This window comes from Cupriavidus sp. SK-4 (genome assembly GCF_000611125.1).
Taxonomy (GTDB): Bacteria; Pseudomonadota; Gammaproteobacteria; order Burkholderiales; family Burkholderiaceae; genus Cupriavidus; species Cupriavidus necator.
In genome coordinates, this window is the sequence record NZ_JFJW01000003.1 from 28,325 (window position 1) to 85,995 (window position 57,671).

General features: G+C 68.4%; 47 protein-coding genes, 2 tRNA genes and 1 pseudogene (1 of these 50 cut by a window edge). 34 read left to right on the forward strand and 16 right to left on the reverse strand.

Going from position 1 to position 57,671, the window contains the following annotated elements; all coding sequences use genetic code 11:
- From CF68_RS37875 to CF68_RS00585, 18 genes are all read left to right on the forward strand, one after another.
- Positions 1-738, forward strand: a 738-nt coding sequence (locus tag CF68_RS37875; RefSeq protein WP_035815193.1) for an SLC13 family permease, incomplete at its 5' end; no start/stop codon positions are given.
- A gap of 87 nt (positions 739-825) precedes the next feature.
- Positions 826-1,743 carry a LysR substrate-binding domain-containing protein gene (locus tag CF68_RS00505; protein WP_035815195.1) on the forward strand — a complete coding sequence of 306 codons (918 nt, stop codon included), beginning with the start codon at positions 826-828 and terminating at the stop codon, positions 1,741-1,743.
- 136 nt (positions 1,744-1,879) lie between these two features.
- Complete coding sequence (gene mdcA / locus CF68_RS00510) at positions 1,880-3,538, forward strand: malonate decarboxylase subunit alpha (RefSeq protein ID WP_035815198.1); 1,659 nt, start codon at positions 1,880-1,882, stop codon at positions 3,536-3,538.
- Positions 3,538-4,479, forward strand: a complete 942-nt coding sequence (locus tag CF68_RS00515; RefSeq protein WP_035815200.1) for a triphosphoribosyl-dephospho-CoA synthase — start codon at positions 3,538-3,540, stop codon at positions 4,477-4,479. The genes mdcA and CF68_RS00515 overlap by 1 nt, the downstream gene beginning before the upstream one ends.
- Entirely contained in the window at positions 4,460-4,777 is a 318-nt protein-coding gene (locus tag CF68_RS00520) for a malonate decarboxylase subunit delta (RefSeq protein WP_035815203.1), read from the forward strand. The genes CF68_RS00515 and CF68_RS00520 overlap by 20 nt, the downstream gene beginning before the upstream one ends.
- Entirely contained in the window at positions 4,774-5,625 is an 852-nt protein-coding gene (locus CF68_RS00525) for a biotin-independent malonate decarboxylase subunit beta (protein WP_035815206.1), read from the forward strand. Before CF68_RS00520 ends, CF68_RS00525 begins: the two co-directional genes overlap by 4 nt.
- Entirely contained in the window at positions 5,622-6,458 is an 837-nt protein-coding gene (mdcE, locus tag CF68_RS00530; protein ID WP_035815208.1) for a biotin-independent malonate decarboxylase subunit gamma, read from the forward strand. The genes CF68_RS00525 and mdcE overlap by 4 nt, the downstream gene beginning before the upstream one ends.
- The gene (locus CF68_RS00535) at positions 6,446-7,093 is read left to right on the forward strand and encodes a malonate decarboxylase holo-ACP synthase (RefSeq protein ID WP_035815210.1); all 648 of its coding nucleotides are present in this window, start codon (positions 6,446-6,448) and stop codon (positions 7,091-7,093) included. Before mdcE ends, CF68_RS00535 begins: the two co-directional genes overlap by 13 nt.
- On the forward strand, positions 7,090-8,007 hold the full coding sequence (gene mdcH / locus CF68_RS00540; protein ID WP_035815212.1) for a malonate decarboxylase subunit epsilon: 918 nt from the start codon (positions 7,090-7,092) through the stop codon (positions 8,005-8,007). Before CF68_RS00535 ends, mdcH begins: the two co-directional genes overlap by 4 nt.
- A gap of 268 nt (positions 8,008-8,275) precedes the next feature.
- The gene (locus tag CF68_RS00545) at positions 8,276-8,983 is read left to right on the forward strand and encodes a response regulator transcription factor (protein ID WP_035815214.1); all 708 of its coding nucleotides are present in this window, start codon (positions 8,276-8,278) and stop codon (positions 8,981-8,983) included.
- A gap of 2 nt (positions 8,984-8,985) precedes the next feature.
- Positions 8,986-10,932 carry a 7TM diverse intracellular signaling domain-containing protein gene (locus CF68_RS00550; RefSeq protein ID WP_035815217.1) on the forward strand — a complete coding sequence of 649 codons (1,947 nt, stop codon included), beginning with the start codon at positions 8,986-8,988 and terminating at the stop codon, positions 10,930-10,932.
- 649 nt (positions 10,933-11,581) lie between these two features.
- Entirely contained in the window at positions 11,582-12,682 is a 1,101-nt protein-coding gene (locus CF68_RS00555) for an acyltransferase (protein ID WP_035815220.1), read from the forward strand.
- Positions 12,683-12,956: 274 nt separating this feature from the next.
- The gene (locus tag CF68_RS00560) at positions 12,957-14,195 is read left to right on the forward strand and encodes a GTP cyclohydrolase II (protein ID WP_035815223.1); all 1,239 of its coding nucleotides are present in this window, start codon (positions 12,957-12,959) and stop codon (positions 14,193-14,195) included.
- Complete coding sequence (locus tag CF68_RS00565) at positions 14,192-15,514, forward strand: URC4/urg3 family protein (protein WP_035815226.1); 1,323 nt, start codon at positions 14,192-14,194, stop codon at positions 15,512-15,514. Before CF68_RS00560 ends, CF68_RS00565 begins: the two co-directional genes overlap by 4 nt.
- A 72-nt stretch (positions 15,515-15,586) precedes the next feature.
- On the forward strand, positions 15,587-16,273 hold the full coding sequence (gene upp / locus CF68_RS00570) for a uracil phosphoribosyltransferase (RefSeq protein WP_035815229.1): 687 nt from the start codon (positions 15,587-15,589) through the stop codon (positions 16,271-16,273).
- Positions 16,273-16,965 carry a TetR/AcrR family transcriptional regulator gene (locus CF68_RS00575; protein WP_035815232.1) on the forward strand — a complete coding sequence of 231 codons (693 nt, stop codon included), beginning with the start codon at positions 16,273-16,275 and terminating at the stop codon, positions 16,963-16,965. The genes upp and CF68_RS00575 overlap by 1 nt, the downstream gene beginning before the upstream one ends.
- Positions 16,966-17,041: 76 nt before the next feature.
- The gene (locus CF68_RS00580) at positions 17,042-18,328 is read left to right on the forward strand and encodes an amidohydrolase family protein (RefSeq protein ID WP_035815234.1); all 1,287 of its coding nucleotides are present in this window, start codon (positions 17,042-17,044) and stop codon (positions 18,326-18,328) included.
- Positions 18,329-18,423: 95 nt separating this feature from the next.
- Positions 18,424-18,510 (forward strand) — tRNA-Leu (locus CF68_RS00585).
- A 159-nt stretch (positions 18,511-18,669) separates the two neighbouring features.
- Here the strand turns inward: CF68_RS00585 and CF68_RS00590 are convergent.
- Entirely contained in the window at positions 18,670-20,475 is a 1,806-nt protein-coding gene (locus CF68_RS00590; protein ID WP_035815236.1) for a GGDEF domain-containing protein, read from the reverse strand.
- A gap of 217 nt (positions 20,476-20,692) precedes the next feature.
- On the opposite strand from CF68_RS00590, the gene CF68_RS00595 reads away from it, so the two are divergent.
- Positions 20,693-21,589 (forward strand): hypothetical protein, encoded by an 897-nt coding sequence (locus CF68_RS00595; protein ID WP_035815238.1) that lies wholly within the window; start codon positions 20,693-20,695, stop codon positions 21,587-21,589.
- Between the two features lie 81 nt (positions 21,590-21,670).
- Here the strand turns inward: CF68_RS00595 and CF68_RS00600 are convergent.
- Both CF68_RS00600 and CF68_RS00605 read right to left on the reverse strand, forming a co-directional pair.
- Positions 21,671-21,747 (reverse strand) — tRNA-Arg (locus CF68_RS00600).
- A gap of 88 nt (positions 21,748-21,835) precedes the next feature.
- Positions 21,836-23,533 carry an MBL fold metallo-hydrolase gene (locus CF68_RS00605; RefSeq protein WP_035815242.1) on the reverse strand — a complete coding sequence of 566 codons (1,698 nt, stop codon included), beginning with the start codon at positions 23,531-23,533 and terminating at the stop codon, positions 21,836-21,838.
- Between the two features lie 222 nt (positions 23,534-23,755).
- Between CF68_RS00605 and CF68_RS00610 the strand changes: the two genes are divergently transcribed.
- From CF68_RS00610 to CF68_RS00635, 6 genes are all read left to right on the forward strand, one after another.
- Positions 23,756-24,133, forward strand: a complete 378-nt coding sequence (locus tag CF68_RS00610) for a hypothetical protein (RefSeq protein ID WP_035815245.1) — start codon at positions 23,756-23,758, stop codon at positions 24,131-24,133.
- 213 nt (positions 24,134-24,346) lie between these two features.
- A complete protein-coding gene (locus CF68_RS00615) occupies positions 24,347-25,687 on the forward strand; it encodes a short-chain fatty acid transporter (protein WP_035815247.1) in 1,341 nt (446 codons plus the stop codon).
- Positions 25,688-25,728: 41 nt separating this feature from the next.
- A complete protein-coding gene (locus CF68_RS00620) occupies positions 25,729-26,025 on the forward strand; it encodes a YciI family protein (RefSeq protein WP_035815249.1) in 297 nt (98 codons plus the stop codon).
- Positions 26,026-26,078: 53 nt separating this feature from the next.
- Positions 26,079-26,363 carry a muconolactone Delta-isomerase gene (gene catC / locus CF68_RS00625; RefSeq protein WP_035815251.1) on the forward strand — a complete coding sequence of 95 codons (285 nt, stop codon included), beginning with the start codon at positions 26,079-26,081 and terminating at the stop codon, positions 26,361-26,363.
- A gap of 39 nt (positions 26,364-26,402) precedes the next feature.
- Positions 26,403-27,182, forward strand: a complete 780-nt coding sequence (gene pcaD, locus CF68_RS00630; protein ID WP_035815253.1) for a 3-oxoadipate enol-lactonase — start codon at positions 26,403-26,405, stop codon at positions 27,180-27,182.
- A gap of 259 nt (positions 27,183-27,441) precedes the next feature.
- The gene (locus CF68_RS00635) at positions 27,442-28,857 is read left to right on the forward strand and encodes a DUF1254 domain-containing protein (RefSeq protein WP_035815257.1); all 1,416 of its coding nucleotides are present in this window, start codon (positions 27,442-27,444) and stop codon (positions 28,855-28,857) included.
- Between the two features lie 89 nt (positions 28,858-28,946).
- Here the strand turns inward: CF68_RS00635 and metE are convergent.
- A pseudogene (gene metE, locus CF68_RS00640) lies at positions 28,947-31,342 on the reverse strand (5-methyltetrahydropteroyltriglutamate--homocysteine S-methyltransferase).
- 130 nt (positions 31,343-31,472) lie between these two features.
- Between metE and CF68_RS00645 the strand changes: the two are divergent.
- On the forward strand, positions 31,473-32,396 hold the full coding sequence (locus CF68_RS00645; RefSeq protein WP_035815260.1) for a LysR family transcriptional regulator: 924 nt from the start codon (positions 31,473-31,475) through the stop codon (positions 32,394-32,396).
- Positions 32,397-32,403: 7 nt separating this feature from the next.
- Here CF68_RS00645 and CF68_RS00650 read toward each other — a convergent pair whose 3' ends face one another.
- Positions 32,404-32,745 carry a hypothetical protein gene (locus tag CF68_RS00650; RefSeq protein ID WP_035815263.1) on the reverse strand — a complete coding sequence of 114 codons (342 nt, stop codon included), beginning with the start codon at positions 32,743-32,745 and terminating at the stop codon, positions 32,404-32,406.
- 152 nt (positions 32,746-32,897) lie between these two features.
- Here CF68_RS00650 and CF68_RS00655 point away from each other — a divergent pair, with 152 nt between their 5' ends.
- Positions 32,898-33,368, forward strand: a complete 471-nt coding sequence (locus tag CF68_RS00655) for an Lrp/AsnC family transcriptional regulator (RefSeq protein ID WP_035815266.1) — start codon at positions 32,898-32,900, stop codon at positions 33,366-33,368.
- Here CF68_RS00655 and CF68_RS00660 read toward each other — a convergent pair whose 3' ends face one another.
- Complete coding sequence (locus CF68_RS00660; RefSeq protein WP_035815268.1) at positions 33,369-33,899, reverse strand: hypothetical protein; 531 nt, start codon at positions 33,897-33,899, stop codon at positions 33,369-33,371.
- Between the two features lie 267 nt (positions 33,900-34,166).
- On the opposite strand from CF68_RS00660, the gene ribA reads away from it, so the two are divergent.
- The 3 genes from ribA (at position 34,167) to CF68_RS00675 (ending at position 36,841) form a co-directional block, all read left to right on the forward strand.
- Positions 34,167-34,763 (forward strand): GTP cyclohydrolase II, encoded by a 597-nt coding sequence (ribA, locus tag CF68_RS00665; protein ID WP_010814562.1) that lies wholly within the window; start codon positions 34,167-34,169, stop codon positions 34,761-34,763.
- A gap of 181 nt (positions 34,764-34,944) precedes the next feature.
- A complete protein-coding gene (locus CF68_RS00670; RefSeq protein ID WP_035815270.1) occupies positions 34,945-35,424 on the forward strand; it encodes a MarR family winged helix-turn-helix transcriptional regulator in 480 nt (159 codons plus the stop codon).
- A gap of 46 nt (positions 35,425-35,470) precedes the next feature.
- Positions 35,471-36,841 carry a serine hydrolase gene (locus tag CF68_RS00675; RefSeq protein WP_035815273.1) on the forward strand — a complete coding sequence of 457 codons (1,371 nt, stop codon included), beginning with the start codon at positions 35,471-35,473 and terminating at the stop codon, positions 36,839-36,841.
- Between the two features lie 50 nt (positions 36,842-36,891).
- Here CF68_RS00675 and CF68_RS00680 read toward each other — a convergent pair whose 3' ends face one another.
- Positions 36,892-37,227 carry a HigA family addiction module antitoxin gene (locus tag CF68_RS00680; RefSeq protein WP_035815276.1) on the reverse strand — a complete coding sequence of 112 codons (336 nt, stop codon included), beginning with the start codon at positions 37,225-37,227 and terminating at the stop codon, positions 36,892-36,894.
- A gap of 11 nt (positions 37,228-37,238) precedes the next feature.
- Complete coding sequence (locus CF68_RS00685; protein ID WP_035815279.1) at positions 37,239-37,517, reverse strand: type II toxin-antitoxin system RelE/ParE family toxin; 279 nt, start codon at positions 37,515-37,517, stop codon at positions 37,239-37,241.
- A 225-nt stretch (positions 37,518-37,742) separates the two neighbouring features.
- Here CF68_RS00685 and uvrA point away from each other — a divergent pair, with 225 nt between their 5' ends.
- The 3 genes from uvrA (at position 37,743) to CF68_RS00700 (ending at position 44,934) form a co-directional block, all read left to right on the forward strand.
- The gene (gene uvrA / locus CF68_RS00690) at positions 37,743-43,604 is read left to right on the forward strand and encodes an excinuclease ABC subunit UvrA (protein ID WP_035815283.1); all 5,862 of its coding nucleotides are present in this window, start codon (positions 37,743-37,745) and stop codon (positions 43,602-43,604) included.
- Positions 43,605-43,692: 88 nt separating this feature from the next.
- A complete protein-coding gene (locus CF68_RS00695) occupies positions 43,693-44,043 on the forward strand; it encodes a hypothetical protein (protein ID WP_035815285.1) in 351 nt (116 codons plus the stop codon).
- 24 nt (positions 44,044-44,067) lie between these two features.
- Positions 44,068-44,934, forward strand: a complete 867-nt coding sequence (locus CF68_RS00700) for an endonuclease/exonuclease/phosphatase family protein (RefSeq protein ID WP_035815288.1) — start codon at positions 44,068-44,070, stop codon at positions 44,932-44,934.
- A 103-nt stretch (positions 44,935-45,037) separates the two neighbouring features.
- Here the strand turns inward: CF68_RS00700 and CF68_RS00705 are convergent, their stop codons facing one another.
- The 3 genes from CF68_RS00705 to CF68_RS00715 are packed head-to-tail and all read right to left on the reverse strand — an operon-like array spanning position 45,038 to position 46,082.
- The gene (locus CF68_RS00705; RefSeq protein ID WP_035815291.1) at positions 45,038-45,421 is read right to left on the reverse strand and encodes a hypothetical protein; all 384 of its coding nucleotides are present in this window, start codon (positions 45,419-45,421) and stop codon (positions 45,038-45,040) included.
- Between the two features lie 30 nt (positions 45,422-45,451).
- The gene (locus CF68_RS00710; protein ID WP_035815293.1) at positions 45,452-45,682 is read right to left on the reverse strand and encodes a hypothetical protein; all 231 of its coding nucleotides are present in this window, start codon (positions 45,680-45,682) and stop codon (positions 45,452-45,454) included.
- 34 nt (positions 45,683-45,716) lie between these two features.
- Entirely contained in the window at positions 45,717-46,082 is a 366-nt protein-coding gene (locus CF68_RS00715) for a BON domain-containing protein (RefSeq protein ID WP_035815295.1), read from the reverse strand.
- A 435-nt stretch (positions 46,083-46,517) separates the two neighbouring features.
- Here CF68_RS00715 and CF68_RS00720 point away from each other — a divergent pair, with 435 nt between their 5' ends.
- Entirely contained in the window at positions 46,518-47,153 is a 636-nt protein-coding gene (locus CF68_RS00720) for a hypothetical protein (protein ID WP_035815297.1), read from the forward strand.
- A gap of 32 nt (positions 47,154-47,185) precedes the next feature.
- On the opposite strand, the gene treY is transcribed toward CF68_RS00720, so the two are convergent.
- From treY to glgX, 5 genes are all read right to left on the reverse strand, one after another.
- Entirely contained in the window at positions 47,186-49,870 is a 2,685-nt protein-coding gene (treY, locus tag CF68_RS00725) for a malto-oligosyltrehalose synthase (protein ID WP_035815299.1), read from the reverse strand.
- Positions 49,870-51,876 carry a malto-oligosyltrehalose trehalohydrolase gene (gene treZ, locus CF68_RS00730; protein WP_035815301.1) on the reverse strand — a complete coding sequence of 669 codons (2,007 nt, stop codon included), beginning with the start codon at positions 51,874-51,876 and terminating at the stop codon, positions 49,870-49,872. Before treZ ends, treY begins: the two co-directional genes overlap by 1 nt.
- A gap of 225 nt (positions 51,877-52,101) precedes the next feature.
- Positions 52,102-54,636, reverse strand: a complete 2,535-nt coding sequence (locus CF68_RS00735; RefSeq protein ID WP_035815304.1) for a glycogen/starch/alpha-glucan phosphorylase — start codon at positions 54,634-54,636, stop codon at positions 52,102-52,104.
- Positions 54,637-54,746: 110 nt separating this feature from the next.
- The gene (malQ, locus tag CF68_RS00740; RefSeq protein WP_035815307.1) at positions 54,747-56,996 is read right to left on the reverse strand and encodes a 4-alpha-glucanotransferase; all 2,250 of its coding nucleotides are present in this window, start codon (positions 56,994-56,996) and stop codon (positions 54,747-54,749) included.
- Positions 56,993-57,671, reverse strand: partial view of a glycogen debranching protein GlgX gene (glgX, locus tag CF68_RS00745; RefSeq protein ID WP_035815310.1) — the 3' portion only. It continues 1,556 nt past the right edge of the window; 679 of the gene's 2,235 nt are visible here — the last part of the coding sequence; its start codon lies beyond the right edge, outside the window; its stop codon occupies positions 56,993-56,995. Before glgX ends, malQ begins: the two co-directional genes overlap by 4 nt.

The window sequence follows — 57,671 nt, forward strand, 5'->3', positions numbered from 1 at the left end:
CCCTTCGGCGCACACACCGTGCCGGCACAGGGTGCGCAGATCTATGGCGATGCCGAGGCCGAGGCCGGCATGGAAGAGCGGAAGACGATGGCACGCGACCGCGGATCGATGCTCGAGGGCCATGGCGCCAGCACCGCCGAGACGCCGGCCGGACTCTACCAGTACCTGACCGTGGCCGGCCTGGCGGCTCTGGCCGTCCTGACGCTCTACTTCAAGCTCGATATCGGCTTCGTTTCGCTGACCATCGCGCTGGTGCTCACGCTGATGGCGCCGGAGCTGCAGAAGCGCGCGCTGGGCCAGGTGTCGTGGCCCGAGATCATGCTGATCGTCGGCGTCAGCACCTTTGTGGGCGTGATGGACAAGATGGGCACGATCGATTTCGTTGGCCACAGCGTGGCCCACCTGACCTCGCCGCTGATCGCGGCGCTGCTGCTGTGCTTCGTGGGTGCGGTGGTGTCGGCGTTTGCCTCGTCGACCGCGGTGCTGGGCTCGCTGATCCCGCTTGCCGTGCCGTTCCTGCAGCAAGGCTCCGACGTCAGCGCGATCGGCTTTATCGCGGCGATGGCGGTGTCCTCGACGATCGTGGACGTAAGCCCGTTTTCGACCAACGGTGCGCTGGTACTGGCCAACGCACAGGGCGTGGACCGGCAGGCCTTCTTCCGCAAGCTGATGGTCTATGGCGCGCTGGTGACCGTGGTTGCGCCGGTCGTGCTGTGGTTCATCTTTGTTGTGCTCTGAGTTCCGGTCGCGATCGCTCGCTAACCATGCGAACTGGCCGCCACGCGGCTAAGATAGGAGGCCGCCCCCATACCCGAGCCCAGAACCATGAGAATCCGCATTGGCGAAGAGATCACCTTCCGCAAACTCGAAGCCCTGCTGGCGTTCATGGAATCCGGCAACCTGGCCAAGGCGGCCGAGATCCTGGACACCAGCACGGTCAGCGTGCACCGTGCGCTGCACTCGCTGGAAGAGGGCACGAGCTGCGCGCTGTTCCGGCATGAGGGCCGCAACCTGATCCCGACCGATGCGGCCTATGTGCTGGCGGATACGGCAAGGGAAGTGCTCAAGGCCATGGCGGACGGCATCCGCGCCACGCGCGAGGCCGCCGGCTATTCGGCCGACCAGCTCAAGATCGGCTCGCTCTACTCGCTGACGGTCCAGACCGTGCCCAGGATCGTGATCGGGCTGAAGCTGCGGCGCCCGGAAATGCAGACTGAACTGGTGCTTGGCTCCAACGCGGACCTTCTGCACAAGCTCAAGCAGGGCTCTATCGACGCCGCGTTGATGGCCGTGCCCGAGCCCGATCCGGAGATCGAGTCGATCCCGCTGTTCGAGGACGATATCTTCTTTGCGGCGCCTGCCGACTCGCCCTACGCCTCGATGCCGGCGGTCGACCTGCGAGCCTGCCGCGACGAGCCGTTCGTGGCGTTGAGCGAGGGCTTTGTCACCTATCACGGTTTTGTCGAGGCCTTCCGTATTGCCCAATTCACGCCAAATGTGGTGATGAAAGTCGGCGATATCTTTTCATTGATGAACCTGGTGGGCGGTAGCATCGGCTACACGCTTTTGCCAGGGCGGGTGAAAGGGGTGTATTCGCGCAACGTGGCGTTCGTGCCACTGGCCGGCGAATATGACATCAAGCAGACCATCGGCCTGAGCTTCCTGCGCCGCCGCGAGCGCGATCCCAACCTGCTGGCGCTGGCCGCGGTGTGCCGCATGGCCATGCGCGACGCGGAGCAATAGGACGCCGAGGCTGGGTCCGGCCGCGCTTCAGGCCTTGCTTCCGGCCAGCGTAATGGTTCTCCGCCCAACGTGATTGTTCGGTTGGCGCCGCCTGTTTAAGGTGGGCACATCAGACAGACGTCAGCCCGGAGATGCGATGACCACCACCAGCACAGGCCGCCAATGGAACACCCGCAGGGAGGCCAAGGCGCGCCGCAAGCAGAACGCCGCCGCCATTGCCCAGGGCAAGCTGGTGCCGACCAGCGATATCGTGCCCTTCCTGGAGGCAGTGCTGCTTTCGGGCGACCGCGTGGTGCTGGAGGGCAACAACCAGAAGCAGGCTGACTTTCTGTCGCGCTCGCTGGCACAGGTCGATCCCGCGCGTGTGAATGCACTCCACATGATCATCCCGAGCGTCAGCCGGGTGGAACACCTGGACCTGTTCGAGCGCGGCATCGCGCGCAAGCTGGATTTCTCGTACGCCGGCGCGCAGAGCATCCGCATCTCGCAGTTCCTGGAGGACGGCCAGCTCGAAGTGGGCGCGATCCACACCTATATCGAGCTTTATGCGCGGCTGTATGTGGACCTGGTCCCCAACGTCGTGCTGATCGCCGGCTACAAGGCCGACCGCGAGGGCAATCTCTACACTGGCCCCAGCACCGAGGACACGCCGGCACTGGTAGAGGCCGCGGCCTTCCGCGACGGGCTGGTCATTGCGCAAGTCAATGAGATCGTCGACGACCCCACCGGCCTGCCGCGCGTGGACGTGCCGGGTTCCTGGATCGACTATGTAGTGCAGGCGGACAAGCCATTCTTCTGCGAACCGCTGTTCACGCGCGACCCGCGCCTGATCAAGCCAGTCCACGTGCTGATGGCGATGATGGCGATCCGCGGCATTTACGAGCGCCACCAGGTGCAGTCGCTCAACCATGGCATCGGCTTCAACACCGCGGCGATCGAGCTGATCCTGCCCACCTACGGCGAGTCGCTGGGTCTGAAGGGCAAGATCTGCAAGTATTGGACCCTCAACCCGCATCCGACGCTGATCCCTGCCATCGAGACCGGCTGGGTCGAGAGCGTGCACAGCTTTGGCAGCGAACTGGGCATGGAGGCCTATGTCGCCGCCCGGCCGGATGTCTTCTTCACAGGTGCGGACGGTTCGATGCGTTCCAACCGGGCCTTCTGCCAGCTTGCCGGCCAGTACGCGGTGGACCTCTTCATCGGCTCGACCCTGCAGATCGACGGCGACGGCCATTCGTCCACCGTGACGCGCGGGCGGCTTTCCGGCTTTGGCGGCGCGCCCAACATGGGTCACAACCCGGGCGGGCGCCGGCATCCGACGCCGGCATGGCTGGATCTGATCGAGACGGACGACCCGCTCGCGCGCGGCCGCAAGCTGGTGGTGCAGATGGTTGAGACCTTCCAGGCGGGTGGCAAGCCCACCTTCGTGGAATCGATGGACGCGGTCGACGTCGCGCGCGAAAGCGGCATGCCGCTGGCACCGGTGATGATCTACGGGGACGACGTTACGCACGTGCTGACCGAGGAAGGCATTGCCTACCTGTACAAGGCGCAATCGCTGGAAGAGCGGCGCCGGATGATTGCCGCAGTGGCGGGCGTCACGCCGATCGGCATGAAGCATGACCCCGCCACCACGCGCCGGATGCGCAGCGACGGCCTGATCGCGCTGCCCGAAGACCTGGGCGTGCAGCGCAGCCAGGCCACGCGCAGCTTGCTGGCGGCCAAGAGCATGGCCGAACTGGTGGACTGGTCCGGCGGGCTGTACGCGCCGCCCGCCCGCTTCCGGAGCTGGTAATGGCGAGCGCAGCAGCAAGGATCCTGCACACGCCGGCGCAGCACCGGCACCAGCCGGCGGCCGCTCCCCGCGCCCAGGCACTCGCTGGCCTGGCGGTCAGCGCGATCGTGGAAGAAGCACGGCTGTCGCCCAAGCCTGGCCTGGTCGACAGCCGTGGCAGCGGCGCACATGCCGACCTGACATTGCCGCTGATGCTGCGCTCGGCGCAGTCGCTGGGCCCGTCGTTCGCGGCCATGGCCGATGCCGGCCTGCAGGCGCCGCGCGTCGGGTATGGGCTGCGCGAGCAACTGGGCGCGCTCGGCCGCGAGGCCGAGGCGGTGATGCTGTCCGCCACCGGCGGTGTCAATACGCATCGCGGCGCGATCTGGTGCATCGGCTTGCTGGTCGGCGCCGCGGGACAGCTCGGCGCGGCCGGGCAGCGCGCCAGTGCCGCGGCGATCAGTGCCACGGCGGGTGCGATCGCCGCGCTGCCCGACCGCCACCGGCCGGTGGTTACCGGCAACAAGGGCGAACTCGCTTGCCTGGCGTACGGCGTTGGCGGTGCGCGGGCGCAGGCGCGGGCAGGGTTCCCGCACGTGATGCGGCTGGCGCTGCCGGCCCTGCAACGCAGCCGCGCGCGCGGCGACACCGAATCCACGGCACGTCTCAATGCGCTGCTGGCGTTGATGAGCGAGCTGGACGATACCTGCGTGCTGGCGAGGTCGGGGCGCAAGGGCCTGGACTACATGCAGGCCGGCGCGAAGGCGGTGCTCGCCGCCGGTGGCGCGGGCACGGTGGTGGGACGGCGGCAGCTGCGCAACCTGGACACCGGCATGCTGGCGCAGCGCGCCTCGCCGGGCGGCGCGGCGGACTTGCTGGCCGCGACGATCTTCCTCGACCGGCTGTCGCAGGACTCGATGGGCAACTATTCTGGGGACTTTGATGGAACAACTGCGATTTGAATTTCCGGCGGGGCAGCCCGCCAGGGCGCGCGTGCTGGTGGGCGTGGTCGGGTCGGGCGACCTCGAGGTGCTGGTCGAGCCCGGCAGCGGCGGCGTGACCACGGTTGAGGTCACCACCTCGGTCAATGGCTATGGCCGTGTCTGGGATGCGCAGCTCGCGCGCGTCTTCGCCGCCGAGCCGCGCGCGTCGATGCAGATCCGCATCCACGATTTCGGCGCCACGCCGGGCGTGGTCGGCATGCGCCTGGCGGAGGCCTTCGAGGCGCTGAGCGACCTGCAACCAGGAGAGGGCGCATGAACACGGCGGAACTGCTGGCGCGCAACAGCTTTATCGAACTGGGGGCACGCGAGCGCGCTCGTGCGCTGCTGGACCCAGGCACCTTCCGCGAACTGGCGGGCCCGTTCGACGGCCTGCAGTCGCCATGGCTGCCGCCGCAGGGTGTGGTGCCGCAGAGCGATGACGGCGTGGTGGTCGCCAAGGGGCGCATCGACGGGATGCCGGCGGTGGTGCTGGCCATCGAAGGCGCCTTCCAGGGCGGAAGCATGGGCGAAGTCGGCGGCGCCAAGATTGCCGGTGCGCTGGAGCTGGCCGCCGAAGACAACCGCCGCGGTGAACCGACGCGCGCAGTGCTGCTGCTGGAGACCGGCGGCGTGCGCCTGCAGGAAGCCAATCTCGGCCTGGCCGCGATTGCCGAGATCCATGCGGCCATCGTCGACCTGCGCCGCTACCAGCCGGTGGTCGGCGTGATCGCGGGGCAGGTGGGCTGCTTCGGCGGCATGTCGATTTCCGCGGGCCTGTGTACCGCGCTGGTGATGACGCAGGAAGGGCGCCTTGGCCTGAACGGCCCGGCCGTGATCGAGCAGGAGGCGGGCATCGCCGAGTACGACTCGCGTGACCGGCCGTTTATCTGGAGCTTCACCGGCGGCACGCAGCGCGTTGCCACCGGCTTCGCCGATGCGTATGTCGATGACGACTGCGGCGCGATGCGCAGGCAGGTCGCCGAACTGTTGCGCGGCCTGGTCGCGGGAAGCCATCGCAGTGAACAATACGCCCAATACCTGGCCGCGCTGCAGGCGTACGACGCCAGTGCGCAGCCCACGCCGGCAGATGTGCAGGCGTTGTTGCAACGGGGGACCGACGCATGAACTCAGCAACCCAAACCGCTACCGCGCGCGAACCCGGCCGTGGTGAACGCTGGCTGCAGGCACTGGCGCCCGCGGCACAGATCCAGCCGGGTCTGCCGGACTCAGTGCTGGTTGCCGACGGCGAACTGGCGGGGACAGCGGTTCGCTGGATCGCGCTGGTGCCTGACGCCGCCAGCCGCTTCCCGCGGGCACGTCATGGCGAGGCCGGTCTGCTCGAAGGCTGGTCGCTGGCGCGCGCGGTGCGCGAAGCGATCGAAGCGGACCGCCAATTGCCGGTCAAGCGCGCCATCGTGGCGATCGTCGATACCCCCAGCCAGGCGTACGGCCGGCGCGAAGAAGCGCTCGGCATCCACCAGGCGCTGGCCGGCGCTGTCGCTGCCTATGCCGAGGCGCGGCTGGCCGGCCATCCGGTGGTGGCGCTGATCGTCGGGCGCGCCATGTCGGGAGCCTTCCTTGCGCACGGCTACCAGGCCAACCGCATCATCGCGCTCAATGACGAGGGCGTGCTGGTGCATGCGATGGGCAAGAAGGCCGCCGCCAGGGTCACCATGCGCACAGTCGAGGACCTCGAAGCGCTGGCGTCGACGGTGCCGCCGATGGCCTACGACATCGAAAACTTCGCCACGCTGGGCATCCTGTGGCGGCTGATCGACGTCGAGTCGGCCAGCGCCCCGGTGCCGGCCGATGTGCACCTGGCGCGCGACACCATCCTCTCCGCGCTGGCGGAGATACGACGCGACCCGACGCACGGACTGTCCGGCCGGCTGGCGGGCGCAAACCGCAAGGCATCGGCTGCGGTGCGTGACTGCCTGTCGCGGCAATGGCAAGCCTGAACACTGCGATGCCCGCGCCACACGACCTGGTCTGGCTGCGCGATCCGGCCAGCGACCTGGGCCGCGACGCCTTGCCGGAATGGGTCTGCCTGCCAGCGCTGCGCGAGATCCCGCTGGTCGTGCGGCGCGACGACCGCCGGCCTGGCGCAGTCCCCGTCGGGCTGCGCGGCCGCACGCGCGCGGAACGCTTCGGCACCTGGATCACGCCCGCGGCGATCCGCAAGATCGTCACGCCGATGGACCTGGCTGCGCAGCGTGCATGGCGGCGGCGGCCGGAGCTGGCGACCCTGCCGGCAATCCTCGCGCTCGAGGCCATCGCCGACTGGCTCGACGCCGCCGGTATCCGGTGGGGCGTGACTGGCAGCGCCGGCTTCTCGCTCGCCTGTCTGCACAACGTGCTGCGTGCCGACAGCGACCTTGACCTCGTCGTGCAGGCCGCGCATCCACTGCCGGCCCCGCATCTGGATCTGCTGGCCGAGCTGCAGCGCGCGTCGCCGGCCAGGCTCGATATACAGGTCGCGACCCCGTTTGGTGGCTTCTCGCTGCTGGAACGCCTGCGCAGCGGCGGCAAGGTGCTGCTGAAAACGGATCACGGCCCGCGGCTGTGCGCGGATCCTTGGCACCCCACACGATGAATGTCCTGCTTACCTTCCCCGGCCAGGGCGCACAGCGCCCCGGCATGCTGAAAGACCTGCCGGCGCATCCCTCGGTGGCTGCGGTGCTGGCCGCGGCGGAAGACGTGCTGCAGGTACCAGCGGCAGAGATGGATACGCCGACACGCCTGCAGTCCACGGTATGGACCCAGCTTTGCCTGCTGACGGCAGGCGTGGCCATGGCGCGCTGCCTGGCGGCGCATGACGCCCGCGCCGACGCGGTGGCCGGCCTCTCCATCGGCGCCTATGCGGCGGCGGTGACCGCAGGTGTGTTGGACTTTGCCGATGCGTTGCGGCTGGTGCGCTTGCGCGGGGAGCTGATGGCGCAGGCCTTTCCGGATGGCTATGGGATGACGGCCATCCTCGGCCTGGACCGGAACCGGCTCGAACCGCTGGTGGCGCAGGTCTGCAACCCGCAGCAACCGGTGTACCTGGCCAATTTCAACGCCCCCACGCAGATCGTGATCGCCGGCAAGCTCTCGGCGCTGGCGGAAGTGTCGACGCTGGCGCTGGCGGCCGGCGCACAGGCCGCCAGGCCGGTCGCCATCCACGTACCGTCGCACTGTCCGCTGCTGGCTGACGCCGCGCGCTCCCTGGGCGAAACCATGCAGGGCGTGGCCATGTCGGCGCCTGCGCTGCGCTACTTCAGTGCGAGCAAGGCGCGCGAACTGCGCGATCCACGCAAGATTGCTGAGGATCTCGCGCAGAACATGGCGACGCCGGTGCGCTGGCATGAAGCCATGCTGCTGGCCCGCGCCAATGGCGCCAGGCTGGTGGTGGAGGCGCCTCCGGGTGATGTGCTGACACGGCTGGCGCAGCCGGTGTTTGCAGATGGCATCGCAATGGCCTGTGACAGAACCCGCGTCGATTCGATCGCGGCGATCATGCGTCGTTGATTCTCCGCTTGACAATAGCGGATCTGCAAAGCAGCAAACCACCTCGATGTGGAGTTGTCAGGCCGCGGCGCGATGCCACTCGATGCGCTGGAGGCTATGCCTGGAATCCGGCATTTTGGTAAGCTCGGCTACCCGCCGGCGAGATTCGCCCGAATTACCTAGTTCCGGGGATGCCCCTCGCCGCCGATTTCTGTCAGCCTGACGTGATCCGGAGATCGGCCTATTCCGGTGGTACAGCTAAACTCTGGCCGTGACCGCACCGTACCCAATGACCCAACCATTGCCTGACGCCGGCGAATCGGTGTTGCCCGCTCCCTTGCTGGTGGTCGAGGACGAGCCACTGATGCAGACCAGGCTGCGCACGATCCTGGCCACGCTCGGCTATGCCGAGGAGGCCTTGTGGTTTGCCGGCAGCCTCGCCGACGCCAATGCGCTGCTAACCGCCCAGCCGTTTGCGATGGTGCTGGTTGACGTCGGGTTGCCCGACGGCAATGGCATCGACCTCATTCGCGCGTTGCACGAGCGCGATCCTGCCTTGCCAATTCTGGTAATCTCGACCTGGAACACGGAGCGCGTCATCGTGAGCGCGCTGCAGGCGGGTGCCACCGGTTACCTGCTCAAGGAGCGCGACGACCTCGAGATTTCCTTGTCGATCCGCAGTGCGCTGCGCGGCGGAGCGCCGATCGATCCTTTCGTTGCCAGGTACATCCTCGATCTGGTCGCCACGACGGCACCATTGCCTGGCGGGGCGGAAATCCATGCGCGCCGATTGGTCGGCGCGTCGCCGCTGAGCGCACGGGAAATCGAAATCCTCTCGCTGGTCGGCAAGGGCCTGACCAATCGGGAGATCGCGGATCTGCTGTCCTTGTCCAGACTGACGGTCGAATGCCACATCAGGAACATATACAAGAAATTGGCCGTCCACTCCCGCACCCAGGCCGTGTTCGAAGCGCGTGCGCATGGCTTGTTGCGCTGATCTTGGGGGCCACGCTCCTCGCCGGCGCTGCAATCGCGCAGGAAGGGCCGGGCGCCACCGCCTTCACCCGCATAGAGGCTGCCCGATCGACCTGGCAGGGTGATAGCCCGCCGGCGGCGGGCTGGGTCCCGGTGTCGCTGCCGGACGACTGGTCCTCGCGCTGGCCCGATTTCGACGGCGTGGTCTGGTACCGGCTGAGCTGGCAGTGCACGGATGCAAGCCAACCCACGGCGCTGATGCTTGCTTACCTGAATATGGCGGGGGCCGTTTATCTCAACGGCAGCTTGCTGATGCGTGACGCGAGCCTCGTCGAACCGCTCACGCGAGCCTGGAATACTCCCCGTTATCAGTTGATATCTCCGCCGTTGCTGCGGGAGGGCACCAACACGCTGCTGATTCGCGTCTCGGGGCTGTCGGCATACCAACCCGGACTTGGACCAGTATCGGTCGCCGACCCGGACCGCCTGCGGGCCGCTTACGAACAGGCCTACCGGCTGCGTCATGATCTGCAGTTGGTCAGCCTTGCAGTCACCGTCGCGCTAGGTTGCTTCTTCTTTTCGCTCTGGGTGATGCGCCGGCAAGAAGTGACCTACGGCTGGTTCAGCCTGATGTCGCTGGCCTGGTGGTGGGTGGCGCTGAATCAGGTGGCGACGAGCACCTGGCCGTTTGCCAGTACCGATGCCTGGGGGCGCGCAAATATCATCGCGCTGCTCATCTACAGTGCTGCCTTCACGATGTCCATGGTGCGCTTCTGCGAACGGCGCCTGCCGCGCATTGAAGCGGCGCTGTGGACGCTGGTAGTGTTGGGCGCGGCCGTCATGCTCGGGGCGCCGCACGGTTACCTGACCGAGGTGCGCAACACGCTGACGGTGGGACTGGCGTGCAATTTCTTCGCGACGTGCCTTGTATTTCTCTGCTTTGCCTGGCGCAGTGGCCGCACCGATCATCGCATCCTGTCGTTTTGCATTGCAATTTTCCTTGCCGCCGCGGTACACGACCTGCTGAGCTTTCTTGGCATCCTCAAGGACAACCTCTACTACGCAGCCCTCACTTCGCAGTTCCAGATGATCGCCATGGCGCTGGTGCTGGCCTGGCGCTTCGTCGCCAACCTGCGCCGCATCGAACGATTCAATGACGAACTGCACTGCAAGATCGACGCGGCCAAGGCGGAGCTCGCAGCCAACCTGGATCGCCAGCGCGAGTTCGAAGTCGCCAATGCGCGGCTCAGTGAACGGCTCAATCTCGCACACGACCTGCACGACGGCCTCGGCGGCACGCTCGTCAGCGGAATTGCGACACTGGAGCGCATCCCTCACAACATCCCGCCAGGCCAGGTCCTGTCGATCCTAAAGGAGTTGCGCGACGACCTGCGCATCATCATCGATACCACCTCCAGCCAGCAGTTTGGCGAGCACGCACTGGCAGGTCAGATCGTGCCACTGCGGCACCGTCTTACGCGGCTGTTCGAGAGCCACGACATCGAGTGCCGGTGGCAGCTCACTGGCCTCGATCAATGCTATCTGCCGACTTCGCAAATTCTTGATGTCATGAGGACCGTGCAAGAGGCGCTGACCAATGTACTGAAGCACAGCAAGGCGAGTCGCACGGACGTCGTCCTGCGCAATGATGCCCGGGGGCTGGAGCTGATTGTCAGCGACAACGGAATGGGCTTCGAACCCGCCGCCATCGAACGGCATCCGGGCACCGGCATGCGCAGCATGCGCGCGCGTACCCGGCGTCTTGGCGGGACGTTCAGCGTGCGATCCACAGGGGAGGGGACAATGCTGACCGTGCGTATCCCAATCGAGGCCGACACCCTTGGATCACCACTTGAGCTGCAGCCCGGCCGAGCCAATGATCGAGTTCCTGACCCTGGCATTACCCCCCGTGGCCCAAAGCCTGCCGGCTTCGCCATAGAGACTGATCCTCCGGTTCAGGGCCAAGGTTAGGCCGTCGTGTAGTTGGCAGGCCGGTGTTCCGATGCCGTGGCTGTCCCGAAGAGACAACCGGCCTGCGGCGAGCCAAGGTCCCTTCCCGGCCAGCTTCTGTTTTTGTCGGACGACACCCGAGACCGGCACGCCGATGCCGCAGGTAAATGCCGCCTACGGAGTGCGCGCCGCAGGTCGCGTGTCGCGCACCGTGGTCGGGGCGGGGTACACGTCGTCGCCGGACGTAATTGGCTGACGGGGCGGTGGCGGTGTTGCTGCGGTATCCCGCGGGACTCCCTCGCATCCCGCCAAGGCTGCGGCCAGAAGGGCGATGAGGGAGCACTCAGCCAAGCCGCAACGGAAGGCGTGGCCGGTGCGGGGGAAGAGCGTGCGGTGCTGCATAAGCGTCCCCAGGTGGCAATCCTGCCTCTAGCTTAGGCTACCGGCGCATAAGAGCCGGCGCGGGAGGCTGGTCAAATGTAGTCGCAAACTGGCGGGGGAGATCTTTAGAGGCGCTGCTAGTTAAGACATGAATCCATGTGCCTGCAAACTCGCAATAAGCTGGGGCAGTGTGTAACGAATCTATAGGTAGTGGCGTATGTTCCACATTCGAGCCGGTGCAAGCAGGTAGAATCGCGCATTCCGTGGCAATCGCAACATTCCTATAACAATGAGCCCCCGTCCGTCGCGCCTGCCGTGCATCGACGCCCTGAAAGCCGTCAGCTCCCAGTTGATCGTGCTCCATCACCTGGCCTTCTATGGCCCGATGTCCGATACCGCGTATCGGCTGGCCCCGGGGCTGGTGGACTGGCTGTACGACTACGCGCGCATCGCCGTGCAGGTCTTCCTGGTGGTCAGCGGCTTTCTCGCCGCGCGCAGCCTGGCGCCGCATGGCCGGCTGGAGATCGGCCAGCACCCGTTGCTGGTGCTGTGGCGGCGCTACCAGAAGCTGGTGGTGCCCTTTGCTGCGGCGCTGCTGCTCAGCATTGCCGGCGCCGCCCTGGCGCGCCAATGGATGGTGCATGACTCGATCCCCGCGCCGCCCGGCCTGCTGCAGTTCCTGGCGCATGTGACGCTGCTGCATAACGTGCTCGATGTCGATGCGCTCTCGGCCGGGGTCTGGTACGTGGCCATCGACCTGCAGTTGTTTGCGCTGCTGCTGGGCGCGCTTTGGGCCGCACGCGCCGTCGCGCGCGGGAAAGCGCCGGCGGGTGCCGGGGTCAGCATCGGCATGGTGGCGCTGGTGGCGGTGGCGTCGCTGTTCTGGTTCAACCGCGATGCCGCGTGGGATATCTGGGCGGTGTACTTCTTCGGCGCCTATGGCATGGGGGCGCTGGCCTTCTGGGCGTCCAACCCCGGCCGCCCGGTGTTGCCGCTGCTGGTCATCGGCGCGGTGGCGCTGGCGGCGCTGGCCTTCGATTTCCGGCTGCGCATCGCGGTGGCGCTGGCCACTGCGCTGCTGCTGGCGGTGGCGCGCCGCGGCGGTTGGCTGGAGCGCTGGCCGCGGGCGCGCGTGGTCGGCTTCTTCGGGCGCATTTCCTATTCGGTGTTCCTGGTTCACTTTCCGGTTTGCCTGCTGGTCAACGCGCTGGTGTCGAACCTGGCGCCGGGCCAGCCGGTGCTGAACGCGCTCGGCATGGTTGCCGCGTGGGCGCTCAGCAATGTGGCCGGCGCGCTGTTCTATCGCTACATTGAAAGCGCCCGGCCGTTGGCGGCGCTGCGTGCGCTGCCGGGCAACGGCCGTGACCGCGCCAGCCGGCAAAGCGTGTAACGTTTGCAGGCACGGCCGCGCGGCAACGGTGCGGCTTGCCCCGGAAGGCGCCGTGCCAGCATGGGCGTGCGCGCCTCTTGTTGGTGCTTGTGCACCCGCCATGTCACGCCGCCGGCACGCCAAGCGTGCATGCCGCCTGCGCGGACTTGCGTTCGGCGCCACACACATCGGAGCAACACTCGCGTAAACGGGCATTGGGCGATGGCACAAAGGTTGCCTAGTATGGAATCGTAAACCTGACCATTTGGTCAGGATTCCATCGGGAACCGGTGCCATGTCCGACCATATCGTCCTGACCTCGCACGCACGCCGCGACAAGCCGGCCGAGCCTATCCACTGGGGCGCCCCCACGGCGGCCGAGCGCGGGCCGGTCATCGCCAGCCTGGCGAATCCGGCGCAGCGCAATGTGATCGGCACTCACGCTGGCGCCTACGCCATCTACCGGGCCCTGGCGGTTGCCGCGGGCGCATTGCAGCGCGACCATCGCACCGACCTGACCGATACCGCGCCGGCGGAGGCCATCGGCCCGCATCCGCAGTGGGGCGACCCGGAGAAAATTGTCTCGCTGGATCCCTGGGGCCACCTGGTGTCCACCGTCTTTGCCGACCGCATCGCGGCCGGCGTGGATATCCGCCCCACCATTGCCGTCACCCGCGCGCATATCAACATGCCGGAGCTGATGTCTGCCATTGCGGCCGGCCGGCTCAAGCCCGACGGCGACATCCTCCATGCCAATGGCGACGTGCGCGTGACCAAGGCGGCGGTCGACCCGGTGTGGTACCTGCCCGGGCTGGCGGCCCGTTTCGGCATCAAGGAAAGCGTGCTGCGCCGCAGCCTGTTCGAGCAGACCGGCGGCATGTTCCCGGAACTGGTGACGCGGCCGGACCTGAAGGTGTTCCTGCCGCCCATCGGCGGCATGACGTTGTATTTCTTCGGCGACGTCAGCCAGCTGGGCAAGCCCGAAACCCGCGTGGCGTGCCGCGTGCACGATGAATGCAACGGATCGGATGTGTTCGGGTCAGACATCTGTACCTGCCGGCCGTATCTGGCACATGGCATCGAGGTGTGCATCGAGATGGCGCAGCAGGGCGGTGTCGGGCTGGTGGTCTACAACCGCAAGGAGGGCCGCGCGCTGGGCGAGGTGACCAAGTTCCTGGTCTACAACGCCCGCAAGCGGCAGGTGGGCGGCGATCGTGCCGAGACTTACTTTGCCCGCACCGAATGCGTGGCAGGCGTGCAGGACATGCGTTTCCAGGAGCTGATGCCGGATGTGTTCCACTGGCTGGGCATCCGCCGCATCGACCGCTGGGCGTCGATGAGCAACATGAAGCATGGCGCGCTGGTGGCGCAGGGCATCGAGGTGGTCGAGCAGGTGGCCATCCCCGAGGCCCTGATTCCCGCCGACGCCCGTGTCGAGATCGATGCCAAGGTGGCCGCCGGCTACTTTACGCACTACACGCCGCCGGATGCGAACGAACTGGCCCTGGCAAAGGGCAGGGGGTTGAACGAATGACGATGTTTCCCGAGGATGGCAAGCCCGGCATGGACCGCCAGGGTACAGGTAACGAGATGCGGCCGGGTGCCGGCTGGCTGAGCCCGGTGCCGGAAGGGCACCCCGCTTCGGCGTTGCTGTGTGCCGAGGCGGTGCGCACGCATTGCGCGGCGGTCACCGAACACGTGGCCAGCGGCGCGTCCGAACTTTTCACCTGGCATCCGGACCGCGTGCATGCCATTGCCGACTATGTCGCCAGCACCATCCGCCAGCGCTATCCGGACCTGCAGGTGCCGTACCACAGCCGCTGGCGCCATTTTGAAAGCGGCGCCGTCGACCAGCGCGCGGACCGCTGGCAGGTGCTGTGCGAGCGTGCCGCGCTGAGCGGGCCCGAGCACCGCGAGGAGCGCGCCCGCATCGGCATCGACCTGGTGATTCCAAGCGTACTGCTGGATGCCGGCGCCGGCCCTGACTGGCGTTACCGCGATCCGGCCAGCGACCTGGTGCTGACGCGCTCGGAAGGGCTGGGCGTGGCCAGCTTCGTCCTGTTCGCACGCGGCGGCTTCTCGGCCGCGCCGGGCGATCCGCTGCGCGCGGACGCCGAGCGGCTGCAGCGCATCGATGCCGACAGCATCGCCCACGCCTTCCAGGTCGCGCAGCACAACCCGCTGGTGGGGCTGGAAGGCCGCGCCGGCCTGCTGCGCCGCCTCGGCGAGGTGATGGAGGCGACCCCGGCGCTGTTTGGCCGGCCGGCGCGGCTGGGCAACCTGTATGACTACCTGAAGGCGCATGCGGTCAACGGGCAGCTCGACGCCAGCTTCCTGCTGCGCACGCTGCTGGTTGGCCTGGGGCCGGTATGGCCGGGGCGGATCATTGTCGAAGGCGTGTCGCTGGGCGACTGCTGGCGGCATCCGGCCGCGCCGGGCGGGCTGGTGCCGTTCCACAAGCTCACGCAATGGCTGACCTATTCGCTGCTGGAGCCGCTGGAAGACGCCGGCCTGACCGTGACCGGGCTGGACGCGCTGACGGGCCTGCCCGAATACCGCAACGGCGGCCTGCTCTACGACTTCGAGCTGATGGTGCCGCGCGACCCCGGCTTTGCCGCCGTGCCGCATGCGGTGGATGAGCCGGTGATCGTCGAATGGCGCGCGCTGACGGTGACCGGCCTGGACCTGGTGGCCGACGGCGTGCGCCAGGCGCTTGGCTTGCAGGAAGAGAACTTCCCGCTGGCGCGCGTGCTGGAAGGCGGCACCTGGGCGGCGGGGCGCCGCATTGCCGCCAAGCGGCGCCAGGGTGGCGCGCCGCCGTTCGCCATCATCAGCGACGGCACCGTGTTCTGAGCACGTCGGCCGCCAGGCGGCCGACGTTGCTGGCAGGCATTGCATGTGAAACGTGGCATCAGGAGCGTCACCATGAACGACATGTCCGCTGTTCCCGCTGTTGACCCACTCGATGCCGATGCTGCCGGCCTGCCCGGCGTGCTGGTCGTCGACCACCCGCTGGTGCAGCACAAGGTCACCCTGGTGCGCAGCGAAGAGACCACCACCGACAACTTCCGCCGGCTGGTGCGCGAAATCAGCCAGTTGCTGACCTACGAAGCCACGCGCGACCTGGCCATGGAGACCATCGCCATCCGCACGCCGATCGCGCCGATGCAGTCGCGGGTGCTGTCCGGCAAGAAGCTGTGCCTGGTGTCGATCCTGCGCGCGGGCAACGGCTTTATCGACGGCATGCTGGAGCTGCTGCCGGCGGCGCGGGTCGGGCATATCGGCCTGTACCGCGACCCCGAGACGCTGGAGCCGATCGAGTACTACTTCAAGATGCCGGAAGACATCCAGGAGCGCATGGTGATCGTGGTGGACCCGATGCTGGCCACCGGCAACTCGGCCATCGCCGCGCTGAACCGCCTGAAAGAGGCCGGCGTCACCACCATGAAGTACGTGTGCCTGATCGCCTCGCGCCCCGGGCTGCGCGCGCTGCGCGCGGCGCACCCTGAGGTCGGCATCGTCACCGCGGCCATCGACGACACCCTCAACGAGCACGGCTATATCGTGCCCGGGCTGGGCGACGCCGGCGACCGCCTCTACGGCACGCGCTGATGGACACGCCCGCCAGCGCCACGGCGCGGCGCCCGCTGCCCGCGTGCGATGCCCCGGGCGGGCGCATCCGGCAGGAGAACCAGGCCATGATCCTGCACGCGGCCGAGCATGTCTTTGCGCGCGCGGGCTTCGCCGGCGCCACCATGGCCGAGATCGCGGTGCGCGCCGGCGTGCCCAAGTCCAACCTGCATTACTACTTCCGCACCAAGCAGGCGCTGTACCGCGCCGTGCTGGCGCATACGCTGCAGCTGTGGCTGTCGGAGACCGACATCATCCGCGCCGAGCTGCCGCCGCAGGTGGCGCTGGAACAATACATCCGCGCCAAGATGCGGCTGTCGGCCAGTCATCCGGATGCATCGCGCGTATTTGCCAACGAACTGCTGCACGGCGCGCATGAGATCGGCGAGGTCCTGCGGCAGGTGCTGCGCGAACTGGTGTCGCGCAAGGCGGCGGTGGTGCAGCAGTGGATCGACCGCGGCCAGATGGCGCCGGTCGACCCGCAGCACCTGTTCTTCACGATCTGGGCGGCCACGCAGACCTATGCGGATTTCGAGTCGCAGGTATGCGCGGTGCTTGGCGTCAGCCAGATGGAGCAGCAGGACTATGCTCAGGCCACCGAGCACCTGGTGGCGCTGCTGCTGCGCGGCTGCGGACTCGACCCCGAGCCCGCCGCGCCCGACCGGCGCGCATGACGCCTGGACCCGCGCACCGTGGCGCCGGAGCCGGTGCCGTGAGAACATCGGCGTGCCTCCTGCCTGAGAGACCCCCATGCTCGACCTGATCCTGCGGCATTGCAACCTGCCCGACGGGCGCACCGACATCGATATCGGCATTGCCGCAGGCCGCATCTCCGCGGTCGAGCCGGCACTGGCCGCGCGCGCCGCCGAAGAGATCGATGCGGCCGGCCAGCTGGTGACGCCGCCGTTCGTCGATGCGCACTTCCATATGGACGCCACGCTGTCGTACGGGCTGCCGCGCGTGAACCAGTCGGGCACGCTGCTCGAAGGCATTGCGCTGTGGGGTGAGCTCAAGCCGATGCTGACGCAGGAAGCGCTGGTCGAGCGCGCACTGGCCTATTGCGACTGGGCGGTGGCGCGCGGGCTGCTGGCGATCCGCTCGCATGTGGACGTGTGCGATCCGCGGCTGCTGGCGGTGGAGGCGCTGCTGCACGTGCGCGAGCGCGTGCGTCCCTACCTGGACCTGCAGCTGGTGGCATTCCCGCAGGACGGGGCGCTGCGCGCGCCCGGCGCGCTGGACAACCTGAAGCGCGCGCTGGACATGGGCGTCGACGTGGTCGGCGGCATCCCGCATTTCGAGCGCACCATGGCGCAGGGCGCGGAATCGGTCCGGCTGCTGTGCGAGCTGGCGGCCGACCGCGGCCTGCGCGTCGACATGCATTGCGACGAGAGCGACGACCCGCTGTCGCGCCACATCGAGACGCTGGCCAGCGAGACCGTGCGGCTAGGCCTGCAGGGCAGGGTGGCGGGCTCGCACCTGACCTCGATGCACTCGATGGACAACTACTACGTGTCCAAGCTGATCCCGCTGATGCGCGAGGCCGGCGTGGCGGCGATCGCCAATCCGCTGATCAACATCACGCTGCAGGGGCGGCACGATACCTATCCCCGGCGCCGCGGCATGACGCGCGTGCCGGAGTTGCTGGAGGCCGGCGTGCCGGTGGCGTTCGGCCACGATTGCGTGATGGATCCGTGGTACAGCCTGGGCTCCGGCGACATGCTGGAAGTGGCGCACATGGGGCTGCACGTCGCGCAGATGACCGGGCAGGAGGGCATGCGCGCCTGCTTCGCCGCGGTGACCGCCACGCCCGCGCAGATCCTGGGGCTGGACGGCTACGGCGTGGCGCCCGGCTGCCGCGCCGACCTGGTGCTGCTGCAGGCGCGCGACCCGGTGGAGGCGATCCGCCTGCGCGCCACGCGGCTGCGGGTGCTGCGTGCCGGCAAGACCATCGCCAGCATGCCCCCGGCGATGGCCGCGCTGGACCTGCCTGGCCGGCCGGCGCAGGTGGACTTCCTGCGGCGCGGCGGCGGGCAATAAGGAGCACAAATTTTTTGTGTCAGGGTGTTGACAGTCCCTGTCGTGCTCGGCATAATTTCCTTCTTCGCATCGCAGCAGCAATGCAGCGAAACGAAGCCCAGATGGCGGAATTGGTAGACGCACTAGGTTCAGGTCCTAGCGGTGGCAACACTGTGGAGGTTCGAGTCCTCTTCTGGGCACCAATATTCGGGAAGGCTCGCGCAAGCGAGCCTTTCTTCGTTTCAGCCGGCATAGGTGACCGAGTCCTCGCCGGGCGCCGGCCTCGGATAGCTGGAAAAAACCCGCAGCGATGCGGGTTTTTTTCGTCCATCGTTTCCGTGCTGGTTCCGGCGCTGGATGGTTCAGCCGGTTGCCAGTCCTTCCTCGCGCTGTGCCTCGCGCACGCAATTGCGCCCTTCGGCCTTGGCGCGGTACATGGCGGCGTCGGCCGCGCCGAACAGCCGCTGCCAGTAACGCTCGCCGCCGCGCCCGATGGCCACGCCGAAGCTGGCGGTGACGCGCAGCTGGGTGCTGCCCGACAGGTAGACCGGGCGGGACGCGACTTCCGCGCGCAGGGTTTCGGCCAGCGCGGCGGCCTCGCCCGGCCTGCCGTGCGGCAGCAGCAGCGCGAACTCCTCGCCGCCGAAGCGTGCCAGCACGCCTTCGGGCGGCACCAGCGCGCGCATCATCGCAGCGAGGTCGCGCAGCACCTGGTCGCCGGCGGCATGGCCATGGCGGTCGTTGATCTGCTTGAAGCGGTCCACATCGATCAGCACCAGGCTGGCGCTGTCGTGTGCCGCGTACTGCGCGGCCACCAGCTCCAGCGCGCGCCGGTTGAGCAGTCCGGTCAGGCTGTCGGTGCGCGCCTGGTGTTCCAGCTGCGCGGTCAGCGAGGCGCGCTCGCGCAGCTTGCGGCGCAGGATCTCGATGGCATCGAACAGGCGCCGCATCTCCGCCGCGGGCCTGGCGGACGCCGCTGGCGCGGCGTAGTGCGGGTGGTCGCGTGCCTCGGCCAGGCTGATCACTTCGTCGCCGGCGCGCAGCAGCGGCAGGAACACCGAGCGCTGCGTGAACACCAGCACGTAGCCCAGCACGGCAAGGATCAGCGCCGACGTGCCGCACGCGGCCGTCAGCTCGCGCAGCGCCTGTGCGCGCGTTGCCGTGAAATGCGCGACCACCTCGTCCAGGAATACGCTGCGCAGCCGCTCCAGCGGCTCCAGCGTGCGCACATAGCGGTTGGTCAGCTCCGTCGGCGTCATCGAGTAATGGCCCGAGACGCGGCCCTGCGCAACCAGGCTGTCGATCATGGACAGGCCCTGGCCGAAGAACTGGTGGCCGGCGTCGGCGTATGCCTGCTCCAGCGCGGGCACGGCGCCGAACATGTTGTACGCCGGTCCCGCCAGCTGCCATAGCTCCAGCAGCCGGCCGCGCGAGCGCGTGGCATCCACCAGGCTCTGCACCGGCATCGGCTGGCGCGCCGCCACGGGCGCCATGATCTGCGAGGCGATGCGCCCGCCATACTCGCGCAGGTCGCCCAGCATCCTGCCGGTCAGCGCCGGCGCCGCCAGGCCGTCGTCGCAGGCGGAGAGTTCGCGCACCTGCCAGGCGATGGCCGGCTGCAGCGCGTCCACGACCTCGAACATGCTTTCGATGGCATGGCGGATCTCGTCCATGTCACGGTCCTGGCGCGGGCGCTCGGCGAGTTCGTCGATCTCGGCCCGCGCCCGCGCCAGGCGTTCGCGCACGCGCTCGACCATCAGCGGCGGCAGGTGGTGGTGGTGCAGGCCGAAGGGTGCCGGCGGCGGCGCGGACAGGCGCGCCAGCGCGGCGTCGCTGCGGGCGCGGAAAGTTTGCAGGCGTTCACGCGCGGGGGTGTGGGGCGAGGGTGGCTCTCCCAGCACGCTGTTGGCCGGTCCGCGTTCCGCGGACAGCACGTTGGCGGCCTCCAGCAGCTCGCGGTACGCCGAGATGTCATACAGGTTCTGCCGCGCCGAGGTGAAGTCGCCATACGAGCGGGCCATCACCAGCGCGGCGAGCACCAGGGTGCAGAGCCCGCCGACCGCCGTGGCGATCGCCAGCTTGCGCTTCAGGCTGCGGCTGCGTCCGGCCGGCGGCGGCATGCCCCCGGGTTCGGACTCACGCCGGCGCGCACGTTGCCACAAGGCCATAAGGTTTGCTCCCGGCGGCAGCATGCCGGGCTATGTCTGCAAGATTTGTCATTACCGCCATTATTGACGAAAAGGCGCAGCGGCCCGGCCAAATTTGCTCACCGGCAGCGCCGCACGGCGCGCGCGCGGCCGAACATTCGCGGCTAACGCTGGCAGGGCATTTGACCTATGCTCAAGCTCATCGGGCAGGCACATATAACGTCCGAAGGTGGTTGCCATGACTACGGTCTTGTCATCGAGAGGGAGGGAGGCGGGGACTTGCCCCGGGTGGCACGCATGTGCCGCGCGCCACGGCATGGTCCTGCATCACCTGCAGTACAGCGTCATCCTGGCCATGCTGTTGTGTGCACTGGCCCATGCAGATGACGCCGTTCCGGAAAGCCAGGGCATCTCCGGCTGGGACCAGCCGCTGCAGGCGCAAGCCGGGCAGCCCGCCATCGCCGACGTGCCCGATCTGCTGGTTGCCGACACTGCTGCTCCTGTCTGGTCTGCCACGCCCGCCGAGCCCGTCACCGTCGAGTATGCCGCGCAGTCGCCATCGTCCCCATCCGCGTTAACGCTTGCCATGGGCCCCGGGCCCGATGACGATGCTCCCGGCCTTGCCGCGGTCGACCGTGAAACCGCCGCCATGGCCGAGCGCCCGCGCCGGGTGTCGCTGCACCTGGATGACATCACCAGCGCAGGCGGTTTTGCCGACAGTCGCGTGCGCACCATGGCGCTGGCGGTCGATGCCGTGGTGCCGCGCGCAGGCGGGCTGATCATCCAGCCGCGCTTGCAGCTGGCCTACCAGCCTGGCATGTCGCCCGTCTCCGGCATGCCGATGCAAGCCATGCCCGGCGATGCCAGCGCCGCCGGTATCGGCGTGCGCCTGTACGGCGCGCAGCCGACGCGGCTGGCCGGCATCTATCCCTTTGTCGAGGCAGACTGGTGGCAGGACAGCCGCAAGCAGGTCATCAACATCAACGGCACCAAGATCGATGCCGACCTGCTGCGCGGGCTGTTCTCCTTCAACATCGGCGCGCATGGCAATACATCGACCGGCATGAAGCTGTGGTTCAAGGTGAGGGCGGGGCGCAACCCGGGCGGAACGGTCGGGGCGCGCTATCGGTGGTAGTGGGGAGGGTGGCGCCAGATGCGAGCGCCGCAATGAAAAAAGGGCTTCCGTTTCCGGAGGCCCTTTTTCTTTCTGCATAGGTGGCGCGGCTGGCAGGATTCGAACCCACGACCCCTTGGTTCGTAGCCAAGTACTCTATCCAACTGAGCTACAGCCGCACACGAGAGGCGCCATTGTAGCGCAATTTCCGGTTTGCGCAAGCCCCCCGCCAAAAATCTTCAACTGGCCCCGATGCCCGCGCCAGTGCTACGCCGTGGCGTTCGACCAGATGCCGTCCGCTTCCTGCGCCTTGCCGTCATCGCGCAGCTTGAGCAGGTGCGCCAGCAGCGATCGCTGCGCGACCGGATGCATGCGTGGAGGCACATCGTCGTAGACGCGCAGCAGCAGCTCGCCGATCGGTGCCGGTCCCAGTTCGCGCAGTGCGGCAGCGACCTTGGCCTCGCGCTGCAGCCGGTGCCGGATCAGGATGCGGATGGCGTCCTGCGGCCGCGCGATCAGGAAGCCATGGCCCGGCGCCAGCCAGTCTAGGTCTTCGTCCTGCAGCGCTGCGAGCGAGTCCAGGTAGGCGCGCATGTCGCCATCGGGCGGGCCGATGACGACGGTCGAGCCCTGCATCACGTGGTCGCCGGTGAAGAGTGTCTTTTCTTCTTCCAGCAGGTAGCAGAGGTGGTTCGAGGCGTGGCCCGGCGTGTGGCACACGCGCAGGGTGCAGTCCTCGGTGAGGGCGAGGCGCTCGCCGTGGTCCAGTTCGCGCTGTGGCTCGAAGCTGGCGTCCTGCCACTGGCCGGCTGGCGCGGCACGCCCGAGCACCGTGGCGCCGGTGGCGGCCTGCAGCGCGGCGGCAGCGGGCGAGTGGTCCAGGTGGGTATGGGTGGCGAGGATCCAGCGGATCGCGCCGGGTGCGGCAGCCAGGATGGCGCGCACATGCTCGCCATCGTCGGGGCCCGGATCGATCACGGCCCATTCATTGCGCGCGCCGCCGCCTACCAGGTAGGTGTTGGTGCCCGGGCCCGTCATCACGCTGCCGTTGTTGGCGGTCACGCGCCAGACGCGCTCGGACAGCCGTACCGGCACGCCCGGTGCCAGCTCATAACGGCCGTGCGTGGTGCCGTCGGGGTCGATGCGGCCGATCTCGGCGTAGCACGGCTCGTTGGGCATCACCGGGCGCACGCCGGCCGCTCCGGTGGCCAGCCGCGGCATGATGCAGGCAATGCCGCGCAGCTGCGAGAAATAGGCGTAGCAGGCCGCGGCGCTTTCAAACTGCGCGATCGAGCTCAGCGTGCGGCGCGTGACGTGCATCAGCGCCAGGCCGCTGGCGGGATCGGCGGCCTCGCCGGGGCGGATCCAGCGGTGCTCCACGATCTCGGTGCCGTCGGGCACGGCCACCTGGCCTTCGGGGGCGATGGCGACAAAGAAGCGGGTATCGAAACGCTTGGGCAGGCCGGGCGGCGTCAGCCAGTAGCTGTGATAGGCGAGCCGGTCGGCCGCCAGGCGCAGGCCCAGTTGCTCGCAAGCGTGGGCCAGGCCGGGGCCGCCGCGCTGCACTGCCTCGCGCAGCAGCGCCTGCCGGGCGGGGTCGAGCTGGTGCGGCGACTGCAGGCGCCCGTCGCGGTCGCAGGCAAACAGCAGGCCGGCCTCTTCATAGCATTCGCGCAAGGCGGCCAGGTAGAAGTCCAGGCCGCTGGCCGGCAGGCCCAGGCGTTCGCTGGCAAGGGCGTCGTCCAGACCGTGGGCATGCGCGTGCAGGGCCTTGTCCTGCGCGTCGAGCGTGCCGCCGGGGAAAACGTAGGCGCCGCTGCTGCGGTCGTTGGCGCGTTCGACGCGGCGTACCAGCAGCACTTCCATGCCGGCCGGCGCATCGCGCACGACGAGCAGGCTGGCGGCGGTGCGCAGCAGGGGGGCAGGGGTGGCAGGGCGGTTGCCGCTTGTCTCTGTGGTTGTCATTGTGTCGGCATCGTGGTTGTGCTGGCGGCACGCACCTGGCCGGAACCCGGGGCGCTGCCGCGTGCCATAGTTTAGCCGCGTTCAAAGATTCGCTATCGGCGGGGGATTGCCGGGCTGCCCGGGCGCGCCGGCTTTGGCTTTTCCGGCCAGAGGCAGTAACCTGATAGCTCCGCTTCACTTTTTGGGGTGCCCGTTGCCGGCGCCCTCCTTCTGGAGGTCCGCGTGATCCGAGCTTCTTGCCTGTGCCTGCCGCTGGTGTGCCTGCTGGCCGCCTGCGAAACGCCGCCGCAGATGGCACCGCGCCCTGTGCCCCCGGCCACCACCCGCATCACCGTCGATCCACAAGCCGCATCCAGGGCCGCGTCCACTGCCTGCGAGCCCGCCGTGGCGGAAGCTCTCAAGCGCCGCTACCCGCAGCCCGGCAGCGTGATGCTGATGGCCGACCGCGAGCAGTACTACCTGCGCCCCAATGCGCAGACCTCGGTCAATGGTGAAGGCGTGTTCGAGCCTGACGACAGTTCGTCGGCGATCGGCTTCCACTATGCCTGCCTGTACAACGCGCGTACGGGCAAGGTCGACGACGTGCAGATGCGGTATTGATGCTGCCGATCGGCCGCCTTGCAGAGCCTGCGCTGAAAGTGCCAGGCCGCAAATTCGATAATTGTTGCGCGAAACGAAGGTAATCGCGCTTCCCCATTTCCTTGACCTACCGGTCGACCGGCCATTAGCATAGCCACGCACTTTTACGAAGTTCGCATATAGAACTATAGTTCTAATGGCGTAACTTTGGCTGAAACTGGAGACAAGGAAACTATGAGCAAGATCGCCGGGTTCTTCACCGAACTCATGCGCCGGTACCTTCCGGATCCCTTTGTATTTGCCATCGGCCTGACCTTGCTGACGATGGCGCTGGCGGTGACGGTGCAAGGGCAGGCAGCGCCGGCCGTGATCGCCAGCTGGGGCAAGGGGTTCTGGAACCTGCTGGCATTCACCACGCAGATGGCGGTGATCCTGGCGATGGGCTATGTGCTGGCCACCGCGCCGTTCACTGACCGCATGCTCGACCGCATCGTCAGCGCGGTGCACTCGCCGCGCACCGCGGTGATCGTCGCCACGCTGGTGGGCGGCATCGGCAGCTACCTGAACTGGGGCTTCGGGCTGGTGATCGGCGGCATCATCGCCAGGAAGCTGGCGCTGAAGGTCCGTGGCGTGCATTACCCGCTCATCATCGCCGCCGCGTACAGCGGCTTCACCCTGTACGGGCTGGGCCTGTCGGCCAGCATCCCGGTGCTGATCTCCACCCCGGGCCACCCGATGGAAAAGCTGATGGGCGTGATCCCGCTGTCTGAAACCATCTTTTCCACGCCGATGCTGTTGACCAGCCTGGCGGTGATCGTCACGCTGCCGCTGCTCAATGCCTGGCTGCATCCGCGCAACCCGGCCGATGTGGTGGAGATCCGCCGCGACCAGGAACCCGCGCAGGCCGAGGCCGGTTCGGCCCACAGCATGGGCGGCGAGAACACCCTGGCGGCGCGCATGAACAACAGCCGCCTCCTGAGCCTGGCCATCGGCCTGTGCGGCATGGCCTACGCGGTCATCTACTTCACGCAGGGCGGCTCGCTCGACCTGAACCTGATCAACTTCCTGATCCTGTTCGCGGGCGTGCTGCTGCTGGGCACGCCGGTCAACTACGTGGCCAAGCTGAACGAAGGCATCAAGACCATTTCCGGCATCATCCTGCAGTATCCGTTCTATGCAGGCATCATGGCGATCATGGCCGGCTCGGGGCTGGTGGATACGATCTCGCGCGTGTTCGTGGAGATTGCCACGCCGCAGACGCTGCCGTTCTGGGGGCTGCTCAGCTCGTTCGTGATCAACTTCTTCGCGCCCTCGGGCGGTGGCCACTGGATGATCCAGGGCCCGTTCATGGTCGATGCGGCCAAGGCCATCAACAGCTCGGTCAGCCAGACCTCGATGTCGGTGATGCTCGGCAATGCCTGGAACGACCTGGTGCAGCCGTTCTGGATATTGCCGGCGCTGGCGCTGTCCAAGCTGAACCTGAAGGACGTGATGGGCTACACCGTGATCATGATGTTCTGGGTGGGCCTGATCTACATTGCCGCGCTGCTGCTGTGGGGCGCGCAGATTGCCTGACTTTGACCCGCGGCCAGCGTGCCGCTGACAGGAGGACTGCCATGCCGTACCTGATCGAAACCGTCGACAAGCCCAATCACCAGCACGTGCGCCAGGCCACCCGCGCCAGCCACCTGGATTACCTGGAAGCCAACAAGGCGCTGCTGCTGGCCTGCGGCGCCAAGCTCAACGACGATGGCTCGGACGCCGGTGGCGGCATCTATATCGTCGATGTCGACACCCGCGACGCGGCACAGCAATTCATCGACGCCGATCCGTTCACCCAGGCGGGCCTGTTTGCCGAGGTGCGCATCGTGCGCTGGCGCAAGGCCTATCTTGACGGCGTGCGCCATCTTTGACGAGGCAGCCGACGCTGCCTCCATTCCACCGTACCCCCAGACAAGGAGACCCCATGTTGTTCATGGCCGAAATGACCGTCAAGATTCCCGCATCGCTCGATCCGCAGCTGGTCGAGCAGCTCAAGGCCGACGAGAAGGCCATGTCGCAGCGCCTGCAGCGCGAAGGCAAGTGGCGCCACCTGTGGCGCGTGGTGGGCCAGTACGCCAACGTCAGCATCTTCGATGTCGGCGACAACGACGAACTGCACACGCTGCTGACCACGCTGCCGCTGTACCCGTATATGGAGATCAAGGTCACGCCGCTGGCGCAACACGGTTCGGCCATCACGCCGAACTGAGCGCTTGCCACCCAGCCCACTGATCCTGATCCATAAGCCATGCCATACGCCGACCTCGCCAACGTCCGACTGCATTACCGCCTCGATGGCGCCGAGCACCTGCCGGTGCTGGTGCTGTCCAATTCGCTGGGCACCAGCTTCAGCATGTGGGAGCCGCAGGTGGCGGCCTTCAGCCAGCACTTCCGCGTGCTGCGCTATGACACGCGCGGCCATGGCGAGTCGTCGGTGCCGGCGGGTCCGTACAGCATCGCGCAACTCGGCGGCGACGTGATCGCGCTGCTCGATCACCTTGGCATCGGCGAGGCCAGTTTCTGCGGCTTGTCGATGGGTGGCATCACTGGCATGTGGCTGGCCCTGAACCATGGCCCGCGCCTGCGCAAGCTGGTGCTGTGCAATACCGCCGCCTATATCGGCCCGCCGGAGAACTGGACCAACCGCGCCGCGGCGGTCGAGCGCGACGGCGTGGCATCGATCGCGGCCGCGGTGGTCGATAAATGGATCACCCCGCCGTACGCGGCCGCGCATCCGGGGCTGGTGGCATCGCTGCGCGGCATGCTCGGGGCCACCCCGGCCGCGGGCTATGCGGCCAACTGCCTGGCGGTGCGCGATGCCGACCTGCGCGCGCAAATCGAAAAGATCGCCACGCCGACGCTGGTCATCGCCGGCTCGGGCGACCTGCCCACGCCGCCGCGCGATGGCGTGTTCCTGGCGCAGACGATCCCGGGCGCCCACTATGTCGAGCTGGAGGCCGCACATATCTCCAACCTGGAGCAGGCCGAGGCGTTCAGCAAGGTGGTGCTGGATTTCCTGACGCGCTGAGGCTTGAGGGAGGGAGAAGATCCCCGGCCGCAGCCGTGCATGCGGCTTTCATCACCTCTATAAGTGCTTTATGATTCACCCATGACCGATGCCGCTGACGTTCGGTGCGCTTGCCCTCGCTTCCCGACTTCATAGGAATTGACAGGTCACCGGCGCGCGGGACAAGATGCGCACGGAATAGATGCGCCTTCGGGAAGACATGCCGGCAGTCATAGCCGCAACGCCCGAAAAGCCGCAAAAACATTGGGAAAACGGGGTCATGAAGCCATCCTTTCGTCAACTGGCGAGCGCGGTCACGCTCGCCGTCATGCTGTCCGGCTGTGCCTCAGCGCCGGATCAAGGGACCAGCCCGACAGTTGTCGAGCAACCGCCGTCCGACCAGGCCATGAAGGCCTTGTCCGCCGAGGTCTTTACCTTCGCCTATCCGATGGTGCTGATGGACGTGACGCGCGAACTGATGACGCTGCGCACGCCGGTCAATACCTTCAACCACAAGCGCACCTTCCCGGACGCAAGCTTCACCGACGTGGTCAGCCCCAACGCCGACACGCTGTATTCGTCGGCTTGGCTCGACCTGTCCAGGGAGCCGGTGATCCTGTCCGTGCCCGATACGCAAGGGCGCTACTACCTGATGCCACTGATGGATGCGTGGACCAATGTGTTCGCGTCGCCCGGCAAGCGCACCACCGGCACCCGCCGCGGCAACTTCGTCATTACCGGGCCTGACTGGCGCGGCACGCTGCCCAAGGGCATGCAGGAGATCCGCTCGCCCACGTCGATGGTCTGGCTGATCGGCCGCACGCAGGCCAATGGCAAGCAGGACTTCCCGGCGGTGCACCGGCTGCAGGACCAGTACCGGCTGACGCCGTTGTCGGCCTGGGGTGGCGGGCGGCGCGTGCCGGAGAAGGCTGCGCCGCGGCCCACGGCCATCGACACTGAAAGCTCGCCCGTGGAGCTGGTGGCGGCAATGGATGCACAGGCCTTCTTCACGCGCTTTGCCGCCTTGCTGCCGGCCAATCCGCCGGCGCCCGCCGATGCCGCCATGGTCGACAAGCTCCGCCGCATGGGCATCACCCCGGGGGTGCCGTTCAAGACCACGGTGATGGAACCCTCCACCGCGCGCGCGGTGCAGGAGGGCGCCACCGCGGCGCTGGCGGCGATCGTGCAGGGCGCGCGCAAGGGCAATGCCGATGCCGGCAACGGCTGGGTCATGCATCGCGACCTGGGCACCTATGGCACCAGCTACGGCCGCCGCGCGGTGACCGCCTGGGTGGGGCTGGGCGCCAACCTGCCCGAAGACGCGATCTACGCCTCCACCCGTACGGATGCCAACGGCAAGCCGCTGCAGGGCGGGGCACGCTATGTGCTGCATTTCGACAAGGACCAGTTGCCGCCGGCGCGCGCGTTCTGGTCGCTGACGCTGTACAACGACCGGCAGGCGTTCATTCCTAACCCGATCCAGCGCTACGCCGTCGGCAGCCGCGACCGCCTGCGCTACAACCGCGACGGCTCGCTCGATATCTATATCCAGCACGAGCGCCCGGCCGGTGCCAAGGCGGCGAACTGGCTGCCGGCGCCGCCCGATGGCCTGAACATGATGCTGCGCGCGTACTGGCCGGAGCAGGTGCTGCTGGACGGCAACTGGATGCCGCCGGCGGTGATGCAGGTGGACTGACGAGGCCGCGAGCACGGACAAAGGCCGCATGCCTGCCAGGGCATGCGGCCTTTGTCATTTCCTGCCAGCGCAATTGGCGCTGCGCCGTCTCAGTGCGCGTGCGTGGCGCAGGCAGTGCAGGCGCCGCTGGCGTGGGGCACTGCCGCACCGGTGGCGCCTGCAGGGTTGCTGATGCGCTTCCATGTCGTTGCGCCTCGCGCCGACAGCCGTGCGCGCAGCGCGCGGGCCGCGCTGACCATATTGGCCAGCGCTGCTTCGGTCTCTTCCCAGCCGCGCGTCTTCAGGCCGCAGTCCGGGTTGACCCACAGCCGCTGCGGCGGCACCACCTCGCAGGCGCGGTCGAGCAGCCGCTCCATGGCCTGCACCGACGGCACGCGTGGCGAGTGGATGTCGTAGACGCCCGGCCCGATCTCGTTCGGGTAGTCGAAGTCGCCGAAGCCTTCCAGCAGTTCCATCGCCGAGCGCGAGGTCTCGATGGTGATCACGTCCGCGTCCATGGCCGCGATGGCGGGCAGGATGTCGTTGAACTCGGCATAGCACATATGGGTGTGGATCTGGGTCTGGTCCTGCACGCCGCTGGCCGACAGGCGGAAGGCGGTGACGGCCCAGTCCAGGTAGGCATCCCAGTCGGCACGGCGCAGCGGCAGGCCTTCACGAAGCGCGGGCTCGTCGATCTGGATCACGCGGATGCCGGCCTGCTCCAGGTCGCACACTTCATCGCGGATGGCCAGGGCCAGCTGGCGCGCGGTGGTGGCACGCGGCTGGTCGTCGCGCACGAAGGACCACTGCAGCATGGTGATGGGGCCGGTGAGCATGCCCTTCATCGGCCGCTCGGTCAGCGATTGCGCATAGCGGGCGGTATCGACCGTCATCGGCTCGGGCCGGTACACGTCGCCGTAGATCACCGGCGGCTTGACGCAGCGCGAGCCATAGCTCTGCACCCAGCCGTTCTCGGTAAAGCCGTAGCCGCACAGCTGCTCGCCGAAGTACTCGACCATGTCGTTGCGCTCGGCTTCGCCGTGCACCAACACGTCCAGGCCTAGTGCTTCCTGCTTGCGCACGGCCACCGCGATCTCGGCACGGATGCGCTCCAGGTATTCGAGCGCGCCGATCTCGCCGCGCTTGAAGGCGGCGCGGGTCTGGCGGATGGCGGCGGTCTGCGGGAACGAGCCGATCGTGGTGGTCGGCAGCAGTGGCAGCTGCAGCGCCTGGCGCTGGCGCTCGATGCGCTCGGCAAAGGGGCTGGCGCGGTTGGCCATGCCGGCGCTCACGGCTGCCAGCCGCTGCTGCACCCGCGGGGTGACCACCCNCGCGGGTTGACCACCCGGCGCGAGGCGCGGCGCGAGGCCTGTGCGGCGTCGGATGCTGCCAGCGCTTCGGCGACGGCGGCGTCGCCTTGATTCAGCGCGCGGGCCAGCACGGACAGCTCGTCGAGTTTTTCGGTGGCGAAGGCGAGCCACGACTTCAGCTCGGCATCGAGGCGCACTTCATGCGCGAGCGACACCGGCACATGCAGCAGCGAGCACGACGGTGCCAGCCACAAGCGCTCGCCCAGCGCGGCCTGCACCGGGCGCAGTGTGTCCAGCACCCGGCGCAGGTCGGTGCGCCAGATATTGCGGCCGTCGATCACGCCCAGCGACAGCACGGCGTGCGCGGGCAGCGCGGCCTGCCACGTTGCCAGCTGTTCCGGCGCCCGCACCAGGTCGATATGGAAGCCATCGACCGGCAGGGTGGCGGCGCGCTGCGCATGGTCGGCGGCGGTGTCGAAATAGGTGGCCAGCAGCAGCTTGGGTCCGGCTTCGCGCAAGGCAGCGTAGGCGGTGTCGAAAGCGTCGAGCCAGGCCGGCTCCAGGTCCAGGCACAAGGCCGGCTCGTCGATCTGCACCCATTCGATGCCGCGCGCCTTGAGCTGGCCAAGTATGCGGCGATAGCCCTGCAGCAGTTGCGGCAGCAGCGTGAGGCGGTCGAAGCCCGCCACATGGCTCTTGGACAGCCACAGGTAGGTGACCGGCCCGATCAGCACCGGGCGGGCGCGCAGGCCAAGCGCCAGCGCCTCGTCGGCTTCCTCGAAGAACCACGCCGGGCCGCCTTCGAAGGTGGTCTCGGCGTCCAGTTCCGGGACCAGGTAGTGGTAGTTGGTGTCGAACCACTTGGTCATTTCCATCGCCGGCTGCTCGCGGTTGCCGCGCGCCAGCTCGAAGTACTGCGTCAGCGTGAGCTGTGCCGGATCGAAGCCGAAGCGGCGCGGCAGCGCGCCCAGCAGCGCGGTCAGGCTCAGCATCTGGTCGTAATAGGCAAAGTCGCCGGTGGCGACCGTGTCCAGGCCGCGGTCGGCCTGCAGTTGCCAGTGGCGGCGGCGCAGTTGCGCGGCTACGTCGCGCAGCTCGGCTTCGGTGCGGTCGCCGCGCCAGAACGCTTCTTGCGCAAATTTCAGTTCGCGGCGTTCGCCGATGCGGGGAAAGCCGAGGATATGGGTGCGTGCCATGGATGTTGCTCCGGAAGATGTCTGGCGCACAGTGTCGGTTTGCCCGTAAAATGAATCAAGCGACAAGTTTTAAACAACATATGAATCAGTTTCATATCAGGGTGGGCAGGCAAACCAGCAGAGGCACGGCATGATCGAAGTCCGCCATTTGCGCTCGCTGGTGGCGATTGCCGAGTCCGGCAAGCTGGCCACCGCGGCCGAGCGCGTGCATGTCAGCCAGTCAGCGCTGTCGCACCAGATCAAGGCGATCGAATCGCACTACGGGCTGCCGCTGTTCGACCGCACGCGCCAGGGGCTGCGCTTCACGCCGGCGGGCGAACGTCTGCTCGCGCTGGCGCGCGAGGTGCTGGCCGCGGTCAGCGCGGCCGATCGCGATATCGAACGGCTCAAGGGCGACACCCGCGGCGAGCTGCGCGTGGTGCTGGAATGCCATACCTGCTTCGACTGGCTGATGCCGGTGATGGACGAGTTCCGCCGCCGCTGGCCGGAAGTGGAGGTGGACCTGGTGGCTGGCTTCCACGCCGACCCGATCGCGCTGCTCAGCGACGGCCGCGCCGACATGGTGATCGGCTCGCAGCCGGCGGCCCGGCGCGGGCTGGAGGTGGCGCCGCTGTTCCGCTTCGAGATCCTGGCGGTCATCGCCAATGAACACCGGCTGCGCAACAAGCGCCGCATTGAAGCCGGGGACCTGGCCGGCGAAACGCTGATTACTTATCCGGTGCCAGAGCAGCGCATCGACCTGATCCGCGAGGTGCTGGAGCCCGCGGGCATCCATCTGGAGCGGCGCACGGCGGAACTGACGGTGGCGGTGCTGCAGCTGGTAGCCAGCCGCCGCGGCGTGGCGGCGCTGCCCAACTGGGGCGTGAAGAACTACGTCGACCACGATTACGTGCTGGCCAAGCGCATCGGTGCCGGAGGGTTGTGGAGCGAGCTTTACGCCACGGTGCCGGCGGCGATGGCGCGCCGGCCCTATGTGGCGGACTTTGTCTCGATCGTGCGCGATACGTGCGCGGCGCAGCTCGATGGGATCGAGCTGCTGCCGCAGGCTGCTTAGGCACGGGTCACGCGGACAGGGCCAGGGCCGGCTCACTGTTGGTGCGGTGCGTGGCGGCGCGCGGGGCCGGGTCGGCCACGGCGTCGCTGTCCGGGTCATCCACGTCGGCAAACAGTAGTTCCACGTCGAAACCATTGTCGAGGCGGCGCAGGAACAGCCACAGCAGGCCGGCATCCTCCGCCGTCAGGGTCGCATGCAGCACGGCCTGCTGCGCGGCGTCGAAGCTGAGTTGCGCCGGCGCCAGGCCGGTACGGCGCGCATTGGCCAGCACCCACTCCATGGCCCCGAACAGATCGGCGGTTTCGAGTCGCAGCGAGAGGCGCAGGGTGGGGAGGGTGGTGGCTGGCATGTGTCGTTTCCGGCAGGTCGTTCGATAAGGTAAATTTACCAGCCGTTGCGCAAAATTGGCTTCTCTATTTTCTTCGATATGACTTGTATTGGAGAAGAAACATCCACCCATGGCAGAATATATGGACGTTTCTTTTCTTGTGAGCTATTGCGATGGCACAGCTGCCCAAACTCGACGACACCGACCGGCGCATCCTGCGTGAACTGCGGCGCGATGGCCGCCTGTCCAATGCGCGGCTGGCCGAGCAAGTCGGCCTGTCGGCCACGCCCTGCTGGAACCGCGTGCGCGCGCTGGAAGAAAGCGGGGTGATCGAAGGCTACGCCGCGCTGCTGAACCAGAAGGCGCTGGGGTTGCCCGATACAGTGCTGATCGAGGTCACGCTGGAGCGGCATGACGACGACATGCTGTACCGCTTCGGCAAGGCCCTGGCGGAATTGCCTGAGGTGATGGAGGCCCACTTGCTGACGGGCGAATATGACTACCTGATCAAGGTCGCCGTGGCGGGGACCCTGGGTTATGAGGAGTTCCTGCGGCACAAACTATACAAGCTGCCTGGCCTGCGCCACAGCCGCTCGACCTTTGTGCTGCGCACGCTCAAGCGCGAGCCTTCGGTCGAGCCCTGATCACGCTGTCCTGAGCACCTCGGCGGTGGTGTTGCGCAGCGCGTGCAGGGCCTCGTTGCATTGCTGCGGCGTGGTCGGGTGTACCAGCAGCGCCCAGCGGCCATGCTGCACGGCCTCACGCACCGGCGTAATCACCAGTTGGTGGTCCGGCCGTGCGGTCATCAGCCCCGCCAGCAGCATGCCGAACACCAGGCCCAGGAAGAGGGCCGCCCCGGTGGCGAGTCCCGGACTGTCCATGACGGCCTCGACGCCCTGCCGGTGCAGGATGCCGACAATGGCCAGCCCGATCACCGCGCCCAGCGTACCCATCATCAGGTGCGAGCGCATCGCGGTGCGCGCGATGGCATCGTTCTCGGGCTCCAGCTTGCGGCCGAAGTGCGCTTCGTATGGATGCACCAGCCGCACCTGCCCGCGCCTGAGGTGGGCCTCATGGCAGACGCGTTCGGCGGCGTCGCTGGCTGCCGACTTGGTGTCGAACAGTGCTGCGATCTTGGTACTGGCTTGTTCAGCGTTCAAGGGATTACCGGTCATGGCCTGCTCCTGCTGGGGCCGAGGGCCGCCGTCAGGTGATGCGCAATGCGCTTCGGATGCCTGGAACGGCTCCGGCGATGTCCTGTATACCGAGTCTACCGATTCGCTTGAAGCGGCTGCATAAGTGGATCGCGCGTACTGCTGTAGGACTTCACCGACGGCCGTCCCGCCCCGCCGCGGCGGGGAATCCGAGCGCGAAGGCGCAATTCCGCTCATAATGTCGGCGGTGCCGGGCCGCGCCCCCGCCTTTTGACCACGAATTCCGGTATGAATGACACAGAAATTGAGCTGATCGACTCGGCGCGCCTGCCGACGCGATTCGGCGACTTTACGGCGCACGCCTTCAAGGGCGCCGATTCAGGCATCGAACACCTGGCCCTCAGCGTGGGCGATGTGACGGGCGATGGCGTCCTGATCCGCATGCATTCCGAATGCCTGACCGGCGACGTCTTCGGTTCCTGCCGGTGCGACTGCGGCCCGCAGCTCGAGCTCGCCATGGAAAAGATTGCCGCCGAAGGCCGCGGCATCCTGCTGTATCTGCGCGGGCATGAAGGCCGCGGCATTGGCCTGGCCGAGAAGATCCGCGCCTACCGCCTGCAAGACGGCGGGCTCGACACGGTCGACGCCAACCTGGCCCTGGGCCAGGCGATCGACGCGCGCAACTACGCCTTCGCCGCCGACCTGCTGCACCAGTGGGGCGTCAAGTCCGTGCGCCTGATGAGCAACAATCCGCTCAAGGCCGCCGCGCTCGAGAAGGCCGGCATCACCGTCACCGAGCAACTGCGCCACATCGTGCCGTCCAACGCCGAGAACGAGAAGTACCTGGCCACCAAGCGCACGCGCATGGGGCACCTGCTAGACTGACTGATCGCGGTTGAGCGCTGCAGGCAGCCGCCACGCTGCCTGAACCGGCCCGCTGCCAGGAATCCTGGGGCGGGCCTTTTCTTTTGCCCGGCGATCTCGGTGGAACCGTACTTACCCTTGGTTAGTTGCTGATGGAAACTATTGCTCATAGAATCTATTGGCCGCCTGATCACCCGTTCCCATGTCCAACACTGCCAGCACCACCGATTCCATCCTGGAATTCATGTCATTCCGACTGAACCGCCTTTGCGAAATGACCAAGAGTTCCGCCTCCGGCTTTTACGAGCGCGAGTTCGGCATCGGCCTGCGGGAGTTGCGTGTGCTGCGTTTTGCCGGGCTGGAGCCGGGCCTGACGCTGACGCGCCTGATCGAACTGGTGCTGCTGGAAAAAACGGTGACTTCCAAGCTGGTCACCGCGCTGGCAAAGCGGGGCCTGCTGCGCCGTGAAGTCGGCGAGGCCGACGCCAGGCAGCTGAACCTCTACCTGACCGCGGCGGGCGAAGCACTGGTCGCGCAGACGTACCAGCGCGGCGACATGCTGGAGAAGATGTTCCTCTCGGTGCTGACGGAAGCGGAAGTGCAGACGCTGGACCGCTGCATCGGCAAGCTGACCGCGGCCTTGATCGAGCACCAGCAGGGCGCGGATGCGCAGGCGGGCTAGCCCCGCGGGCGGCAATCCCTCAAACAAAACAAAGCAAGGAGACAGCATGTCGTTGAAGACCTATCCAGAATCCTCGCGCCCCTGGCGCCGCCTGGCATGCATGGCGCTGTGCGCGGCCAGCCTGCCGGCCTGGAGCCAGAGCGCCGGCAGCACCGCCGGGAGTGCGGCCGCCCCGGCAGCCGCGGCGCCGACCCTGGTCGCCGCGCTGGACAGCGATCCGAACCGCCTGGGCTGGATGCAGGGCTTCCCGCCGCCGCCGGACAAGCTGATCACGCATACGCCGGGCGCCGACAGGTTTCCGCGCAATCGCTGGCTGTTCTCGCATATCCGGGAACTGGTGCCGACCGCGTCCGTCTGGCGCGGCGCCGGCCCGGCCAGCGCGCTGCCGCGTGCGGAACGGGATATCGGCTCGGTGCCGTTCACCGATGCGGACGGCACCCGCCGCACTTTCGACGAGATGCTGGCGCTGACCTACACTGACGGCATCCTGGTGATGCACAAGGGCAAGGTCATCTATGAGCGCTATTTCGGCGCGCTCGACGGGCATACGCCCCATATCGCCATGTCGGTCACAAAGTCATTCGTCGGCACGCTGGCCGCGATGCTCGCGGCCGACGGTAAGCTCGACCCGGCGGCACCGGTGACGCGCTACCTGCCCGAACTGGCTGGCACGGCCTATGGTGACGCCACGGTGCGGCAGGTCATGGACATGACCATCGGCGTGCGCTACTCCGAGGACTATGCCAATCCCAAGGCAGAGGTGTGGGACTACGCGCGTGCGGGCGGCATGCTGGCCCGCCCGGCGGGCTACAGCGGCCCGGGGAGTTTCTATGACTTCCTGAAGACCCTGCAGAAGGAAGGCAACCACAATGCTGTGTTTGCCTACAAGACGGTCAATGCCGAGGTGCTCGCGTGGATCGTGCGCAGGGCCTCGGGGCAGTCGCTGGCCAGGCTGCTTTCGGAGCGGATCTGGCAACCGATGGGCGCGGAGCAGGATGCGTACTTCACCGTGGACAGCATCGGAACGGAGTCGGGCGGCGGCGGGCTGAACACCACGCTGCGCGACCTCGCGCGCTTTGGCGAGACCATCCGCGGCAACGGGCGCTTCAACGGCAAGCAGATCATTCCGGCCTCGGTCGTGGCGGATATCCGCGGCGGCGGCGACCGCGACCAGTTTGCCAGGTCGGCCAGCGCGCCGGTGCTGCCGGGCTGGAGCTATCGCGACATGTGGTGGGTCTCGCACGACAGCCACGGCATGTTGCAGGCCGCCGGCATCCATGGCCAGCGCATCTATATCGACCCCAAGGCCGAGCTGACCATCGTGCGATACGCGTCGCACCCCGTGGCTGGCAACGCGGCCAACAACCCGATCACGTTCCGCGCTTTCCGGGCGCTGGCGGAAACGCTGATGCGATAAGGTGATGGCCCCGGGGCGGCGTGGCAGCGTCGCCCCGGCAACACCGTCCTCTACTTTTCCGCGGCCGGTTGACCGGCCGCCGCCGCATTGCGCGGCGCCACTTCCGCCATGATCCGCTCGCCGTGGTCGCGCTGCGCGACCTTCAGGTCATAGTCCAGCTGCAGGTTCAGCCACGACTGCGCATCGCCGCCGAAATAGCGCGCCAGGCGCAGGGCGGTGTCCGGCGTGATGCCACGTTGCTCGCGGACGATGTCGTTGATGCGCGCCGCGGTTACGCGCAGCGCGAGGGCCAGGGCGTTGGCGCTCATGTTGAGCGGTACCAGGAAATCCTCACGCAGGATTTCGCCCGGGTGGATGGGACGCATGCCGTCCTTGAAGCGAACCATGTCTGTCTTCCTCAGTGATAGTCGATGATCTCAACGGCCGCGGGGCCGTCGTGGGTCCAGATGAAGCAGATTCGCCACTGTTCGTTGATGCGGATGCTGTAGCGGCCTTTGCGGTCGCCCGTCAGCAACTGCAGGCGATTGCCAGGCGGGGAGCGCAGGAACTCCAGCGTCGACGCTCTCTGCAGCAGCCGCAGCTTGCGTTCGGCCACGGCGCGGATATTGCCGAAGCGTGGTACACAGCGGCCCGCGAACAGTTCAGCGGTGTCGGAACATCTGAATGACTGGATCATATCGTATATCGGTAATCGATAAATAGCAATACAGCGAAAATCAGGCGTTGGCCTGGCGCGAACGTCCATGAAAGCCGCTCGCCTCTCGCGCCGCACCGTCACTTGTCTGATTCCGGGCGAGGTGATCGATACCAATTCTTTTCCAACCTGATAGACTGTATGGATGTACAGTGGTCGGGCAGCTTCCCGTCACCTCCTTAACGTCCTGATTCGAAAAGAGAAATCGTGTCGAGCAAGCAGCTAATCCGCATTCGCGGCGCCCGCCAGCACAACCTCAAGAATGTCGATCTCGACCTGCGCCCCGGCGAGATGACCGTGGTGACCGGGCCGTCCGGCTCGGGCAAGTCCAGCCTGGTGTTCGACACGCTCTATGCCGAAGGCCAGCGCCGCTATGTCGAGACCTTCAGCGCCTACGCCCGCCAGTTCCTGGACCGGATGGACCGGCCCCAGGTGGAGCGCGTGGACGGGGTGCCGCCCGCCATCGCCATCGACCAGACCAACCCGGTGCGCAGCTCGCGTTCGACGGTGGGCACGATGACGGAGCTGAACGACCACCTGAAGCTGCTCTACGCGCGCGCGGCGGAGCTGTTCGACAAGCAGACCGCGCTGCCGGTGCGCCATGACTCGCCCGAAACCATCTACGCCGAGCTGCTGGCGCGCACGGCCGAGGGCCAGCCGCATCACGGTGCGCGGCTCGTGGTGACCTTTCCGGTCGAGCTGCCCGAGTCCGCCACGGATGAAGAGGTCCAGCAGTGGCTGTCGGTCAGCGGCTATACGCGCGTGCAGGCGCAGCGCGTGGTGCAGTCGCCCACCGGCGCACGCAAGCTGCTCGATGTGGTGGCCGACCGCTTCCGCATCGGCAATGCCGAGAAGGTGCGCGTGGTGGAGGCGATCGAAGCTTCGCTCAAGCGCGGCGGCGGCCGCGTCAACATCTATGTGCTGGCTGACGGCGACGAAGGCCCCGTATGGCGCTTTTCCACCGGCCTGCACAGCCCGGACAGCGACCTGCGCTATGCGGACCCGCAGCCGGCGCTGTTCTCGTTCAACTCCGCCTACGGCGCGTGTGAGACCTGCCGCGGCTTCGGCCGCGTGATCGGCGTCGACCTTGGCCTGGTGATCCCCGATGCGCGCAAGACGCTGCGCGGCGGTGCGATCAAGCCGATGCAGACCCCGGCCTGGAAAGAGTGCCAGGACGACCTGATGCGCTACGCGGGCAAGGCCGGCATTCCGCGCGACACCCCCTGGGCGGAGATGACCGAGGCCGAGCGCCACTGGGTCATCCATGGCTCGCCGGACTGGACCGGCCAGTGGAACAAGCACTGGTACGGCGTGATGCGGTTCTTCAACTACCTGGAGTCGAAGGCCTACAAGATGCACATCCGCGTGCTGCTGTCGAAGTACCGCAGCTACACGCCGTGTGAAACCTGCGGCGGCGCACGCCTGAAGACCGAGTCGCTGCTGTGGCGCCTGGGCTCGAAGGACAATGCCGACGCCGTGCTGGCGCCGCCGCGCCGCTTCCTGCCGCGCGGGGTGGACTGGGACCGCACCCGGCTTGAGGCTCTGCCCGGCCTGACCGTGCATGACCTGATGCTGCTGCCGATCGAGCGCATCCGCCGTTTCTTCGACGGACTGACTTTGCCCAGCGCGATGCTGGACGATGCCCTCAAGCTGCTGCTGGCCGAGGTGCGCACGCGCCTGAAATACCTGTGCGACGTGGGTTTGGGCTACCTGACGCTGGACCGCCAGAGCCGCACGCTGTCCGGCGGCGAGGTGCAGCGCATCAACCTGACCACGGCGCTGGGCACCTCGCTGGTCAACACCTTGTTCGTGCTGGACGAGCCCAGCATCGGCCTGCACCCGCGCGACCTGAACCGCATTGTCGAGGCCATGCACCGGCTGCGCGATGCGGGCAACACGCTGGTGGTGGTGGAGCATGATCCGTCCGTGATGCTGGCTGCCGACCGACTGATCGACATGGGCCCGGGCCCCGGCGAGCGCGGCGGCAATATCATCTTCGACGGAACGCCGGCGGATATCCGCAATGCCGGCACGCTGACCGGCGAATACCTGAGCGGGCGCCGCCGCGTGGCCGATGCCTCGCACTGGCAGCGCCGGCCGGTGGATGCCAAGCTGCCGCGCATCGTGCTGGAAGGCGTCACCGAGCACAACCTGCAGGACGTCACGGTCGAGATCCCGCTGCAGCGGCTGGTGTGCGTGACCGGCGTGTCGGGTTCGGGCAAGTCCACGCTGCTGCAGGACGTGCTGCATCCGGCCATGGCGCGGCACTTCGGCAAGGCCACCGAGTCGCCGGGCGCGTTCCGCCAGCTGACCGGCGCGGACCTGGTCGACGATGTGGTCTTTGTCGACCAGTCGCCGATCGGCAAGACCGCGCGTTCCAACCCGGCCAGCTACGTGGGCGCGTTCGACGAGATCCGCAAGATCTTCGCCAAGGCCCCGATGGCGCTGCAGCGCAGCTATACCGCGGGCACCTTCAGCTTCAACTCGGGCGACGGGCGTTGCCCGACCTGCGGCGGCTCGGGCTTCGAGCATGTCGAGATGCAGTTCCTGAGCGATGTCTACCTGCGCTGCCCGGACTGCGACGGCACCCGCTATCGCCCCGAAGTGCTGGAAGTGAAGATCGAGCGCGCCGCCCCCGGCCAGCCGCCGCGCTTGCTGAGCATTGCCGACGTGCTGGAGCTGACCGTCAGCGAAGCCGCCGCCTGCTTTGCCGCCGACCCCGCGGTGCTGCGCGTGCTGCAGCCCATCGTCGATGTCGGCCTGGAATACATGAAGCTGGGCCAGCCGGTGCCGACGCTGTCGGGCGGCGAGGCGCAGCGCCTGAAACTGGCCGGCTTCCTCGCCGAGGCGGCGCAGGCCACGCCGTCGCGGACCCGGCCCAGCGCCATCCCGCGCCGGCTGTTCATGTTCGACGAGCCGACCACGGGTTTGCATTTTGACGATATCGCCAAGCTGATGCGCGCCTTCGGCAAGCTGCTGGACGGCGGCCATTCGCTGATCGTGATCGAGCACAACCTGGACGTGATCCGCGCCGCGGACTGGCTGGTCGACCCTGGCCCCGAGGGCGGCGACGCCGGCGGGCGCGTGGTCTGCACCGGCACCCCGGAAGACGTGAAACGCTGCGCCGAATCGCATACGGGCCAGGCGCTGATCCACTATGACGCGGCGCTGGGCGAAGCCGGCACGCTCGCCGCCGAGCGCGCCGAGATCGAAGGCGTGCCGCTGCAGGCCGCGCTGCAGGCACGGCGCGCGCGCCGCGAGGTGGAGGGCGAGGACGTGGTGCGCATCGTCAATGCGCATGAGCACAACCTGAAGGCGCTCAACGTCGACATTCCGCACGGCAAGTTCAACGTGGTCACCGGTGTGTCCGGATCGGGCAAGTCGACGCTGGCCTTCGACATCCTGTTCCACGAAGGCCAGCGCCGCTACCTGGAGTCGCTCAATGCCTATGCGCGTTCCATCGTGCAGCCCGCGGGCCGGCCCGAGGTGGATGCGGTCTACGGCATCCCGCCCACGGTGGCGATCGAGCAGCGCCTGTCGCGCGGCGGCCGCAAGAGCACGGTGGCGACCACCTCCGAGGTCTGGCACTTCCTGCGCCTGCTGTACGTCAAGCTGGGCATCCAGCATTGCGTGCATGACGGCGCGCCGGTGACCTCGCAGAGCCCGGAGTCCATCGCCGCCCAGCTGCTGCGCGACCATCGCGGCCAGCACGTGGGACTGCTGGCGCCGCTGGTGGTCAACCGCAAGGGCGTCTATACCGACCTGGCCAAGTGGGCCAAGGCGCGCGGCAATACGCACCTGCGTGTCGATGGCGAATTCCTGCCGGTCGACCCGTGGCCGCGGCTGGACCGCTTCCGCGAGCACACCATCGAGCTGCCGGTAGGCGACCTGGTGGTGTCGCCGGAGAACGAGGCCGAGCTGCGCGCGCTGCTGGCGCAGACGCTGGAGGCCGGCAAGGGCGTGATGCACCTGCTGGCGCCGCTGGACGGCCTGCACCACGCCATGCACAACGGCGGCACCGCGCACGTGGGCGAGGTCAAGGTGCTCTCGACCAAGCGCGCCTGCCCGGTGTGCGGCACCAGCTATCCTGAGCTGGACCCGCGCATGTTCTCGTACAACAGCAAGCACGGTTGGTGCACCACCTGCGTGGGCACCGGGCTGGCACTGACGCGCGAACAGCGCGCGGCGTTCGACGATACCGTGCTGGTGGAAGACAACCGCGGCCGCGAGCAGAGCCTGCCGTCGGAAGAGCAGGAGCCCGAAGGCGTGGTCGATACGCCGTGCCCGGACTGCCACGGCACGCGCCTGAACCTGGTCGCGCGCGCGGTGACCTTTGACGAGAACGCCATCGTCGACGTGGCGCAGTGGACCGTGTCCGATACCCGCCGCTGGGTCGACGGCCTGCATCTCACGGGGCGCGATGCCGAGATCGCCCGCGATGTCATCAGCGAGATCGGCAGCCGCCTGCAGTTCCTGGAGGAAGTGGGGCTGGGCTACCTGAGCCTGGACCGCGCCGCGCCAAGCCTGTCTGGCGGCGAGGCCCAGCGCATCCGCCTGGCCGCGCAGCTGGGCAGCAACCTGCAGGGCGTATGCTACGTGCTGGACGAACCCACCATCGGCCTGCATCCGCGCGACAACCAGATCCTGCTGGACGCGCTGCGCAAGCTCGGCGACAAGGGCAATACGCTGGTGGTGGTCGAGCATGATGAAGACACCATCCGCCGTGCCGACCACATCATCGATATCGGCCCCGGTGCGGGCAAGCGCGGCGGCACGCTGGTGGCACAGGGCGGCGTGGCCGACCTGTCGGCGGCGCCTGACTCCACCACCGGACAGTTCCTGGCGCACCCGATCATCCATCCGCTGCAGGCAAGGCGCAGGGTGAAGCCCGGCGCCGCCGGCAAGCCCGCCGATCCGCCGGAATGGCTGACCGTGCATGGCGCGTCGCTGCATAACCTGCGCAAGGTGACGGCGCGCATTCCGCTGTCGCGGCTGGTGGCAATCACCGGCGTGTCCGGTTCGGGCAAGTCCACGCTGGCGCGCGATGTGCTGATGACCAACCTGCTCGATGCGGTGGGCCGCTCGGTGCTGTCGTCGCCGGCGACCCGGCGCGCGCGCAACGCTGCGAAAGATGAGGCCGAGGCAGCGAAGTCAAGCGCCAGGAAGCCGCTCAACGTCGAGCATAACTGGCATGGCTGCGACGCCGTCACCGGCTGGGAATCGATTGACCGCGTGCTGGAAGTTGACCAGACCCCGATCGGCAAGACGCCGCGCTCATGCCCGGCCACCTATATCGGCGTGTGGGACACCATTCGCCGGCTCTTTGCCGATACGCTGGAAGCGCGCGCGCGCGGCTACACGGCGTCGCGTTTCTCGTTCAACACCGGCGACGGGCGCTGCCCGGCGTGCGAAGGGCAGGGCGTGCGCACCATCGGCATGAGCTTCCTGCCGGACGTGAAGGTGCCGTGCGATGTCTGCCACGGCCAGCGCTTCAACCCCGAGACCCTGGCGGTCACCTGGCGCGGCAAGAATATCGGCGACGTGCTGACGATGGAGATCGACGAGGCGGTGGAGTTCTTCTCGGCCATGTCGAACATCGCCCATCCGCTGCAGCTGATGAAGGACGTGGGCCTGGGCTACCTGACGCTGGGCCAGCCGTCGCCTACGCTGTCCGGCGGCGAGGCGCAGCGCATCAAGCTGGTGACTGAACTGAGCAAGGTGCGCGACGACATCACGCGCCGCGGCCAGAAGGCGCCGCATACGCTGTACGTGCTGGACGAGCCCACCGTGGGCCTGCACATGGCCGACGTGGCGCGCCTGATCCGCGTGCTGCACCGGCTCACGGACGGCGGGCACAGCGTGGTGGTGATCGAGCATGACCTCGACGTGATTGCCGAGGCTGACTGGATCATCGACCTTGGCCCCGAAGGCGGTGCGGGCGGCGGCGCCATCGTCGGCGCGTCCGATCCGGAGGCCTTGTCGCGCAATGCGGCCAGCCATACCGGTGCGGCGCTGGTGCCGGTGCTGGCGCGGGGCAATGCCGAGGCAGGCAAAGTGGGCATCGCGTAAGGGATTGGCGCAGCGAAGGGCGTACGGGCACGCCTTTCGCTTGACCAGTGGTTACTGGCGCGCACATCGCGTGCAAACGGAGGTAACCATGAAGCTTATCCGCCCCAGCCGACTCCTTGCAGCGGTAGCCCTGGCCGCTGCCGCAATCCCCGCCCTGGCGCAGGCGCCGGGCACGCCGCGCGGCACCTATGACCCGTATTCGCAAGGCGCGCGCAGCACTGACAAGTTCGACCCGTACACCCAGGGCGCCAACGCTCCCACCCGGACCGACCTGGCGCCCGCGCCAGAGGCCCAGCCTTCGACCGAGCCGGCGCAGCCTGGCGTGCCTGGCACGACCATGCAGCGCGCACCGGACCCGTACATGGGTGGCCCACGTTGGGAAAGCCCCGACCTGGGCCGCCGCATCGGCAAGCCGAACCCGTTCCTGGACGGCGCCTGAGCATAGCGCCTAGCGCTGCCGGCCATGCGAATGCAACCGGACTTACCGTCTCTTGTAAATCCTGCCCAGGCGCGTGACCCCGGCGACACGCTTGCGGTCGCCGGCGCGCGGGCAGGGCTGCACTGCGCGCGGGCGGCGGACGCGGCCGGCATCGCCAGCATGACGGTGGTCAGCTACAACATCCACCGCGCGGTGGGCACGGACCGCCGCTATCGGCCAGATCGCATCGCAGCGGTGCTGGAGGAACTGGACGCCGACATCGTCGCGCTGCAGGAAGTGGAATCCGGCAGCAGCAACGACCATACCCTGGAATACCTGGCCGGCCATACCGGCATGCACGTGGTCTCGGGTTTTACGCGCGTGCGCGGCAATGCCGATTATGGCAATGCGCTGCTGGCGCGCTTTGCGCCGCAGGCGGTGAACCAGATCGACCTGACGGTGAAGGGCTGCGAGCCGCGCGGTGCCATCGATGTCACGCTGGCGTGCACGGCGTCGGGCTGGGAGAGCGCGCTGCGCGTGATTGCCACCCACCTGGGCCTGCGCCCCGGTGAGCGCCGGCGCCAGGTGCAGCAGTTGCTCAACTACGTGGCCGCCGCGCCGCCGTTGCCGACCATCCTGCTCGGTGACGTCAATGAATGGTTCCTGTGGGGCCGGCCGTTGCGCTGGCTGCATGCGTATTTCGAGCATACGCCGCACACCGCCACCTTCCCGTCGCGCTGGCCGGTGTTTGCGCTTGATCGCATCTGGGTGTCGCCGCGCGCGCACCTGGTGTCCGTGGCCAGCCACCGTTCGCCGCTGGCGCGCATGGCCTCCGACCACCTGCCGCTGCTGGCTCGCTTTGAGGTGCCCGCAGCGCCGCAGCATGACGGTGGAAACCTCGGTACGACATAGCGGTCGCTTCGATGAGCGTCCCGACCGAATCAAGACGGGGGTTCCGGGCGCACCGGGGCCCCCGTTCGTCTTGCCGCCCTGATACGTCCTTGCCGGGCGCTAGCTAACGCGGTGCGCGGGGTGGGCGTTCCTCGCGCTCATCGGTGTGGTCGGCTTTGTCGACCGGCACTTCGGCCGGCAGGTCTTCGGCGGCATGCATCACTTCATCGGCGATCTCTTCCTCGGGGCTTTCCTCATCCTGCGCCGTGTGGGCCTCATTCTCGCGTTGCTCGATTTCTTCGTCGATATCGTCGGTTTCCTGTTCGAGATCGGGGTCGAGCGTGCTCGGGATATGGCCCGCGTCGGCGCGCGCGGCACCGGACGCGGTGTTCTCGCGCGAGCGGCGGCCGGCGGAAGCCTGCGCGCCTTCGCGCGGCGCGGGCGCGGTACCGCCCACGCGGTCACCGTGGCGTGGGCCGGTACGGTGGGTACGTACGGTCTTGCTCATCGTGCCTCCTGTTCGGTTGGCCCGGCGGATTCAGTAGTTTTCCACCGGCGATTCGCTTTCATCGGACTGGCCGCCGCGGCGCCTGACTGAAGGCGGCTCGGCGTTCTCGTCCGGGATGTCATGCTCGCGCTCGACATCGTGGCGGCGGTCGCGCCCGGGCTTGCCGCGTTCATGCTCGGTGTCGGGGCCGCCCTTGTGCGGGTCGGGACGCTCGCCGCGGCGTCGCGTGGTGTCATGGTCGGGCTGGCGATGGGTGCTCATGGCGTCTCCACGAAGGTTGGCATGGCGCTGCCGGTCAGTCGGTGCCGGCGCGCAGCTCGTCGGATACGGCGCTCACGCCGCGCACAGAACGAGCCAGTTCCATTGCCATCGTACGCTGTTTATCGTCGCGCACGGTGCCTTCCAGCTTGACCACGCCGTCAGTGGTGGATACGCGGATCCTGGCGGGGTCCAGCGTGCGCGCGTTGGCCAGGCGGGCCTGGACTTCGGCAGTGATGGCGCGGTCGCTGGCGGCTGCGGTGTCGCGCGGCGCGGCCGTGCGGCCCGTCGAAGACGGCGCCGCCGGCGCATCGGTCGGGGCGGCCGCAACGGCCTGGGAGGCGGTCATCGCCAGCACCGCCAGAGGCAGCGCCAGGCGGGCGATGCGGGAGCGTGATGTCATGACGATCCTCCTGTACTTGGCAGCGGGCAGGGCGATTCCTGCTCCGCATCTGCGTTTGACCTGCAAGCTCCGTTCCCGGCGCCGGCGCCGCCGGTGCCTGGCTGGGTCCTGTGCGGCTTGCGGCGCTGCTGGAGCGGCGCACACGGCGTAGTTTTTACAGCCGCGGCAGAAACTGCATGTGCCGCCTCCCGGCAGCCCGTGCGCGTGCCGGCAGGCGGCCGCGGCATGTCCGGCGCGATGCTTGCGCGCTGTCGTGTGATTGCGTGCCGTCGTGTCTATAGTGGAGGAAATGCTGGCAAAAAACTGGCGAGCGGCAAGTGCCGGCGAGCACCGCCCGCAACGCCGGCCCCATGCCGCGGCGGCACCCTGTGCGCCGCGTGCCGCCGGGCCCGACAGCGCAGCCGGGGGGAGCGGCTCATCCGTTGCGAGGTAGTCATGAACCTAGCCAGCATCCTGTCCACCGTCGTCCTGGCCTCGTCCGTCTCGGTGTCTTCGGCGCCGGTGGAGCGCCAGCTGCTTGCGATGACGCCCACGGACTTCGCCCAGCGCTTCAATACCGTGGCCCAGGACACCGGCTCCGGCCTGGCCTTGCCCAGTTTCAAGGTCAAGCCGGGCTGGCACCGTGCCGCGCCCAGCTCGGGGGTATCGGTGCTGGTGCGCGCCAGCCGCTCGGGCTACGCCATCGATGAGGTGGTGGTGGTGTGCCGCGAGGTCGAGCGCTGCTTCCTGACCATCTGCACGGCCGCGCTTGCGATTGACGACAGCGTCAACCCGCTGCTGCTGCAGCGCTTTATCGTGGCGCGCATCGCGACCGAGCTGGGTGAGGTGGGCCTGGTGATGTCGGGCCTGGCGTATATCGTCGTCACGCCCAAGGAGGACGATTACGTGGCCGTCGTGATCCGGCCCTACCTGCCGCAGGAACGCGGCGCTTCGCCCGGCCAGGCAAGGCGCGAACCGCAGGACGGCGCGCAGCCGCCGCAGCACGGCCAGGCGGTGCCGCATGGCACGCCGCGCCATCACCACGGCCCGCTGACGCCGATCGTGTTGCACACGGCGGCGCAGAAGTCCTGAGGCCGCGGCCGATCGCGTTGCCCCGGGGCCGCTTACGGCTGGCGCAGCAGCAGCGCCACCGGCAAGCCGCCCAGCACCTCGCGCAGGCGCAGCCGGCCCATGGGTGCGTCCAGCACATGGCCGGTCAGCGCATCGGTCCAGCGGCTGGGCTGCGGCGCGCCCACGGTCAGGGTGGTGTCGCCCCAGCCCGCGGGCGGGATGCGCGGCATGGTCGGGTCGACCTGCGTGGCCGCCAGCCGCGTCACCACGGTGATGGCCTGGTGCGCATCCGCGGTGCGGGCAAAGGCCAGCACCTGCGGCACCAGCTCGCCCTGCGCCGCCAGCACGCCGTATTGCCCGTCGGCGAAGAGCCGGGGATGGGCGCGGCGCACTGCCAGCACCTGGCGTATCAGCTGCTGCTTGATGCGCCCGTCGCGCCAGTGCGCCAGCCAGTGGGCCCAGCCAGCGCTGCAGCCCAGGCGTGCGCGCAGTTGCGCAAAATCGGGCGGGCGCCGGTTGTCGGGGTCCACCAGGCTCAGGTCCCAGCCTTCGCATCCCTGGTAGCGGTCGGGGATGCCCGGTGCGGTCAGCTGCACCAGCACCTGTGCCAGGCCGTTGACGGCGCCGGCCACGGCAATGTGCTGCGCAAACTGGCCGATATGCGCCAGCACACCCAACGGCCAGTCCGCCGCGATGGCGCGCAGGAAGCCCTCGCACGCGGCTTCGTAGGCTGCATCGGGGCAGGTCCAGTTGCCATGGCGCTTGGCTTCGCGGATGGCCTTGAGCTGCCACGCGGACACGCGCTCCAGAAAGGCGTCGACGGTGTTGCTGCCTGCAGGCTTGCCGATGTCCTCCATCGGCCACGCGCCGACCAGGGTCTGGTACAGCATCAGGCGGTCGCCGGGGTCCGGGGCTTGCGGCAGGGTCGACAGCAGCGGTGCGCAGGCGAGTTCCCATGCCGCCACGGCATCGGCCCAGGCGTCGGGCATCTCGCTCAGCACGGCCAGGCGCATGCGTGTGTCCTCGCCGCGCTTGTGGTCGTGGGTCGCGGTGGCCAGCATGGCATGAGGACAGGCCTGGCGCCGCGCCGCCATGCGCGCGTGGAACTGCGCCGGCGGCAGCGCCAGCGTGCCGGGGTCGCTGCCCACCTCGTTGCGCGACAGCAGCCGCCCGTAGCGGTAGAACGCGGTGTCCTCACCGGCCTTGGCTGCCAGGGCGGGCATCAGTTGCTGCAGGCGGCGGCGCAGCACGCCGGTTTCGCTGTCGGGCGGGGCTGGGGTGCGCAGGCAGCCGTCGATAAAGGCCAGTGCCACGGCCTCGTCCGGGGCCAGGCCGGTGCGCGCCGCCTGCATGGCCTGGTCCAGCATGACGTCGTCGGCCTGTGCGGCCGAGGCGTCGCGCGCGCCGGGTTGCGCGTCAAAGTAGCTGCGGTAGACGGGCACTGCCGCCATCAGCGCGGCCAGCGCGCGCCGCAGCGCCGCACGTGTCAGGTCGCGCGTGCCAGGCTCCTGCTTCGCGCAGTCGTGCAGGCAGGCGGCGGCGCCTTCGTACTCGGTCACCAGGTGCCGCTCCAGCACCTGGCGCCGCGCCGCTGCGACATGGGCGGCATACGGGCGCGCATCGCCGCTGGCCGACGCCCACAGCGCGCCCAGCGGCGCCTCGCCGTTGCCGTCGTGCAGCACGGCGGCAACGTCGTCCATGAAGTCGTAGCCTGTCGTGCCATCCACCTGCCAGTCCGGCGCCAGCCGTTCGCGCGGACCCAGGATCTTTTCGACCACCAGCCACGGGTGCGCCAGCCGCAGCAACGGCGGGCGCGCGGCGGCGTGCCGGTCCAGCTCGGCGCGCAGCCGGCGGCAGTAGCCGGCAGGATCGGCCAGGCCGTCGACATGATCGACACGCACGCCGTCGATCCAGCCTTCGCGCAGCAGGCGGAAGACCAGCGCGTGGACGGCGTCGAATACCTGCGGGTCTTCCTCGCGCACGCCGACGAGATCGCTGATCTCGAAAAAACGCCGCCAGTTCAGTGCCGCGGCGGCGGTGCGCCACCAGGCCAGCCGGTAGTGCTGGCGTTCCAGCAGTGCGTGCAGCCGGGTGCGGCCTTCGGCCTGCGTGGGGTCGTACCAGCCGGGCTGGGTTGCGGCTGCGGCATCCACACTGCCCGGCGCCAGCGGCAGCGAGTGCTCGAAGTAGCGCAGGTGGGCGGCATCGTCTGCGCTTGCAGGCACCCATTGCAGCTCGCCCGCCACCAGCGTGTCCCAGTAGGACTGGCCCAGCATCGGCAGCAGCACCTTGCCATGCAGGGCCGGGTCGCGCGGGGTCCAGTCGATGTCGAAGCTGGCGGCGCAGCGGCTGGCGCGTCCGTGGGTCAGCACGTCGCGCCACCAGTGGTTGTGGGTGGGGTCGGCCGCCATGTGGTTGGGCACGATGTCCAGCACCAGGCCGAGGCCGGCGGCGCGGGCGCGCCCGGCCAGCGCTTTCAGGCCGGGCTCGCCGCCCAGCTCGTCGCGCACGCGGGTGAAGTCGGTGACATCGTAGCCATGGGTGGAGCCCGGGCGCGCACCGCACACTGGCGACAGGTACAGGTGGCTGACGCCGAGCGCGGCGTAGTAGTCAACCACGGCGGCGGCATCGGCAAAGGTGAAGCCCGGGTGCAGCTGCAGCCGGGCGGTGGCGCGCGGCAGGTCATGGTCGCCGCCGCCATGGCTGCCTGGCAGGGATTCCGGCAAGCCGGCGGGCATTATCTGGCGCGCGCCACGGCGGGCTCGCACACGGTGGCGACGCAGGCCAACGGCGGCAGCATGCCGGCGGACAGCTCGGCCGCGGCGCCGGGCAGGCTTTCATGCAGCGCCGCGCTCATGTCGTGGCACGGGCGCATGCATGGCACGGCTTCGCTGCCCAGGTTCAGCCACAGGCTCAGCTCCATGCCGTCCATCAGCCGCCAGCGTGCGCAGAGCGCGGCCGGGCCCAGGATATCGACGCCGGCGGACTGGCAGCCGGCCAGCCGGTCCAGCAGTTCACGGCGGCGCACCGAGAGCAGTTCGCGGTAGTACGGTGTCCAGTCGCCGTCGTCCTCCAGCTCGGGGCGCGACGCCTCGAAGGTGGCCGGGTCGTTGGGGTCGGGGATGGCCGCGGCGCGCGCATCGTCGCGGAATGCCGCGGAAGCCGCAAACTCGCGGCGCCGGCCGTCGCGCACGGCCTGTGCCAGTTCGGGCGGGTGGCTGGTGAAGTAGAGGAAGGGCCGCTGCGTGCCGGTTTCCTCGCCCATGAACACCAGCGGCACCTGCGGGCACAGCAGCTGCAGCGCCACCGCTGCGCGCAGCGCATTACGGTCCGCCAGGCCGGCCAGCCGGTCGCCCAGTGCGCGGTTGCCGGTCTGGTCGTGGTTCTGCAGGAAGCAGACGAAGGCCGTGGGCGGCAGGTGCGCGCTGGGCTGGCCGCGGCGCACGCTGTCCGCGCTTGGCGGCACGTCCGGCGCGGCGGCAGAGCGGTGTGCCGACAGCTCGCCCTGGTAGGCAAAGCCTTCGCCGAGCACGCGCGCAAGGTGGCGCAGCGCGGGCTCGCCGCGTCCCGCAGCCGCATCCTCGCCCTCATCGGCGCAGCTGGTGTAGTCGCAGTAGTAGCCGTCGCCCTCGCCGGTCAGCAGCACGTGCAGGGCATGGTGGGCATCATCGTTCCACTGTGCGTCGTAGCCCTTGGCCAGCAGTTCGGCATCGTTGTTGTCGTTCTCCAGTACCAGGTGGAGATGGCGGCTGGCGCCTTCGCCTTCGGCCAGCATGGTGCGCAGCTCGCCGGGCAGCGCCGCCAGCCAGCCTTCGTCCTCGATCGCGTGCACGGCGTCGAGGCGCAGGCCGTCGAAGCGGAACTGTTCCAGCCAGTAGCGCGCGTTCTCGGTGAAGAAGCGCCGCACCTGCGGCCGGCGGAAATCGATGGCCGGCCCCCACGGGGTCTGCCGGTCTGCGCGGAAGAACGCGCTGGCGTAGCGGTGCAGGTAGTTGCCCTCCGGCCCGAAGTGGTTGTAGACCACGTCCAGCAGCACCATCATGCCGAGCTGGTGGGCGCGGTCCACCAGCGTGCGCAGCTCGTCCGGGGTGCCGTAGGCGGACTCCGGCGCGAACGGCAGCACGCCGTCATAGCCCCAGTTGCGCGCGCCGGGGAACTCCGCCACCGGCATCAGCTCGACCGCGGTGAAGCCCAGCGCCGCCAGCCGCGGCAGCTGCTGCGCCGCGCCGATAAAGCCGCCGCACAGGCCCACGTGCAACTCATAGACGATGGCTTCATGCCAGGGGCGCCCGCGCCAGTCCGGACAGGCCCACGCAAAGGCGCCGGCGGCGTCGGGCGCGGGCACGATGCTGGGCCCGTGCACATCGTCGGCCTGCCAGCGCGAGGCCGGGTCGGGCACGGTGGTGCCGTCGTCAAGCCGGAACCAGTAGCGTGCCCCTTTGCTGCACGCAACGATGGCCTCGAACCAGCCGTTGGCGCCGGCCGCCATGTGCACCGGACCGAGCCCGGCGATCTCCAGCCGTACCGCCTGGCCTTGCTCGGCTGCGTCCGGCGCCCACAGCCGGAACCGCACGCGGCCATCCGGCAGCCAGGCCGGCCCGAACAGGTAGTCGTGCGCAGCATCGTCGTTGCCGGGCAGGCCTGGCTGCCCGGCGGCAGAGGGCGCCGCAAAGCAGTCGTGCGGGGCCAGGCTGGGCATGGCGGAGCGGGCGCCGGGGGCGAGAAGGAACGGGTTGGCGTGCAAATTCGGCTCCTGGCTTCGGGACGGCTGTGGGAAGTGCGAAGGGAGAGCCGGCCGGATGGCCGGTGCTGGTCCAATGCGAACTCCATGCCCGCAGAACAACGCTTTGCGAGGCCGCATGCTGGCGGGGCAACCGCCAGCGCGGGCTTTGTTACATGGGCCATTGTAGAAACTACCAGGGCACCGCGGACGTGCGCTAGCCCACGCCCGCAGTGCCCGCCACACCTCTTACGCGGCGCGCACGGGAGATTCAGTCTGCCACGGCGCACCGCTGGCGCGGTGCAGCAGCCGCACCGGCACCGGCTCGATGTGCCAGATGCGCTCGCAATACTCGCGGATCGCCCGGTCCGACGAAAAGCGCCCGGAGCGCGCGCACGACAGCACCGACATGCGTTGCCAGCGCGCCGGCTCGGCAAAGGCCTGGGAGACTTTCTCCTGGCACTCGATGTATGAGGCGAAGTCGGCCATCAGCAGGTAGGGGTCGTGCCCCTGCTGCGGGTTGAACAGTGGACGGAACAGCGCCGGGTCGCCGCGCGAGAAGAAGCCTTGCTGGACCAGGTCGATCACCGCGCGCAGCTGCGGGTTGCTGTGGTAGTAGGCGGCAGGGTCATAGCCGCTTGCACGCAGCGCATAGACCTCCGGCGCGGTCAGGCCGAACGGGAAGAAGTTGTCGTTGCCCACGGCTTCGCGCAGCTCGATGTTGGCGCCGTCCATGGTGCCGATATTGAGTGCGCCATTCATCGCGAACTTCATGTTGCCGGTGCCGGACGCTTCCTTGCCCGCCAGCGAGATCTGCTCGGCCAGGTCGGCCGCCGGGTAGATGCGCTGCCCGTAGGTGACATTGAAGTTGGGCAGGAACACCACCTTGAGCCGGTCGCGCACCTGCGGGTCGCGGTTGACCACGTCGGCCACCGAGGTGATGAAGCGGATCATCAGCTTGGCATAGGCGTAGCCCGGTGCCGCCTTGCCGCCGAACAGGAAGGTGCGCGGCTGGATCTCGGTGCCGGGGTCGGACTTGATGCGGTGGTACAGCGCGATCACATGCAGCACCGCCAGGTGCTGGCGCTTGTATTCGTGGATGCGCTTGACCATCACGTCGAACATGGAAGAAGGGTCCACCACCACGCCGGTGGTGTCGCGGACCAGCTCGGTCAGCGCCACCTTGTTCTGGTGCCGCGCGGCATGCCATTGTTCGCGAAAGCCCGCGTCCTCGGCATACGGCTCGAGCGCGCGGATCTGCGCCAGGTCGGAGATCCAGCCGTCGCCGATCGCGTCCGACACCAGCCGCGTCAGGCGCGGATTGGACAACGCCAGCCAGCGCCGCGGCGTCACGCCATTGGTGATGCTGGTGAACTTCTCCGGCCACATCTCGTAGAAATCCTTGAGCACGTCCTCGCGCATCAGCCGTGAGTGCAGCTCGGCTACGCCGTTGATGGCGTGGCTGCCCACGCACGCCAGGTTGGCCATGCGCACCTGCCGTTCGCCGTGCTCATTGATCAGCGACAGCCGCGCCAGGCGCGATTCGTCGCCGTAGAAGCGGATCCGCACCTCGTCCAGCAAGCGCGCGTTGATCTCCAGGATGATCTCAAGATGGCGCGGCAGCACGCGGGCAAACAGCGGCAGCGGCCACTGCTCCAGCGCCTCGGGCAGCAGCGTGTGGTTGGTGTAGGCAAAGGCATTCTGCGTGATGTGCCAGGCCTCGTTCCAGGGCAGGTCATGGTCGTCGACCAGCAGCCGCATCAGCTCGGCAATGCCCACGGCCGGGTGGGTGTCGTTCAGCTGCACCGCGAACTTCTCGTGGAAGCGCGTCACCGGGATGCCGTCGACGGCGAGCAGCCGCAGCATGTCCTGCAGCGAACAGGCGACGAAGAAGTATTGCTGCTCCAGCCGCAGCTCCTTGCCCTGGCTGGTCTCGTCGTTGGGGTAGAGGACCTTGGTCAGGTTCTCGGAAGTGACCTTCTTGCTGACCGCGCCCAGGTAGTCGCCGCGGTTGAAGGTATGGAAGTCGAACGCCTCTGTGGCGTCTGCGCGCCACAGCCGCAGGGTGTTCACGGTATTGACGCGGTAGCCCAGGATCGGCGAGTCGAACGGCACGCCCACCACGGTCTTGGCCGGCACCCAGCGTACGCGGTAGTGGCCGCGGTCGTCGGTGTAGTGCTCGGTGTGGCCGCCCAGGCGCACCTGCACCGCCCACTCCGAGCGCTGGATCTCCCAGGGGTTGCCGTTGCGCAGCCAGGTGTCGGTGGATTCCACCTGCATGCCGTCGATGATGGTCTGCTGGAAGATGCCGTACTCGTAGCGGATGCCATAGCCGAGCGCGGGGATTTCCAGTGTCGCCAGCGAATCCATGAAGCAGGCCGCCAGCCGGCCGAGGCCGCCATTTCCCAGCCCCGGCTCGACCTCTTGCTCCAGGATGCGGTCGAGGTCCAGCCCGGCAGCGGCCATGGCCTCGCGCACCTCGTCGAAGATGCCCAGGTTGATCAGGTTGTTGCCCAGGTGCGGGCCCATCAGGAATTCCGCCGACAGGTAGGCGACGGTGCGCGAGGGCTGGCCCAGGTAGGCTTCGGCGGTGCTGATCCAGCGCTGCACCAGGCGGTCGCGCACGGTATGCGCCGCGGCCTGGTAGAGGTCGTTCTGGCTGGCGTGGCCGGGCAGCTTGCCCTGGGTATGGAAGACGTGGTCGAGGAAGGCCCGGCGCAGGCTGGCGCCGGACAGGGCGGTACGGGTGTCATCGGCATGCTCGGGCCGGACAGATTCCTTCATGGCGAGGCTCCTGCGCATGTGCGTGGGTCAAGCTTAGTGGATGGAGCAATCCCTGCAGGGAGATCGCGGCGCTGGTCTTGCAAGCTGCACATTTCGCGGGCGACCCGTGGCTACGCGCGTGGCGGCGGATGGCGTGCGCCATGCCGGCCGCCGCGCAGGGCGTCGGCCCGCGCCTGCACCGCCGGGGTATCGAACAGCGCACGTACATCGACGTCGAGCCGGCGCTGCCAGTTGGGATGGACGCTGGTGGTGCCGGGCAGGTTGGGCTGCTCGGCTTCGCCCAGCAGGTCCTCCAGCGGCACCAGGCGCATGGCGGTGCGCGCCGTGCCCAGCCACGCCAGCACGGCATCGAGCGGGGCATGGGCGGGGCCCGGCACGGCGCCGCTGCACAGCCCCGCTTCGCACAGCGCCTGCCATAGCGCGCCGCGCTCGCGCGCACGGCCGGCCTGCATCGCTGCGAGGGTTTCGCCGGGCGCCAGCAGGTGCAGCCGGTCGCGCCACGCAAGGTCGCGGCCGGCCCACCAGCCGGTGACTGTGGGGAGATCGTGCGTCGAGGTGGTGGAGACGGCATCGGGCGGCCAGGCGGCGGGAGGCAGGAAGGCCGGCACGGTGTCGGGCGCAGGGGCGGGCACCCGCTGAGCTGCCTCGGCCGCATCGGCTGGCGCGCTCTCTTCGCGCTGGAACCACAGCACATCGATGCCCAGCACGCCACGCGCCGACAGTGCCGCATTCAGCTCCGGCGGCACCGTGCCAAGGTTTTCGCCGATGATGATCGCGCGGTGCCGCCATGATTCCAGCGCCACCAGCCGCAACATGTCCTGCAGCGGATAGCGCAGGTAGGCGCCTTCGCTGGCCGGGGCGCCGGCCGGCACCAGCCACATGCGTGCCAGGCCTAGCACATGGTCGATGCGCAACCCGCCGGCATGGGCCAGGTTGGCGCGCAGCATTTCCAGGAAGGCCGCGTAGCCGCGGCGGCGCAGCCCGCGCGGCGAGAACACCGCCACACCCCAGTCCTGCCCGAGCGGGTTGTACAGGTCCGGCGGCGCGCCGGCATGGAAGCCCGCCAGGATTTCCTGTTGCCGCGTCCAGGCCTGGCTGCCGCCAGGGTCGGCGCCCACCGCCAGGTCGGAGACGATGCCGACCGCCATGCCCGCGCTGCGCGCCGCACGCTGCGCGCGTGCCATGCCGTCGGCCGCGATCCATTGCAGGAAAGCGTGATAGGCGACCTCATCGGCATGAGCCTGTGCAAAGGCCGCCACGGCGGCATCGCCGGGCGCGCGCAGCGTGACCGGCCAGCAGCGCCAGTCAGGCGCGGGGTTGTGGTTCATGCCGTTGGCGCTGTCGGCCAGCCGTCGGGCCTGGATGGCCTCGTAGCAGGCGTGCGCGTGCAACGCGGTGCCGCCGCGTGCGCGAAAGGCGGCGCAGTCATCGAGCGCCGCGCGCGGCAGCAGCGCTTCGCTGCGCTCCCATAGCCACCGCAGGATGGCATAGCGCAGTGGCGTCAGCCTGATCCAGTCGATCTCGCTGCGGGCTTCCAGTGCTTGCAGCGACTCGCCCGCGCCGAGCGCGGCGACGGCCCAGTTTACCGCGGCCTGCCCGAATTGCACGGCGGGGTCGGCATAGAGCGGATTCAGGAACAGGCGGCTGGATGGCGCATACGGGCTATAGCGCTCTGGCAGGGCGGCAAAGCCGGCGTGCAGCGGGTTGATGGCCACGGCGTCGGCGCTGGCGCCGGCCGCGCTGATGCAGCACTGCGCCAGCGCGCTCAGGTCGCCCATGCCGCAGGGCGCGCCACGGCGCAGGCCGTAGAGCTGCACTGCCAGGCCCCAGGGCCGGGTCAGTTCGCCCGCGCGGCCGGCGTGCCGCAGCGCATCGGCAACGCCGTAGCAGCGCGGCGGCGCGATCGCCAGCACGGTGTGCGCATCGCCCAGGTCCAGGCGGTGGTAGCCGCATACGTCGATGGCGGGCAGCAGCATGGTGCCGTCGCTGTCGCGCGCGCTGCCATCGTTGCCACGCACCGCGGTGCCGGTGACGATGGCGCCGTCTTCCAGCGTCAGCCGGTAGGACCGCTGCGGCAGGGTATGCGGCCACGGCACCGCCACCGGCATGCCGCGCTCGGCGGTGACCAGCGGCGGCAGTGCATGCGCGGCGTCATCGGAGGCAAGCCATGCGCGCGACGCTTCGCACTGGCCAGTGGTGGCGCCGGGCAGGCCCAGGCCGTCCAGCACGCGCAGCAGCGCGGCGTCTGAGACAGTCTGGGGCTGGTTCCAGGCATCCGTCCACCGGGGCAGCAGGCCTGCGCGCAGCGCCAGCGCATGCAGCGGCGTGGGCGCGTCGTGGCGGGTGGCGCGCCGGCTCATGCTTGTGCCTCCTGTGGCGCGCCCAGGGGCGGGCTTTCCTGGGGCGCGCTCTGGCGGCTGCGGGCCGGGGCCGCCAGCAGCACCAGCGAGTGCCCCGCCACCGCCTGGCTGTCGGCGACCGCCTCGCCCGCGAGTTCGGCCTCGGTGGCGTCGGGCCGGCTGCTGTCGAACAGCAGCGTCCAGGCCAGCGCGGGCTCGGGCAGCAGGAAAGATGCCTCGGCATCGCCGGCGTTGAGCAGCAGCAAGGTTACCTGCACGGCGCCGGCATCGCTCTCTTCGTCTTGCGCCAGCGAGCCCAGCTGCGCACGCTCGGGTTGGGGCGGCGCGGCCGCGCGGCGCAGCGCGAGCGTGCGGATCTCGGGGTCGGCCCATTCCTCGGGGGTGGGCGGCTTGCCGTCGGTATCGAACCAGGCAATATCGGCAATGCCCTGCGCCGGCTCCTCGCGCCCGTGCGCGAAGCGGTCGCCGGCCAGGGAGTGCAGCCGCCGACGCAGGGCCAGCAGGCGGCGCACCATGTGCTGCAGCGGCTGCGCGCCGGGCGTCTGGGCCTGCTTCCAGTCCAGCCACGAGATCTCGTCGTCCTGGCAGTAGGCGTTGTTGTTGCCTTGCTGGCTACGGCCCCATTCATCGCCGGCGGTCAGCATCGGCGTGCCCTGCGACAGCAGCAGCGTGGCC

Bases quoted from the DNA above. Each gene is read 5' to 3' on its own strand.
- CF68_RS00535 (WP_035815210.1), top strand. From the start codon at position 6,446: ATGGCAAGCCTGAACACTGCGATGCCCGCGCCACACGACCTGGTCTGG.
- CF68_RS00685 (WP_035815279.1), bottom strand. From the start codon at position 37,517: ATGATCCAGTCATTCAGATGTTCCGACACCGCTGAACTGTTCGCGGGC.
- CF68_RS00565 (WP_035815226.1), top strand. From the start codon at position 14,192: ATGACGATGTTTCCCGAGGATGGCAAGCCCGGCATGGACCGCCAGGGT.
- CF68_RS00590 (WP_035815236.1), bottom strand. From the start codon at position 20,475: ATGGCCTTGTGGCAACGTGCGCGCCGGCGTGAGTCCGAACCCGGGGGC.
- CF68_RS00545 (WP_035815214.1), top strand. From the start codon at position 8,276: ATGACCCAACCATTGCCTGACGCCGGCGAATCGGTGTTGCCCGCTCCC.
- CF68_RS00720 (WP_035815297.1), top strand. From the start codon at position 46,518: ATGAACCTAGCCAGCATCCTGTCCACCGTCGTCCTGGCCTCGTCCGTC.
- CF68_RS00695 (WP_035815285.1), top strand. From the start codon at position 43,693: ATGAAGCTTATCCGCCCCAGCCGACTCCTTGCAGCGGTAGCCCTGGCC.
- treY (WP_035815299.1), bottom strand. From the start codon at position 49,870: ATGCCCGCCGGCTTGCCGGAATCCCTGCCAGGCAGCCATGGCGGCGGC.
- CF68_RS00620 (WP_035815249.1), top strand. From the start codon at position 25,729: ATGCCGTACCTGATCGAAACCGTCGACAAGCCCAATCACCAGCACGTG.
- CF68_RS00635 (WP_035815257.1), top strand. From the start codon at position 27,442: ATGAAGCCATCCTTTCGTCAACTGGCGAGCGCGGTCACGCTCGCCGTC.
- CF68_RS00560 (WP_035815223.1), top strand. From the start codon at position 12,957: ATGTCCGACCATATCGTCCTGACCTCGCACGCACGCCGCGACAAGCCG.
- malQ (WP_035815307.1), bottom strand. From the start codon at position 56,996: ATGAGCCGGCGCGCCACCCGCCACGACGCGCCCACGCCGCTGCATGCG.
- CF68_RS00645 (WP_035815260.1), top strand. From the start codon at position 31,473: ATGATCGAAGTCCGCCATTTGCGCTCGCTGGTGGCGATTGCCGAGTCC.
- CF68_RS00615 (WP_035815247.1), top strand. From the start codon at position 24,347: ATGAGCAAGATCGCCGGGTTCTTCACCGAACTCATGCGCCGGTACCTT.
- CF68_RS00525 (WP_035815206.1), top strand. From the start codon at position 4,774: ATGAACACGGCGGAACTGCTGGCGCGCAACAGCTTTATCGAACTGGGG.
- upp (WP_035815229.1), top strand. From the start codon at position 15,587: ATGAACGACATGTCCGCTGTTCCCGCTGTTGACCCACTCGATGCCGAT.
- CF68_RS00520 (WP_035815203.1), top strand. From the start codon at position 4,460: ATGGAACAACTGCGATTTGAATTTCCGGCGGGGCAGCCCGCCAGGGCG.
- CF68_RS00670 (WP_035815270.1), top strand. From the start codon at position 34,945: ATGTCCAACACTGCCAGCACCACCGATTCCATCCTGGAATTCATGTCA.
- mdcA (WP_035815198.1), top strand. From the start codon at position 1,880: ATGACCACCACCAGCACAGGCCGCCAATGGAACACCCGCAGGGAGGCC.
- CF68_RS00555 (WP_035815220.1), top strand. From the start codon at position 11,582: ATGAGCCCCCGTCCGTCGCGCCTGCCGTGCATCGACGCCCTGAAAGCC.
- CF68_RS00680 (WP_035815276.1), bottom strand. From the start codon at position 37,227: ATGGTTCGCTTCAAGGACGGCATGCGTCCCATCCACCCGGGCGAAATC.
- CF68_RS00515 (WP_035815200.1), top strand. From the start codon at position 3,538: ATGGCGAGCGCAGCAGCAAGGATCCTGCACACGCCGGCGCAGCACCGG.
- CF68_RS00675 (WP_035815273.1), top strand. From the start codon at position 35,471: ATGTCGTTGAAGACCTATCCAGAATCCTCGCGCCCCTGGCGCCGCCTG.
- CF68_RS00705 (WP_035815291.1), bottom strand. From the start codon at position 45,421: ATGAGCAAGACCGTACGTACCCACCGTACCGGCCCACGCCACGGTGAC.
- CF68_RS00700 (WP_035815288.1), top strand. From the start codon at position 44,068: ATGCGAATGCAACCGGACTTACCGTCTCTTGTAAATCCTGCCCAGGCG.
- CF68_RS00660 (WP_035815268.1), bottom strand. From the start codon at position 33,899: ATGACCGGTAATCCCTTGAACGCTGAACAAGCCAGTACCAAGATCGCA.
- mdcH (WP_035815212.1), top strand. From the start codon at position 7,090: ATGAATGTCCTGCTTACCTTCCCCGGCCAGGGCGCACAGCGCCCCGGC.
- CF68_RS00580 (WP_035815234.1), top strand. From the start codon at position 17,042: ATGCTCGACCTGATCCTGCGGCATTGCAACCTGCCCGACGGGCGCACC.
- CF68_RS00655 (WP_035815266.1), top strand. From the start codon at position 32,898: ATGGCACAGCTGCCCAAACTCGACGACACCGACCGGCGCATCCTGCGT.
- pcaD (WP_035815253.1), top strand. From the start codon at position 26,403: ATGCCATACGCCGACCTCGCCAACGTCCGACTGCATTACCGCCTCGAT.
- CF68_RS00505 (WP_035815195.1), top strand. From the start codon at position 826: ATGAGAATCCGCATTGGCGAAGAGATCACCTTCCGCAAACTCGAAGCC.
- CF68_RS00575 (WP_035815232.1), top strand. From the start codon at position 16,273: ATGGACACGCCCGCCAGCGCCACGGCGCGGCGCCCGCTGCCCGCGTGC.
- mdcE (WP_035815208.1), top strand. From the start codon at position 5,622: ATGAACTCAGCAACCCAAACCGCTACCGCGCGCGAACCCGGCCGTGGT.
- CF68_RS00715 (WP_035815295.1), bottom strand. From the start codon at position 46,082: ATGACATCACGCTCCCGCATCGCCCGCCTGGCGCTGCCTCTGGCGGTG.
- CF68_RS00710 (WP_035815293.1), bottom strand. From the start codon at position 45,682: ATGAGCACCCATCGCCAGCCCGACCATGACACCACGCGACGCCGCGGC.
- CF68_RS00735 (WP_035815304.1), bottom strand. From the start codon at position 54,636: ATGAAGGAATCTGTCCGGCCCGAGCATGCCGATGACACCCGTACCGCC.
- catC (WP_035815251.1), top strand. From the start codon at position 26,079: ATGTTGTTCATGGCCGAAATGACCGTCAAGATTCCCGCATCGCTCGAT.
- ribA (WP_010814562.1), top strand. From the start codon at position 34,167: ATGAATGACACAGAAATTGAGCTGATCGACTCGGCGCGCCTGCCGACG.
- CF68_RS00595 (WP_035815238.1), top strand. From the start codon at position 20,693: ATGACTACGGTCTTGTCATCGAGAGGGAGGGAGGCGGGGACTTGCCCC.
- CF68_RS00605 (WP_035815242.1), bottom strand. From the start codon at position 23,533: ATGACAACCACAGAGACAAGCGGCAACCGCCCTGCCACCCCTGCCCCC.
- CF68_RS00650 (WP_035815263.1), bottom strand. From the start codon at position 32,745: ATGCCAGCCACCACCCTCCCCACCCTGCGCCTCTCGCTGCGACTCGAA.